General features: G+C 45.0%; 53 protein-coding genes and 1 tRNA gene (1 of these 54 running past the window's edge). 14 read left to right on the top strand and 40 right to left on the bottom strand.

Translation table 11 applies throughout. From position 1 onward, the window contains the following. On the top strand, nt 1-936 hold a 936-nt coding region (locus tag AC59GT_RS20255), incomplete at its 5' end, for a PIG-L family deacetylase (protein ID WP_497239348.1). A 332-nt stretch (nt 937-1,268) separates the two neighbouring features. Here the strand turns inward: AC59GT_RS20255 and AC59GT_RS20260 are convergent. Together AC59GT_RS20260 and ftcD are read right to left on the bottom strand one after the other, a co-directional pair. After that, a complete protein-coding gene (locus AC59GT_RS20260; RefSeq protein WP_497239349.1) occupies nt 1,269-1,847 on the bottom strand; it encodes a DUF4142 domain-containing protein in 579 nt (192 codons plus the stop codon). Between the two features lie 68 nt (nt 1,848-1,915). Beyond that, on the bottom strand, nt 1,916-2,929 hold the full coding sequence (ftcD, locus tag AC59GT_RS20265; RefSeq protein ID WP_497239350.1) for a glutamate formimidoyltransferase: 1,014 nt from the start codon (nt 2,927-2,929) through the stop codon (nt 1,916-1,918). A gap of 72 nt (nt 2,930-3,001) precedes the next feature. Between ftcD and AC59GT_RS20270 the strand changes: the two genes are divergently transcribed. Beyond that, nucleotides 3,002-3,670: a basic secretory protein-like protein gene (locus AC59GT_RS20270; protein ID WP_497239351.1), complete on the top strand. Its 669-nt coding sequence runs from the start codon at nt 3,002-3,004 to the stop codon at nt 3,668-3,670. Between the two features lie 76 nt (nt 3,671-3,746). Here the strand turns inward: AC59GT_RS20270 and AC59GT_RS20275 are convergent, their stop codons facing one another. From AC59GT_RS20275 to AC59GT_RS20285, 3 genes are all read right to left on the bottom strand, one after another. Further along, a complete protein-coding gene (locus tag AC59GT_RS20275) occupies nt 3,747-4,664 on the bottom strand; it encodes a helix-turn-helix domain-containing protein (protein WP_497239352.1) in 918 nt (305 codons plus the stop codon). Nucleotides 4,665-4,668: 4 nt separating this feature from the next. Beyond that, nucleotides 4,669-5,643, bottom strand: coding sequence for an NADP-dependent oxidoreductase (locus AC59GT_RS20280; protein ID WP_497239353.1), 975 nt, complete (start codon nt 5,641-5,643; stop codon nt 4,669-4,671). 243 nt (nt 5,644-5,886) lie between these two features. Then, nucleotides 5,887-7,050 (bottom strand): hypothetical protein, encoded by a 1,164-nt coding sequence (locus tag AC59GT_RS20285; protein WP_497239354.1) that lies wholly within the window; start codon nt 7,048-7,050, stop codon nt 5,887-5,889. 229 nt (nt 7,051-7,279) lie between these two features. On the opposite strand from AC59GT_RS20285, the gene AC59GT_RS20290 reads away from it, so the two are divergent. After that, on the top strand, nt 7,280-9,079 hold the full coding sequence (locus tag AC59GT_RS20290; RefSeq protein WP_497239355.1) for a sensor histidine kinase: 1,800 nt from the start codon (nt 7,280-7,282) through the stop codon (nt 9,077-9,079). 120 nt (nt 9,080-9,199) lie between these two features. On the opposite strand, the gene AC59GT_RS20295 is transcribed toward AC59GT_RS20290, so the two are convergent. The 16 genes from AC59GT_RS20295 to AC59GT_RS20370 all read right to left on the bottom strand — a co-directional run bounded on the left by AC59GT_RS20295 (nt 9,200) and on the right by AC59GT_RS20370 (nt 22,896). Next, a complete protein-coding gene (locus AC59GT_RS20295; RefSeq protein WP_497239356.1) occupies nt 9,200-10,177 on the bottom strand; it encodes an acetyl-CoA carboxylase carboxyltransferase subunit alpha in 978 nt (325 codons plus the stop codon). Nucleotides 10,178-10,223: 46 nt separating this feature from the next. After that, on the bottom strand, nt 10,224-10,724 hold the full coding sequence (locus tag AC59GT_RS20300; RefSeq protein WP_497239357.1) for a hypothetical protein: 501 nt from the start codon (nt 10,722-10,724) through the stop codon (nt 10,224-10,226). Nucleotides 10,725-10,799: 75 nt separating this feature from the next. After that, nucleotides 10,800-12,551 (bottom strand): family 43 glycosylhydrolase, encoded by a 1,752-nt coding sequence (locus tag AC59GT_RS20305; RefSeq protein WP_497239358.1) that lies wholly within the window; start codon nt 12,549-12,551, stop codon nt 10,800-10,802. 105 nt (nt 12,552-12,656) lie between these two features. Then, the gene (locus tag AC59GT_RS20310) at nt 12,657-14,114 is read right to left on the bottom strand and encodes a glycoside hydrolase family 30 protein (RefSeq protein WP_497239359.1); all 1,458 of its coding nucleotides are present in this window, start codon (nt 14,112-14,114) and stop codon (nt 12,657-12,659) included. A 231-nt stretch (nt 14,115-14,345) separates the two neighbouring features. Continuing rightward, complete coding sequence (locus AC59GT_RS20315; RefSeq protein ID WP_497239360.1) at nt 14,346-15,188, bottom strand: ThuA domain-containing protein; 843 nt, start codon at nt 15,186-15,188, stop codon at nt 14,346-14,348. An 8-nt stretch (nt 15,189-15,196) separates the two neighbouring features. Beyond that, entirely contained in the window at nt 15,197-15,679 is a 483-nt protein-coding gene (locus AC59GT_RS20320) for a lipocalin-like domain-containing protein (RefSeq protein ID WP_497239361.1), read from the bottom strand. Between the two features lie 44 nt (nt 15,680-15,723). Then, a complete protein-coding gene (locus tag AC59GT_RS20325; RefSeq protein ID WP_497239362.1) occupies nt 15,724-16,107 on the bottom strand; it encodes a DUF3037 domain-containing protein in 384 nt (127 codons plus the stop codon). Further along, nucleotides 16,085-16,879 carry a HipA family kinase gene (locus AC59GT_RS20330; protein WP_497239363.1) on the bottom strand — a complete coding sequence of 265 codons (795 nt, stop codon included), beginning with the start codon at nt 16,877-16,879 and terminating at the stop codon, nt 16,085-16,087. Before AC59GT_RS20330 ends, AC59GT_RS20325 begins: the two co-directional genes overlap by 23 nt. Nucleotides 16,880-17,009: 130 nt before the next feature. Further along, on the bottom strand, nt 17,010-17,726 hold the full coding sequence (locus tag AC59GT_RS20335; RefSeq protein ID WP_497239364.1) for a DUF4890 domain-containing protein: 717 nt from the start codon (nt 17,724-17,726) through the stop codon (nt 17,010-17,012). Between the two features lie 109 nt (nt 17,727-17,835). Continuing rightward, complete coding sequence (locus AC59GT_RS20340) at nt 17,836-18,285, bottom strand: hypothetical protein (protein ID WP_497239365.1); 450 nt, start codon at nt 18,283-18,285, stop codon at nt 17,836-17,838. Nucleotides 18,286-18,323: 38 nt separating this feature from the next. Then, nucleotides 18,324-19,082 carry a DUF72 domain-containing protein gene (locus tag AC59GT_RS20345; protein WP_497239366.1) on the bottom strand — a complete coding sequence of 253 codons (759 nt, stop codon included), beginning with the start codon at nt 19,080-19,082 and terminating at the stop codon, nt 18,324-18,326. Between the two features lie 57 nt (nt 19,083-19,139). Then, nucleotides 19,140-20,366 (bottom strand): RNA polymerase sigma factor, encoded by a 1,227-nt coding sequence (locus AC59GT_RS20350; protein WP_497239367.1) that lies wholly within the window; start codon nt 20,364-20,366, stop codon nt 19,140-19,142. A gap of 49 nt (nt 20,367-20,415) precedes the next feature. After that, entirely contained in the window at nt 20,416-20,769 is a 354-nt protein-coding gene (locus AC59GT_RS20355; protein ID WP_497239368.1) for a YciI family protein, read from the bottom strand. 103 nt (nt 20,770-20,872) lie between these two features. After that, complete coding sequence (locus AC59GT_RS20360) at nt 20,873-21,859, bottom strand: aldo/keto reductase (RefSeq protein ID WP_497239369.1); 987 nt, start codon at nt 21,857-21,859, stop codon at nt 20,873-20,875. Between the two features lie 8 nt (nt 21,860-21,867). After that, entirely contained in the window at nt 21,868-22,254 is a 387-nt protein-coding gene (locus AC59GT_RS20365) for a transmembrane 220 family protein (RefSeq protein ID WP_497239370.1), read from the bottom strand. A gap of 66 nt (nt 22,255-22,320) precedes the next feature. Beyond that, the gene (locus AC59GT_RS20370) at nt 22,321-22,896 is read right to left on the bottom strand and encodes a TlpA family protein disulfide reductase (RefSeq protein ID WP_497239371.1); all 576 of its coding nucleotides are present in this window, start codon (nt 22,894-22,896) and stop codon (nt 22,321-22,323) included. Nucleotides 22,897-22,955: 59 nt separating this feature from the next. On the opposite strand from AC59GT_RS20370, the gene AC59GT_RS20375 reads away from it, so the two are divergent. Beyond that, complete coding sequence (locus tag AC59GT_RS20375) at nt 22,956-23,942, top strand: hypothetical protein (protein ID WP_497239372.1); 987 nt, start codon at nt 22,956-22,958, stop codon at nt 23,940-23,942. A 202-nt stretch (nt 23,943-24,144) separates the two neighbouring features. Here AC59GT_RS20375 and AC59GT_RS20380 read toward each other — a convergent pair whose 3' ends face one another. From AC59GT_RS20380 to AC59GT_RS20395, 4 genes are all read right to left on the bottom strand, one after another. Then, nucleotides 24,145-24,279, bottom strand: coding sequence for a hypothetical protein (locus AC59GT_RS20380; protein ID WP_497239373.1), 135 nt, complete (start codon nt 24,277-24,279; stop codon nt 24,145-24,147). After that, nucleotides 24,267-24,572: a peroxiredoxin family protein gene (locus AC59GT_RS20385; protein WP_497239374.1), complete on the bottom strand. Its 306-nt coding sequence runs from the start codon at nt 24,570-24,572 to the stop codon at nt 24,267-24,269. Before AC59GT_RS20385 ends, AC59GT_RS20380 begins: the two co-directional genes overlap by 13 nt. Further along, nucleotides 24,566-25,249, bottom strand: coding sequence for a hypothetical protein (locus tag AC59GT_RS20390; RefSeq protein WP_497239375.1), 684 nt, complete (start codon nt 25,247-25,249; stop codon nt 24,566-24,568). Before AC59GT_RS20390 ends, AC59GT_RS20385 begins: the two co-directional genes overlap by 7 nt. A 190-nt stretch (nt 25,250-25,439) precedes the next feature. Next, nucleotides 25,440-26,063: a hypothetical protein gene (locus AC59GT_RS20395; RefSeq protein WP_497239376.1), complete on the bottom strand. Its 624-nt coding sequence runs from the start codon at nt 26,061-26,063 to the stop codon at nt 25,440-25,442. Nucleotides 26,064-26,290: 227 nt separating this feature from the next. Here AC59GT_RS20395 and AC59GT_RS20400 point away from each other — a divergent pair, with 227 nt between their 5' ends. The 3 genes from AC59GT_RS20400 (at nt 26,291) to AC59GT_RS20410 (ending at nt 30,055) form a co-directional block, all read left to right on the top strand. Next, nucleotides 26,291-27,493: an aminotransferase class V-fold PLP-dependent enzyme gene (locus tag AC59GT_RS20400; RefSeq protein ID WP_497239377.1), complete on the top strand. Its 1,203-nt coding sequence runs from the start codon at nt 26,291-26,293 to the stop codon at nt 27,491-27,493. 67 nt (nt 27,494-27,560) lie between these two features. Beyond that, nucleotides 27,561-29,426 (top strand): LTA synthase family protein, encoded by a 1,866-nt coding sequence (locus AC59GT_RS20405; RefSeq protein ID WP_497239378.1) that lies wholly within the window; start codon nt 27,561-27,563, stop codon nt 29,424-29,426. Between the two features lie 23 nt (nt 29,427-29,449). Beyond that, nucleotides 29,450-30,055, top strand: a complete 606-nt coding sequence (locus AC59GT_RS20410) for a DUF1684 domain-containing protein (protein ID WP_497239379.1) — start codon at nt 29,450-29,452, stop codon at nt 30,053-30,055. 57 nt (nt 30,056-30,112) lie between these two features. Here the strand turns inward: AC59GT_RS20410 and AC59GT_RS20415 are convergent, their stop codons facing one another. The 4 genes from AC59GT_RS20415 to AC59GT_RS20430 form a co-directional block, all read right to left on the bottom strand. Next, nucleotides 30,113-31,375 carry a right-handed parallel beta-helix repeat-containing protein gene (locus AC59GT_RS20415; RefSeq protein ID WP_497239380.1) on the bottom strand — a complete coding sequence of 421 codons (1,263 nt, stop codon included), beginning with the start codon at nt 31,373-31,375 and terminating at the stop codon, nt 30,113-30,115. Between the two features lie 28 nt (nt 31,376-31,403). Continuing rightward, nucleotides 31,404-34,190 carry a TonB-dependent receptor gene (locus AC59GT_RS20420; RefSeq protein WP_497239381.1) on the bottom strand — a complete coding sequence of 929 codons (2,787 nt, stop codon included), beginning with the start codon at nt 34,188-34,190 and terminating at the stop codon, nt 31,404-31,406. A gap of 364 nt (nt 34,191-34,554) precedes the next feature. Continuing rightward, a complete protein-coding gene (locus AC59GT_RS20425) occupies nt 34,555-37,650 on the bottom strand; it encodes a TonB-dependent receptor (RefSeq protein WP_497239382.1) in 3,096 nt (1,031 codons plus the stop codon). A 257-nt stretch (nt 37,651-37,907) separates the two neighbouring features. Further along, nucleotides 37,908-38,129, bottom strand: coding sequence for a hypothetical protein (locus AC59GT_RS20430; RefSeq protein ID WP_497239383.1), 222 nt, complete (start codon nt 38,127-38,129; stop codon nt 37,908-37,910). 232 nt (nt 38,130-38,361) lie between these two features. Here AC59GT_RS20430 and AC59GT_RS20435 point away from each other — a divergent pair, with 232 nt between their 5' ends. Next, nucleotides 38,362-39,090, top strand: coding sequence for a hypothetical protein (locus tag AC59GT_RS20435; protein WP_497239384.1), 729 nt, complete (start codon nt 38,362-38,364; stop codon nt 39,088-39,090). 120 nt (nt 39,091-39,210) lie between these two features. After that, on the top strand, nt 39,211-40,338 hold the full coding sequence (locus AC59GT_RS20440) for an acyltransferase family protein (protein ID WP_497239385.1): 1,128 nt from the start codon (nt 39,211-39,213) through the stop codon (nt 40,336-40,338). 4 nt (nt 40,339-40,342) lie between these two features. Here AC59GT_RS20440 and AC59GT_RS20445 read toward each other — a convergent pair whose 3' ends face one another. The 3 genes from AC59GT_RS20445 to AC59GT_RS20455 all read right to left on the bottom strand — a co-directional run bounded on the left by AC59GT_RS20445 (nt 40,343) and on the right by AC59GT_RS20455 (nt 43,070). Then, nucleotides 40,343-41,746, bottom strand: a complete 1,404-nt coding sequence (locus AC59GT_RS20445; RefSeq protein ID WP_497239386.1) for a TlpA family protein disulfide reductase — start codon at nt 41,744-41,746, stop codon at nt 40,343-40,345. Nucleotides 41,747-41,886: 140 nt separating this feature from the next. Beyond that, on the bottom strand, nt 41,887-42,585 hold the full coding sequence (locus AC59GT_RS20450; protein WP_497239387.1) for a Crp/Fnr family transcriptional regulator: 699 nt from the start codon (nt 42,583-42,585) through the stop codon (nt 41,887-41,889). A gap of 41 nt (nt 42,586-42,626) precedes the next feature. Continuing rightward, a complete protein-coding gene (locus AC59GT_RS20455; RefSeq protein WP_497239388.1) occupies nt 42,627-43,070 on the bottom strand; it encodes a DoxX family protein in 444 nt (147 codons plus the stop codon). Nucleotides 43,071-43,215: 145 nt separating this feature from the next. On the opposite strand from AC59GT_RS20455, the gene AC59GT_RS20460 reads away from it, so the two are divergent. Then, nucleotides 43,216-45,087 (top strand): chloride channel protein, encoded by a 1,872-nt coding sequence (locus AC59GT_RS20460; RefSeq protein WP_497239389.1) that lies wholly within the window; start codon nt 43,216-43,218, stop codon nt 45,085-45,087. 218 nt (nt 45,088-45,305) lie between these two features. Next, entirely contained in the window at nt 45,306-47,678 is a 2,373-nt protein-coding gene (locus AC59GT_RS20465; RefSeq protein WP_497239390.1) for an ABC transporter permease, read from the top strand. A 42-nt stretch (nt 47,679-47,720) separates the two neighbouring features. Here AC59GT_RS20465 and AC59GT_RS20470 read toward each other — a convergent pair whose 3' ends face one another. From AC59GT_RS20470 to AC59GT_RS20485, 4 genes are all read right to left on the bottom strand, one after another. Further along, entirely contained in the window at nt 47,721-48,956 is a 1,236-nt protein-coding gene (locus AC59GT_RS20470; protein WP_497239391.1) for a TPR end-of-group domain-containing protein, read from the bottom strand. Between the two features lie 254 nt (nt 48,957-49,210). After that, on the bottom strand, nt 49,211-49,765 hold the full coding sequence (locus AC59GT_RS20475) for a PAS domain S-box protein (RefSeq protein ID WP_497239392.1): 555 nt from the start codon (nt 49,763-49,765) through the stop codon (nt 49,211-49,213). A gap of 115 nt (nt 49,766-49,880) precedes the next feature. Continuing rightward, nucleotides 49,881-50,999, bottom strand: a complete 1,119-nt coding sequence (locus AC59GT_RS20480; RefSeq protein ID WP_497239393.1) for a sensor histidine kinase — start codon at nt 50,997-50,999, stop codon at nt 49,881-49,883. A gap of 405 nt (nt 51,000-51,404) precedes the next feature. Then, a tRNA-Asn gene (locus tag AC59GT_RS20485) sits at nt 51,405-51,478 on the bottom strand. A gap of 86 nt (nt 51,479-51,564) precedes the next feature. On the opposite strand from AC59GT_RS20485, the gene AC59GT_RS20490 reads away from it, so the two are divergent. After that, nucleotides 51,565-52,479, top strand: coding sequence for a PfkB family carbohydrate kinase (locus AC59GT_RS20490; protein WP_497239394.1), 915 nt, complete (start codon nt 51,565-51,567; stop codon nt 52,477-52,479). 33 nt (nt 52,480-52,512) lie between these two features. Here the strand turns inward: AC59GT_RS20490 and AC59GT_RS20495 are convergent, their stop codons facing one another. The 4 genes from AC59GT_RS20495 to AC59GT_RS20510 are packed head-to-tail and all read right to left on the bottom strand — an operon-like array spanning nt 52,513 to nt 55,703. Continuing rightward, nucleotides 52,513-53,511, bottom strand: coding sequence for an ABC transporter ATP-binding protein (locus AC59GT_RS20495; RefSeq protein WP_497239395.1), 999 nt, complete (start codon nt 53,509-53,511; stop codon nt 52,513-52,515). Between the two features lie 32 nt (nt 53,512-53,543). Then, a complete protein-coding gene (locus tag AC59GT_RS20500; RefSeq protein WP_497239396.1) occupies nt 53,544-54,386 on the bottom strand; it encodes an outer membrane beta-barrel protein in 843 nt (280 codons plus the stop codon). Nucleotides 54,387-54,388: 2 nt separating this feature from the next. Further along, complete coding sequence (locus tag AC59GT_RS20505) at nt 54,389-55,168, bottom strand: hypothetical protein (RefSeq protein WP_497239397.1); 780 nt, start codon at nt 55,166-55,168, stop codon at nt 54,389-54,391. Beyond that, complete coding sequence (locus tag AC59GT_RS20510) at nt 55,158-55,703, bottom strand: RNA polymerase sigma factor (RefSeq protein WP_497239398.1); 546 nt, start codon at nt 55,701-55,703, stop codon at nt 55,158-55,160. The genes AC59GT_RS20505 and AC59GT_RS20510 overlap by 11 nt, the downstream gene beginning before the upstream one ends. Nucleotides 55,704-55,832: 129 nt before the next feature. Between AC59GT_RS20510 and AC59GT_RS20515 the strand changes: the two genes are divergently transcribed. Together AC59GT_RS20515 and AC59GT_RS20520 are read left to right on the top strand one after the other, a co-directional pair. After that, nucleotides 55,833-57,104 carry a metal-dependent hydrolase family protein gene (locus AC59GT_RS20515; protein ID WP_497239399.1) on the top strand — a complete coding sequence of 424 codons (1,272 nt, stop codon included), beginning with the start codon at nt 55,833-55,835 and terminating at the stop codon, nt 57,102-57,104. 113 nt (nt 57,105-57,217) lie between these two features. Next, nucleotides 57,218-57,671 carry the 5' portion of a hypothetical protein gene (locus AC59GT_RS20520; protein WP_497239400.1) on the top strand. Its footprint extends 47 nt past the window's final position, so the window shows 454 of its 501 coding nt (coding positions 1-454); the start codon lies at nt 57,218-57,220; the stop codon falls past the right edge of the window.

Here is a 57,671-nt window from a genome sequence, read left to right on the forward strand (position 1 = left end):
GTGCAGCATACCATCACCGGCTGGCCGGGCGGAAAGCCCGGTGCGGACGACAGCCAAAGGCCGGAACGCGCAGAACCTGCAAGAAAACGTTCCATCGTGTTCTCTCCCCACCCGGATGATGATGTCATCTCCATGGGTGGTACCTTTATCCGTCTGGTAGACCAGGGGCATGATGTACACGTCGCCTACCAGACCTCCGGCAACACCGCCGTATGGGATGATGACGTATTGCGCTTTGTAGAGTTCGCCATAGACTTTAAGCAAAGCGTAGGGGAAGATACCACTGCCATGAAAGCCACCTATGAGGAAATGCGCCAGTTCATGGGCAGCAAGCTGCCTAACCAGATCGACACGCAGGAGATCCGCAACGTAAAAGGCTTTATCCGTAAGACGGAAGCCATCTCCGGTGCGAGGTTCGCCGGCCTGCCCGACAGCAACATTCACTTCCAGGCACTGCCATTCTACGAGACCGGCAAGACCAAGAAGAACGCTGTAGGTGAAGAGGACGTACGCCTCACCATAGAGCTTTTACAAAAGATAAAACCCCACCAGGTATTTGCAGCGGGCGACTTTGCCGACCCTAACGGTACCCACCTGGTATGCTTCAATATCATTCTTGCCGCGCTGAACAAGCTGAAAGAAACGGAGGACTGGGTAAAAGACTGCTGGCTGTGGCTGTACCGCGGTGCATGGCACGAGTTTGCCACACACGAGATAGAAATGGCCGTACCGTTATCCCCTGCAGAGGTGATCCGCAAGCGGAACGCCATCTTCAAGCACCAGTCACAGAAGGACAGGCCGGTGTTCCCGGGAGACGACGAGCGCGAGTTCTGGGTACGTGCCGAGGACCGCAACCGCGAGACCGCGCAGAACTACGACAGGCTGGGCATGGCCGAGTACGCCGCCATGGAAGCCTTCGTCAGGTATAAGTTCTAACACTACAGGTGTAACACGCGCGCGTGTTACACCTGTTACACTTTTTCGGGGCTTAAAACAGTTAAGAAGCTGTAATACATAGCTTTAACAAAAACCTGTGTTACAGTTTTGGAACCATGATACAGTTTGGCTAAAAAGGCCATTTTAGCAACTCGCTATATCACAGCTATTTGGCAGCATTGGCCTGTTTCATCGCTGTAACGCGGTGTTACAGTTTCACCAGGCAAAATACCGCACTTACTGTATCATCACAGCAACGATTTCTGCATAGCCAAAACCTGCAAAAACCACACGGTTTGTTTAAATAAAAAAAGGCGCCTAAGCGCCTTTTTTTATTTCTTTAAAGCATCAGCTGCTTTCTGCGCCATTTGTAAATGGTGCTCCAGTATCGGTGTTGTTTTGGCGGCAAATGCTTTCAGTTCGGCATCTTTACCATCCTGTGCTTCCTTCTTAAATTCATCCACATCTTCTTTATGGTCTTTTACCATGTAGTCGATGTAGGCTTTGTCAAAATCCTTTTTGTCGGTCTTAGCCAGGTCGTCATAATCCTTTTGCGCGGAAGCATCCAATACAGCCGGCAAGGTTATGGTTTTTGTACCCGCCAGTGCCATCAACTCCTGGTTGGCTTTGGTGTGGTCGGTCACCATCATCTCTGCAAACTGCTTAGCTTCGGCAGTTGTAGCTTTAGTTGCCGCCAGTTTCCCTAATTGAACTTCCAGTAGACCGCCGTTGGCAGCTTTCACCGCAAATTCAGCGTCCGACTTCAGTTCTGTAGAGTCTTTAGCTTCCAGTTCTTTTTTATTGCTGTCGGCAGCTATCTCGGTACTGCTCGCGTCTTCGGCACGGTGGCCGCATGAAAAAGCTGTCGTCATTACGGCAGCAGCTATTAGTAATTTGAATGCGTTTTTCATTGGTAAATGAGTTTTAATGTAACTTTTTTAACCAATAATTATGCCATGACCGGCATAGTTCGCAGTCATCACGCTTTCAGTAAATATTCAATAATCTTTTTCTGTGCATCAAACGGAGCAAGCTCGTCCAACCCCATCGCTTGTGTCGCAATGCTAATAAGTTCCGTTTCGGTTTGTTCTCCGGCATTATGTTGCTTATCTGCAAAATACCTTCCCGCATCCAGCATAACCTGCAGCGGTATCAGGCCGATCAATTCGCTGCCGGTTACCTGTACGCCATGCCTTATAGCGGCTTTGCGTACCTCTTCAAACACCAGGTGTATAGGCGCAACAGTGATATCTGTAAGGTTCATAGAAACCTGAGCTTTTTCAAATTCGGCAATATACCAACCTATTGCCTTCACCTTTTTCAGGGCTCCCGGTTGGTATTGATCGCTCCCATCGGGCATCTTTATCTTTTTGCCGGATTCCCGCACTTCAGCAGCAATGGCCGAAGCTATAGGGACCGATGTGGTATTCAGGTTTACATTGTAGGCAATAAGCAGGTTGCGCGCGCCTATTACCGTTGCACCGCGTTTGGCGTCCATTTCTGCGGAGCCAAAATCGGGCGCCCAGCCGGGTTGTTTTATCTTGGTGAAAAACCCTTCATACTCTCCCGAACGGATCACGGATAAATTGCTTCGCTTCTTATCAGCCTGCGAATGCTCGTACAAGTATACCGGTATGCCCAGCTCCTCTCCCACGCGTTTAGCTAACTGCTCAGCATAAACAGCAACTTCTTCTGTGGTAATACCACTTAATGGTACCAGCGGACAAACATCTGTTGCACCCATGCGCGGGTGCTCGCCTTTTTGGCGGCTCATGTCAATCAGTTCACCGGCAGTTTTTATAGCCAGGAACGCGGCTTCTGTTACCGGTTCAGGTTCGCCTGCAAAAGTTATAACCGTACGATTTGCTGCTTCGCCACTATCTATATGCAGCAGCTTTACGCCCGGCACTGAGCGGATGGCGGCTGCTATCTGTTCTATGACCGCGACACTTACACCTTCGCTAAAATTGGGCACACATTCTATTAAGGGCATCTTTTCAGTATCATTTATGTCACAAAGGAACGTTTGCGAAGCATATTTTGCAATAAAACTTATTTTAGCCCCATGAAAAAGACCCTACTCTCCCTACTAGTTACGGTACTTGCAGCAACGGCATCATTCGCGGCCGCGCCAGATACTTTAAAGCAAGGCAAATACACCCTGATTGTTGACGGCAATGATGCAAATTTCGACAAAGCTATTCGCCAGGAACTGATCAATACCTTCTTTAAGGTATATCCTGATATTGTTAAAGAATACAACAAGAAGAGCCTTACTACTGTACATTTTTTTATTGATACCGCTTACCACGGCGTTGCCGCAACAGATAATGGCAGGGTGGTTTTCAGCCCTGAATACATGACCAGACACCCGCATGATATTGATGTGGTTACGCACGAAGTAATGCACATTGTACAGGATTACGGCGACAGCAACGGCCCGGGCTGGCTAACAGAGGGTATTGCCGACTACGTACGTAATGAACATGGCGTAGCTAACGAAGCTGCTAAATGGCGGCTGCCCGATTTTAAACCTACCCAAAATTATGATAATGCCTACCGTGTAACCGCACGTTTTTTGGTGTGGATAGAAACTAAAGTAAAGAAAGGCACCGTTAAAAAGCTTGATGATGTAATGCGTAAGCACACTTATACCGATGGTATTTGGGCGCAGCTTACCGGAAAAAGCGTTGACGAGCTTTGGAAAGCATACGCCGCAAACCCTGCTTTGTAATTTGCCCCCTAATGCCATAAGCGGCCTTTCTCAACTAAGGCCGCTTATGAAAACATAAAAGCTAACGAGTGCTGTGCTACTTAAAAGCCCTTCTAAATTCTATTGGTGACAAGTCCGTTTTAGTTTTGAACAGTTTACTAAATGACTGCAGATGCTCAAATCCCAGTGCATAGGCAATTTCACTTACGGTTAAATCTGTGGTTGATAACTGCTCCTTGGCCCTTTCAATGAGCTTTTGGTGGATGTGCTGCTGTGTGTTTTGCCCCGTAAGTACCTTAAGCAAACCGCTTAAGTATTTGGGTGATAAATTAAGGCCTTCTGCAACTTGTTTAACGGTAGGCAGCCCGTTTAAGATTAAGTTTTGCCCATACAAATAATTGTTCAACAGTTCCTCTAAACGCGCGAGCACCTGATGATTAGCTTTCTCCCGGGTAATAAATTGCCGGTGATAAAACCGGTCGGCATAATTAAGCAACGTTTGCACATATGAAAGAATAATCCCTTTAGTGAAGCTGTCAATATTGGCTTGGCATTCGTGCCGGATATTCTGCATGATATCCAGCATCAAACTTTCTTCTTTCTCAGACACAAATAAAGCCTCGCTTACAGAATAGTCCCAGAAATCAAATTGCTTTATGGTTTTTGCTAAAGGCGTATTCCACAAAAAATCAGGATGGATAAGCAGTATCCACCCTAACTGTTTTAATTCTACAGCGTTTTTATCAACAAAAAGGCTCAGTACCTGATTTGGCGCTATAAAAGACATGATACCATCATCATGATCGTATATCTGCTGCCCGTATCGGAGTTTGACCTCTTGCGCATTGGCAACCCTTTTTAGTGCTATGCAATAAAAATTATAGCACCATGATGCAGGACCAGGTAAATTCAAACTATCAACAGAATCCACCTTAAGAGCGCAAATTAATGGATGCGCTGGTCCGGGCAATTGCCTGGACTGCAAAAATTCGGTGATAGTTTGAAAACGTCTCATTTTATTACTCTTCTTTTCTTACCTGCAATACAATTTTACCCCTTACGTGTTTTGTCTCGCTTTCACGATGCGCTTCGGCTACCCGCTCAAGCGGATAAACTTTACTTACTATTGCTTTCACTTTACCTTGGTTAACAAGCGTGGTAGCGCTTTGTAGCGAAGACGTATAGGTAATTACATTGCCTCCGCCAACCAAAGTTGCGGTAGCGTGTTTTTTTGCAAGTGCCGTAATAAATTCTTCCGGAAATGGCACATCCAGATGAGTACACACGAATATGCCGCCTTCTTTTATTACGTCAACCGATCTCATTCTGATGTTATGATCACGCACCGGCGAAGCGTTAAAGACCAAATCTACATCGCTTAGTAACTCCTCAAAATGCTGGTTATTGTAGTCAATTACCTCATCGACACCTAGCTCCTTTAAAAAGTCGATGTTATACGCAGATGCTGTACCTAAAACATATCCACCCAGTGCTTTTGCAAACTGTACCGCCAGGGTACCCACACCACCTGCGGCACCATGGATAAGCACACGCTGACCTGGCTTTATCTTACCCAAATCATTAATACCGTTCCACGCGATAAGTGCACAGGATGGAAGAGCACCGGCCTCGTTAAAAGTGATATTATCGGGCATCAACGAAAACTGGCTTGCCTTTGCAGTTATATACTCGGCATAGCTGCCATCACCGGGAAAGTTAGGGACACCATATACTCTATCGCCTATATTAAAATCGGTCACTTCTCTTCCCTTTTCTTCCACCATTCCTGCGACATCCAAACCCAGTCCAAGCGGCAATTTCAGATATGATCTTAAGACCTCGTTACCACCCTGGCGTATTACATAGTCGGCCGGATTGACGCTTGTGGCATACACCTTTATTAGTATTTCGTCTTCGGCGGGAGTAGGGCGCTCTACTTCTGCCATTTGCAATACTTCAGGTCCGCCAAATTCGTAAACTCTTATTGCTTTCATAATTATATTTATTTTGATAACAAAGGTTGCCCAAAGTTTATGGTGTCAATTAGCTAATTATCGCTTTTGTTAAGCCAAAATGACGGATACGAAAAAGCGCACGTCATCGGCGTAAATTGCTTATTGAGGTTCTCCAATACCAATAGATTTTATCACCAGCTCTCTACACCGTAAGCGCTCTCATGCCGTTGTGACGCCACAAGAGGTTTGTTGGCAACAACTCCACAAAGCCGAAAGACTTACTTATGCACCGCTTTTCTTCTGATCTGCGTAGGGTGTATTGTATAGATGATTCGGTTTTAAGTAGATGATGTTGTGCTGAAAATCCAGCACGGTATTAAACCTCTTCAGCACGTCGGTACCCAGTATATGGATGTTTACGCCCCTTAAAGGTTTGTTCTGCTCTATTATTTGGGCGGGAACGTTTGTGAGTTCAAATTTGCCGATCATCAGTGTCTGCAGATTTGCTGTAATAACAGGCACCTCGTTATTCCTGGTGCCGTGCATAATCACTTTCTTAATAACTTCCATCTTCCCGGTGGGAGAGCTTGCTTCGTGAAGCAAATCGTTATCCAGCATAACGGTCCTTTGGTAACCCAGGTCAAACAGGAACCAGTTTTTACTTTTGGCCCCGCTCTGGCCGATCTCGCTTTCTATAAAAGGCTTGTTCTTAAGATAGCGTATTTTAAACCGGGCGTATTTTGGATCGTGCTTAACTGGCGCTGGCATGCGGGAGTGCAGCATCATCTTGTTATTATCATAGTCAAGCTCTACAATCATTCCGTCGAACAGGTCCCATCCCAGCAGGCCGTCCGCTTCGTTGCCTGCCAGCTGTGTGTCATAGACTTTGGTATTCAGCGTTTGCGAGCCTATCTTAACAGGATAGCTCGTGCTGTAGAGCTTGGGTTTAGACTTGATCTTTTCTTTAAGCGCTTCATTGGTGAACGATATTTCGGTAGCGCCGGTATCAAAGTTCAGCATCAATGTATCGGCATTGTTAAACACCAGTGGCACCAGGTTAGTGTTGAACTTATTGAGCAGAAAAGGTATGGTGTCGTGTATCTCTACCGCCAGCTTGCTGAAGTTTTTCACTTCCGGGCTCTCTATCCTGGTGAGGCAGGAATCCTTGCCATTCAGCAGCACAATAAAATCCCGGTGCTCGCCTTCCCGCAGTTTAAAACTGATAGAATCAACGTCCGTTTTAAACTTAACCGTTGTGGTTTTGATAAACTTTGCGGCGACGAAAACGTCGGGCTTAATTCGCGGATTTAGGTTCCAATTTGATGCCAGCTCATCCTGCTGATAAATTTTGGCTTTGCTTGTATTTGCTTTAATAACCGGCAACTTTTTTTGGCAGAAGGCGCAATACGGAACGAACGCGAGCAGAATGAATAACGTATGCTTCATTAAATGAAGATTAATGTTTAAGCACCCAAGTTACAGATAAAACAGGGCAGTTGAGTAGCAGTTACATCGGTAGTAGCTCAGCACAATTATGAATACCGCACTCCTGAACCTTTTACAACCGTATCCGCTTAGCAACTACTGCGTTGAACAGCAAATTGATGTTTATTAACGCTACATTTGTTCAAACATCTATGTACCTAAATCCGTACTAGTGTGTAGGACCGATTACATGGATACTATTGTTGCCCCCCAGGATAAAGAAGCGTTGTTTGATGTTGTATTTTACAATAACCCGGTCCCCATGTGGTACTATGACCGGGCAACACTCCGGTTTTTAGAAGTTAACCAGATTGCTATTGACCGTTATGGATACTCACGCGAAGAATTCCTGAGTATGACTATTCAGGATATACGACCGGAAGAGGATATTCCTGCCCTTATGAAAACCGTTAACGGGTTGATTGCTCCGCTGGAGAACGAAGAGGTTTTTCGCCATGTTTATAAAGATGGCACAGTAAGGTCTGTAAAAATCATTGCTTATCCTGCCAGGTTTAACAACCATGATGCCCGGATAGTGATTGTAAACGATGTTACAGAGATTACCCTCCTAATGGAGCGTTTTGAGCTGATTGCGAAAGCAACGCAAGACGCGGTATGGGACTGGAACCTGCAAACCAATGAACTTTGGTGGAACCAAACTTTTTTAGACCTTTTTGGGCACAAGAAAGACGAAGTTGAGCTCAATATAGATTCATGGGTGAGCCGTATACATCCGGAAGACCGCGAAAGGGTTATGAACGGCATACACCAGGCAATAGACAATGGTGAGGAAAAGTGGTGCGACGAATACCGTTTTTTACGCGGCGACGGCATCTACGCCTCGACACTTGACCGTGGTTATGTAATTTATAAGAACGACAAGGCCGTGCGCATGTTAGGCTCTATGATGGATGTAACCGAACAGAAGCTACTGCAAAAAGCACAGGAAGATTCGGAAACACTGCTGCAAACCATTACATCGGCATCGCCCGCAGCGCTTTGGATGGCAGACGAGTCGGGCAATGTTGTTTACGTAAATCAAAAATGGATAGAGTGGAGCAATGCCGGCGTTGGTGAAAACCTTGGAGAGGGCTGGCTGCAGGTAGTTCATCCGGATGACCGTACCCGCGTTTGGAACACCTACCAAAATGCACACGTTAGCAGAAGCTCTTATGAGGTGGATTACCGTATTCTTTTTAACGATGGGTCGGTACGTTGGGTAACAGCTACCGGGTTGCCGCGGCTTACTGCAGATAACCGGTTTATAGGTTTTGTAGGATCTGTTACCGACATCACCCGTCAAAAGCAGCTGGAAATGCAAAAAGATGGTTTTATAAGCACCGTAAGCCATGAATTAAAAACACCTATTGCAGCCATAAAGGGATACGAGCAACTGTTAAGCCGAATAAAAGCGGTGAATGATCCGCAAGGGCTTAACTTTTTAAATCGCATGAGGGTGCAAATTAACCGGCTGGACACGCTTGTGCAGGATCTGCTGGACATCTCCAGGATTGAATCGGGCAAGCTGATCTTTAAAGAAAGTATTTTCGAAGTAAACGTACTGATGGCAGAGCTGGTTCCTGACCTGCAGTTGGTATACCCCACGCATACCCTGATGCTGGTAGAAAACCAAAACTGTACGATATCTGCAGACCGCAACAGGATTGTTCAGCTGATAACCAACCTGATAGACAATGCTGTAAAGTATTCCCCGGGTGAAAGTAAAGTACTGATAAGGCTCGCCTGTGATGAAGAATACCTCTCCGTGTGTATCCAGGACTTTGGCAAGGGCATATCAAAAGAGCAGGAGTCGTTTATTTTCGAAAGATTTTACCAGGTGAATAACGTTTACAAAGCCCCCGGCCTGGGGATCGGCCTATATGTTTGCAAAGAAATAATAGACCGCCTGAACGGCAACATATGGTTTGAAAGCGTAGTGGAGCAAGGCACAACGTTCCATTTTAAGCTCCCCCGCAAGCTGGAAGCTTAAAAGCAAAGCATATCCGCCGGAATTTGCACCCGCAACAAAAAACGGACTATATACTTTTAGGTATATCGTCCGTTTTGCTTACCGCCTCCGGCATAGCCAAAGCATAGTATTAGTATGTTATTAAAGCGTTAAAGCTTGAGCTTGTTCGTCGAGCACTACGCCCATGTTGCAGAACTTGTCTATACGTTCGGCAACCAGCTCTTCTATATTGCGGTCTTTAAGCGACTTCAGATCTTTAAGCAACTGCTTTTTGAGTATCGCAGCCATAGCTACAGGGTCCTGATGTGCGCCACCAAGCGGTTCTTTTATTACACCGTCGATCAGCTTATTCTTCAGCATTTCTGTACTGGTCAGCTTCAGCATTTCTGCAGCGCGCTCTTTTTGCTCCCAGGTCTTGAACAGGATGGTAGAGCAGTTCTCCGGGGAGATAACAGAATACCAGGAATTATCCAGCATCAATACTTTATCGCCAATGCCAATACCCAATGCACCACCTGATGCACCTTCGCCAATAACCACGCAAATTACCGGCACTTTAAGCACTGCCATCTCCAGTAAGTTACGGGCAATTGCTTCGCCTTGTCCGCGTTCTTCTGCTTCCAGGCCGGGGAAAGCTCCGGGGGTATCTATAAGGGTAATAACGGGTTTGTTAAATTTCTCGGCCATTTTCATCAGGCGCAGCGCCTTGCGGTAACCTTCGGGGTTAGCCATGCCAAAATTGCGGTATTGGCGCTCCTTGGTATTGCGCCCTTTTTGGTGCCCGATGAACATTGCAGTTTGTCCGTTCATGGTTCCAAAGCCGCCTATAATGGCTTTATCATCGCCAACGGTACGGTCGCCGTGCAGTTCTATAAAGTCATCACACATCAGTTCCAGGTACTGCAATGTGTAAGGCCGCTCCGGATGGCGGGAGATCTGCACTTTTTGCCAACCGGTAAGGTTGCCGTATATCTCTTTCTTAGCTGTTTCCAGTTTTGCCTGAAGCTCAGCGATGGTAGCGCTCATATCCAGCTTGTTCTTCTCTTCTACCTGCTGTACCTTCTCTATCTGCTGCTGTAGCTCTGCCAGGGGTTTTTCAAAATCAAATGTTATCTTCATACTGATTTAATGAGGCGCTAAATTAAAAAAACTAAACGGCTTATTATCAATTATCATTTTTATAAGCTTTTAGCTTATTAACCTGCAAAGTTGTTAATAGTTTATTGGTATTGTAACTGGCCTGCAAAATGGCGTTGCGCAGTTCGCCCATGTATAAGCCGTAACGGTTTGTGTAGAAAATAAGGTCGCCATCGCTTACTTTTCGGGAGCGGAATAAAGCGTCGAGTTTCTTTTCATTGGTCACCATAAAGTTGCCCATTTCTATTTTCTTGCGGGTGAGCTCGGTATTGATCTTGTTTAACGCGGCAATCTGCACGGCAGTAAGATCAATATCTTTTTGATACTTCAATGCTTTTTGCGCCGACGGGTAGCCGTTAAGCTCCGCTGATGAAGACATATTGTAGATATCTTCGCCATTCATCAGGCTTGCGTACTGCCTATCCGTAAACATTTTTACTGGCGAAGGTTTTAGGAGGCTGTCGGGCGTTTGGGCGAAGGCCTTTGAAACAATGAACAGAAAACAGAAAACCGATATAAATTTCTTCATATACTATTTAATTTTACTTACCGGGCACTTATAATCTCATGAGATTGCTTCGTTCCTCGCAATGACGATAATATACTACTCCACCTTTATTACCTTCGTCCGTTTACTTACGCCATTCTCGTTAAATGCTTCTATCTGGAAGTAATATAGCTGGCTTTTTTCCATCCCGTTAAAGTAGTACTCGTTGGTGTTGTATACCATAATGTTGTTGTACAGTTTATCCGGTGCGGTGCCCATATAGATTGTATAACCAACAGCACCATCGGTTTGCCTCCAGCGTATCCAGCTGTTACGGCGCTCGGCATCGCCACGCAGCACGATAAGGTTACGAACGGTGTCGGGCGCTACACCAGCACCTTTGCCAAACACTCTAAAGCCTGATATAGCAAACTTGCCGGTAGGCATATGCAGGTTGGTTAGCCGCAGGTAACGAGCTTTTGCAGGTGTTTTAACTTCGATATAATCATGTGGGACGTCGGTCTTGTTCCTGCTTTTATCAACAAGCGTTTTCCAGGTTTTTCCATCTGTTGACGAGGTGATGATGTACTGATGGTAAACACCCAGTGATTTCCCCATAAAGGTGGCATCCTGGTCGGCGTAGTTTAGCTGTATTGCACGTATAGTGCTTATATCGCCAAGGTCGGTTTGTATCCACTCACCTTTATTTGCCGTTCTGGCACTCCAATAGGTTTTAATATCTTCATCAACAGCCAAGTTGGGTACGTATGCGCCAAGTGTTGACGATACCTGCACCGGTTTATTGTAGTTCAGCAGCATCCAGCCGGTAAAATTACTTTTGAGGTGATCCTCTTTACCTGCCGACAGGTAGTGCGGGTAATCGCCGTAAGCAGTGTTGGTGTACAGGATTCCATCTTTATCGAATCCCGCCGGCCAAAAACCTATCCTGCGCTCGAAGTTGTTTTTTACATCTACCACCATGGTGCTGATGTGCCAGTAATTGCCATACTTATCTGCCCAGGTTCCACCGTGGCCTGCACCCTTTGCGAAGCCGCCGGGTTTGTAGCTGAACGGGTTATGGCTTTGATACTTAAACGGGCCAAGTGGTTTATCGCCTACGTAAACGCCATCTCCATAACCTTTACCTTCTGTGCCGGGTGCACCGTACTGCAGGTAATACTTGCCGTTATGTTTGTTCATCCAGCTGCCTTCCATAAAGCCGGTCAGGAATACATTGTCGTTGTTCTCGCCAAAGCGCTCCCAGCCGTGCTCTTTCCAGTCCAGCTTTATCATCTCCTTTTTAGGGCCAAGAGGTTCAAAGGTTTTGCGGTCAATCTCCTGCCCGTACAGCGGCAAAGTGTTACTGCTGCCGTGATAAATGTACACGCGGCCGTCATCATCGGCAAACATGCCGGGGTCCCAGGCACCTACCTGGAAATAATCTTTAGCAGCTTTCCAGGTGTCGTGCGTAGGGTCGGTGCTCATCCATAATGTGAAGTCTTTATTATAGGTGGAGCCTATCACCAGCAGGGTATCACCAATTACCAGCGTTGCCGGGGCGCAAAGCTCATCGCCTTTGACCTCATTGTACGGACGTACAAACTTACGCGGCACAAACGTCCAGTGCAGCATATCAGGGCCCCACCAGTAGCCAAATTGGTTGGTGCTAAAAAGGTAATAATTGCCTTTAAACAATGTCATGGTGGGGTCGGCGGTGGCGCGGTGCTTGCCCCATGCTGCAAAGTTCTCAAACGGGGTATAGCCATAATCGAGATTAAGCGGATTGCAGTAAGTAAGTCGTTTTGTTTGTGCAGTAGCAGTAAAGCACAACGCCGCAAGCAGTATAGTAAAAGCAACACGAAGTTTCATAGTGGTGTAATTGGTGAGGCAAATATAAGTAATAAGCTTCGGCAGATTATAAACGCAAAACGCCCCGGCGTTTACCGGGGCGTTACTTATGGGCTTAGCATAAAGTTACTGTACCACCAGCGTTGCTATTGAATGTGGTTCGGCAACAGTTTTGGCGGCTTTGCCTTTTATCCACAGGCTATATTCAATTTTCTCATCGGTGCGGTTCATTACTACAACAGCCAGTTTGCCATCGGTATTCATGTAAGCGGTGGTTAGCAGTTTATCACGGCTTGCAGATGCTGCAACGCGTTTTGCACCCGGACGAATAAACTTGCTAAAATGCCCCATGTAGTAGTAAGAGTTTGTGTAAATCAGTTCGCCATTGCGGGTGTCAGCATGTACCGGTGCGAAGCAAAAGTTGCCCACGTGGTTTGGTCCGCCTTTTTCGTCCAGCAGCACGTTCCAGTCTGTCCACGCTACGGTACCACCGTTAAAGTCGTTGATCATTGACAAACCATAACGCTCGCCTAGCGACCAATCCTTTAACTTGTCAAAGTCAAATTTCTCTACGCAACCTTCAGTAAACACCAGGTTCTTATCCGGGAAGGCAGCGTGTGTTAAACGTACGTTCTCAAAGTTCTGGCCCGCGCCGGTCCAGGTTTCATACCAGTGAAAGCCTATCCCCCAGATGTATTTAGAGGCAGCAGGATCTTCCAGTATAGTGCTGGCGCGCTGGTACATCAGGTCGCGGTTGTGGTCCCAAACTATTAACTTTTTCGATGACAAACCACCTTTAGCCAGTGTTGGACCTAAGAAGTTCTTAACAAAGTCGCGTTCTTCTTCGGCAGTGTAGTTGCACGATTCCCACGTTTGGGTAGCCATAGGCTCGTTCTGCACCGAGAGGCCCCAGATAGGGATACCGGCCGCTTCGTAAGTTTTAATAAACTTTACGTAGAAGTTAGCCCAGCTTTGGTCAAACTCTTTTTTAAGCTTACCGCCGTGCAGCACGCTATTATTGGTTTTCATAAAAGCCGGCGGGCTCCATGGTGATACAAACATGGTTAGTTTACCACCTGCCGCAGCCGTGATCTCCTTTATAAAAGGAATGCGGTATTTCTTATCGTGGCTGATGTCGAACGTTTTCAGCGCGGCATCGCCTTCTTTTATGTAGCTGTAGCTGTCGGTGCTAAAGTCGGTACTCATGATGCTGGTACGGCCGAAAGAATAACCTATGCCTATGTTCTTGTCATAGTAGGCAGCCAGGAATTCCTTTTGCTTATCCTTTGGCAGTTTGTAAAAGGTTTCTGCCGATGCATCTGTAAGCGCTCCGCCAATCCCTATCATGGTTTGGAAAGTTTTTGCAGGATCTACAAAAATTACTGTTTCTGTTTCCGGCGGTTGCGGACTGTTGCTGAATGTAAGTGCAGAAGCCGGTGCAAGACGCTTGTCTGACCCTTTTTCAGTAACGAATACCTTTACGGTTTTATTTGCTGCTGAGTAGAGCATTTTAAGCTTGGTAGCCTGCCCAAATACGGATACCGAAATGCATATCATTCCGGCTATTAAAATTCCTTTTTTCATTATTGGTCTGTGGGATTACCCATTTTGTTTATAAAGCAGCCAAATCTATTAAAGTTTGCGCATAACAAACAAGTAAAATCAACACCAACTAACTGTCTTTTAAGGTTTTGAAAGCTTAGTGATACGGTTTAATACCAAACTATACATGCATGATTGTGCTGCCTGTCAGCTAGTTTGGAATACTTTCCAACTAGCTGACTGCAATTAACAATGCGCTTTAACCTCGTGTAATTATTTGTTGCTGACACGCTTACCAGTGCCCAACCATTGCAGGGCATCCAATATCAGTTTGTCCTCATCGGTGTTATTGAGCGTGTGCGAAAGATCTTTGTTGGTTTTTCCTTCGTAATCAATGTCATTATGCCCCATGTTAAAATAGATCATCTTGTAGTTGACATTGGTCCAAACAACCGGGTAGTAACCGCTGTGCCAGATTTCGTGCTGTTTAGGGCCGGTACCCAACGGGAAGCTGCTGGAATCTATAGAAGCAAGTATCCTGATGTCGGGGTTCTTACGCAGGTCCTTTTCCCACCGGTACCACTCGTTTGGCGACGCCTTAAAAAGTTCGGGCATGTTCTTAGTCGCGGGGTGTTTGCGATCTTCTACCCTAAGGAAAGCCGATGTTGGCCGCCAGGTGTTGCTGCCGTACTGCCCGCTGCCCAGGAACTCGTTATGGTACCAATCCCAGTCCTGGTTAAAGTCTGAAGGGGTGAGGGCAAATGCCGAAAAGTGAAAACCCATCCAGCCGCCGCCATTATCCATATACTTTTTAAAGGCGGCCCTTTGCGCTGGATCTTCCGGGCGGGTATCCAGAAATACGATCACCTGGTATTTTTTTAAAAACTTTTCGTTCAGGTTACTCCAGTTGTTGGTAGAGTCGTAACCGAAGTTCAGCTTTTTAGCCATTTGAGGGAACCACTTATTAGCCTCATGCACAAAGCTGATGTGTGCCTGATCGCTTTTAGCTGTATAAAAGGCTATCACATTGAACCTCGTCTTGGTTTGTGAAAACACGATATTAACGCACAGACATAACAAAGCTACCGTTAAGAGCTTCAATTTAAACTTATTCATGGTAATTATTACTTCTTGATCTTGACGTAGGTCTCTACTATCTCCTGATTTATTTTAAGGCTGTCTATCTTTTCTATACCTTTTTGCACCAGGGTGTCACCTTTAAAGCTTACCTTGAAATCAAACGAATGACCTTCCCACTCGCGGTAGTTGCAGTATTGCAGGTTCTCGGTGTATTTATCACCGCTTAAGCTGTACGTACCGGCACCAGAATCAAAAGTAGGTTTGCTGCCATCCTTAAGATCATGTTTAAAAAAGGCAAAATGATCACCATTCACAACTTTAATCATTTCATCATTGTGGCCTTTTTCAGGATAGGTTACCAGGGTATCACCCTTTGTTACCTTTGTAGCGGAAATGAGTTTCCATGTACCCTGGATAGGCGCAACAGCAGATGAATCGCTACCGGCATTGGTTGAGGTTGTTTCTTTAGCGGGTTCTTTACAGGCGGCTAATAACACCAGCGGAATAAGCAGAAATTTGGATTTCATGTTTGAGAGATTTGAGATTTAGTTATATTGATTATAGTGAGACCTTAATTAACCAGCTGATCGAACAGCTTCTGCAATTCATTATCGCTATCTTTACAAAAGCCGGGGTGAACTTTAGAGGTTTGCACTACGGTACTGCGTGTTGCGGTTAACCACCTGAAACGGGACGGCGCATCCAGTTCGGCAATAGGCCCGCCATCCTTATCTCCATCGCAGATGCGTTTAAACGACGAAAGGTTTTGTTCAATCACTTCAACATCAGCATCTTTAGAAAAGGCCAGCAAACGATCTGCATCCAGCTTGTACAGCATCTTTAAATACTTGTGCTTGCTGCAATACAGTATCACACCCACGTTCATAAACTCCTCGCGCTCTACCCTGGGCACTACGCGTATAACGGCGTACTCAAATAAGCTGCGATCTTGCATGTTGTGCTTCGGTTACAAAAATATTAGAGTTGGCAATCCGGGTGTTCAGGAACTTGGCGTAAACCTGTCGCTGTTCATCGGCTGTTTCAAACGACCGGTCGTCCAGCCATTCATCAGGAATAATAGCTACAATAGCGTTTATTTGTTCGGGCGTAAGGATGGCTTTAAATTCATTGTCTACCTCTTCCAGATCTGCAGCGCGGCGGATCAGCACATGGTCTTTGATCTGAACAAAAGGACGAAGCGCCTGCTCTTCCCACTTCTCCATACTGTGATGGAAATACAACGCGGCACCATGGTCAATCAGCCAAAGTTCCTTGTGCCACATCAGCATATTGGTATTGCGCGGCGTGCGGTCTACATTGGTGAGTAATGCATCCAGCCACACAATTTGCGATGCCAGCTTGGTCTCCACGTAAGTTACCGTAGGATCGAATGTAATTGCCCCGGAAAGATAATGCAGCGCCAGGTTTAAGCCCACGCTAAATTTTAACAGATCCTGGATTTCCTCGTCGGGTTCGGTTCGGCCAAAAGCCTCATCTAAGTTTACAAATACCAGTTCAGGAATACGGAACCCTAAAACCCGGGCGATCTCGCCGCCAATCAGTTCTGCAATAAGCGCCTTTAGCCCCTGCCCTGCTCCTCTGAATTTAAGAACATACAGAAAATCGTCGTCAGCTTCGGCAATGGCAGGCAGCGAGCCTCCCTCGCGCAGCGGTGTTACATAACGGGTAACGTTAACGGTACGTAGTTGCGGAAGTATAATGCCCATAGGTTTGAGTGCACTAATATAATGTTATACTTTGTAACGATATATTTTTTATCTGGTACTTAGTAAAAAATGGGCACCCTTTTACAGGGTGCCCATTCATTTAAATTGTTATAGTAGCGGCTAAAATACCTTATTTGCCTTCGGCAGGAGCCATCACATCTTTGCGATTTTTATGATGTTCTTTCCTTTGTGCTTTAAGCTGCTCGTAAGCTTTTTGCTGATCGGCAGTTAATACTGCGCTTATCTCTTTATCAGTTTTCTGCTTCATTTCTTTAAAGGCGCCACGATCAAACTTCTTATCCGCAGGCTGAGCAGACCTTAAACTGTCTACATGAGCTGCACGTGATAAAAAGATAGCCTTTACTTTGGCAGATTGATCGGCGTTTAGGTTCAGTTTCTTTTGCAGCATACCGGTCATACGTTCTGCACGCTGCTCAGGGTTCTTATGGAAACGTTTGCCGTTACGGGCTACATCGCCTTTACCAAAGTGTCCTCGTTTACCAAACTTGCTTTTAATATCAGCTTTAAGTTTGGTGTACTCTTCTTTCTGGCTGGTATTGAATACCGCCGATAATTCTTTGTCGGTATTGGCCAACACATTTTTAACCCGTGCACGATGTGCCTTTTTATCGACCGTATCCGCTTTTATAGTTTGCAACTGTGTAGCACGTGCCAAAAAAATCGCCTTTACTTTGGTTGACTGATCGGCACTCAGGTTAAGTTTGGCAGAGAGCATTTTTGTTAAACGCTCTGCTCTTTGTTCAGGGGTGCGGTGTGCTTTGGTTTGTGCATGGGCTAAAACATTCAGGCCAAGCACAAGGGTTATCATCAATAGTATCTTTTTCATTTTCTTTTGTTTATTTGTTAGGATAGACGATACTACCTCGCCTGGGTTTAACCAAGATAAACGCAAAGAAGCTATGTAACGGTGATATTACGAATAAGGATACAGCGCGCTATAGTAGCTTACTGCATTTGGTAACAATTTCGGCGCCGTTGTAAATCAACAGGTCGCCCGCTTTGTCTACCTCGTAAGCCTGACTCGGGTCGTCAATAGCAGTGTATCTGGCACCATCTTTTTTTAATTCAGATGCTGACGGAGATATAGGCGGAGCATCGTTAACCGTAAGGTTGGTAGCTGTAAACGTAATTACCTGCATGTAGTACTTATCATCCTTGGTCACCAACTCATAGGCAATTTGTTCGCCTTTTTCGGTATGGATAGTTGCATCGTGCCACACGCCAAGCAGCTTACCCGCGTTAGGGTCTACGTGCCCAACGGCTACTGTGCTGTCGCCTTTTACAGCCGCAACATTATCGGTTAAGCCTTTGTTCTTATCGCCGCAGCCGGCTAGTGACCCGGCAAGCATTATAATGAGCAGGTATTTAGTAACGCTAAAGTTCATTATTGTATGTTTAAGCTGCTAAGGTACAAACACGGGGGCTATTCTTCGCCGTTAACATAGCTATTTAAGGTCATCAGATTTTGCACGGCATCGCCCATGGTGTTATTGAAATAAACGTATACGCGCTTGTCATCCTCCAGCCACTCGTTAATATATTGCGCATACTCGTACAAAAACTGATCGGTGTAGCTGCCGCGGTAACCACCTTCGGGACCATGAAAACGCAGGTAAACAAAGTCAGCTTCCTGCTCCTGCAGCGGCGTTGCAGAGGCGGACATGTCATGCAATACCGCGGCCATGCCAAGCTGCTGCAGCAGATCAAACACAGGTTCGGTGTACCATGTTTTACTGCGAAACTCTACGGCCACGTCCCAGCCTATATCTAAATTTGCGTGGTGTACATCCTGCAGCAGTCGCTCCATTTGCAGTTTGTAAGCGCTGGTAATACTTGCGGGGAACTGCACCAGCAAGCAACCCTTCTTTTCATTAGCGCCACCAATAACACTCAAGAATCGATGCACATCATCAGTATTATACTCCAGTCCTTTATTGTGGGTAATGCCTTTCCAAAGCTTATATGTGAACCGGAAGCCTTCGGGTACCTCGCCTGCCCATTTGATTACCGTACGATGCATGGGCAGCCTGTAAAAGCAGCTGTTCACCTCCAGGCTGGTAAACAATGATCCATAAAACGTGAGGCGGCTTTTATCGCGGTATTCCGGAGGATAAGCTTCCTTATTGCGTACAGGCAGCACAAGGTTACTGGTGCCCGAGAAATAGTTGCCTTTATTATCCATGTTTAAGAAATGCCTGCACAAGCGTTTTGTTTGCATCACTAGCTTGCCTATTAAGCATTACAGCAGCAGGGAGAGCTTCCTGTTTAATTGCAGCCTGTCAGCATCCGTTTTAGCCAGGCCCAGTGCCAACGTGAAGTTTTGGCGCGATAGTACAGTATCTACATCTCTGTATAACTCTCCCAGTAAAGCAAAATAAAATGGATTATCGTTAAGCTGCAGCCGCTCGGCGGCAGCTATTGCCGCTTCATTACCCCGAACTTTAGCCAGGGCATAAGTGCGGTTAAGCGCAGCCACCGGCGAATACTCTAAAGCTAGCAACTGGTTAAAAAGATGCAGGATATTCTCCCATTTGGCAACCGTGTCTTCTTTAATGGTATGCCAGTAAGCTATACCGGCTTCTAAATGATACCTGGACAGCTGTGCTCCTGTTGATGCCATGTGCAGATGCCGCGCGCCTTCACTTATCAGCTGCTTGTCCCATAGTGTTTCATCCTGATCTTCGTACAAAACTAGCTCGCCTGTTGTACCGAGCCGCGCCTCAAAGCGCGACGCGTGAAAGTACATTAATGCTAACAAAGCGTGTACCTGTGGTAAGTTAGCAGGCGGGTAAGCCAGCAGCATCTCTGCCAGCCGCATGGCTTCATAGCAAAGGTCTTTTCGCAACACCAGGTTATTGCTCTCAGAATAATAACCCTCATTAAACAGCAGGTAAATGGTTGTAAGTACCGCAGGAAGTCGCTTAGAAATCTCTGCTTGCAGTGGAAACTCTATTGCTACCTGGTTTACTCTAAGTTTCTCCTTTGCGCGATACAGCCGTTTATTGATGGTGTCTTTGTTGCTTATAAATGCGGTGGCTATTTCATCAATACCAAAGCCGCAAAGTATACGCAATGCGAGGGCAATCTGCGCTTCTACACTTAAGGTAGGGTGGCAGATAGCAAACAACATTTGAAGCTGGCTGTCCGCAATGTTTTGGAGACTAAGGTCTATCTCAAATATTTCTGAAGCGCTATCTGAGCTTAATTCGTGCGAAATCTTGTCAGCAAATACTTTATTTCTCGCAAGCATATTCCTGGCCTTGTTACGGGCAACTGTATAAAGCCAGGCAGCAGGATTAGGGGGCACTCCTTTGTAAGGCCATACCTCCATTGCCGAAAGGAAGGTGTCACTTGCTATATCCTCTGCGACGGTAATATTCTCCATCCCGAACGACTTGCAAAGCACCGCAGTTATTTTACGGAACTCGGTCCGGAAAAGGTGCGGTATTAGCTGGGTTTGCTCCATGGCGTATTAATGTTAGCGGCCAATGTTTCCATTGGCCGCTAAAGGATGGTTAGTGTGCACCATCATTCTTAGCTATCCGGCGCACCTCCATGGTGTTGCCGGGCCCTTGTAATACCGGGCAGCCCTTTGCAAACTCCACCGCTTCTTCAACCGAGTCGGCACGTACGGTAATAAAGCCACCAATGGTTTCCTTAATGTCTCCAAAAGCGCCGTTGGTTACCACTCCGTTACTGCTTACCACTCTGGCATCGTCAAAGGGTAAACCGGTACCGCCAACAAACTTGTTCTGGGCTGCTATACCGCCTATCCAGTCCATAGTTTGTTTCATCCAAATTTCCATTTGCTCGGGCGAGGCAATCTTTGATCCGTCCTCATGCCTCATAATTAAAACATACTCGTTCATTTTGCTTTAAATTAATTGTTACTGTTTGATATTTATACTCCAATAACAAGTGAGGTTGCCCGGATTGGACACCAGGACTAAAATTTTGCATCAAGCTGCATTGTTAGTTCCTGTCGACAAACTTCCAGTTACCTTCGTTGTACCGGTCGCCAATATTCGGATATTTCTTCAGCAGCGATTCAATTTCCACCAGGTTTTCCGGCGTTAGCTGTACATCGGCACTGCCGGCGTTTTCTTTAAGGTACTTACGCTTCTTGGTGCCAGGTATCGGGATAATGTTTTCGCCCTGGCTAAGTACCCATGCAATAGCCAGCTGCGCGGGAGTACACCCTACTTCTTGCGCTATTTCCGCAAAGCCCTGCGCCAGGCGCGTGTTATTGTCGGCATGCTCCTGCTGATAACGCGGCAATGTCTTACGGAAGTCTCCTTCTTTTAAATCATCAAGATTCAGGGTGTTGGTAATCAGGCCTCGTGCCAGAGGGCTGAACGGCACAAAAGAGATATTCAGTTCTTTACACAGCGGCAGTATCTCACTCTGTACATCACGGGTTAGTAAGGAGTACTCGCTCTGCAGGGCAGCAATGGGATGTACTGCCTGCGCCCGCCTGATACTATTAGCCGATGCTTCCGACAAGCCTATGTAGCGCACCTTCCCTTCTTTTACCAGATCGGCCATGGCGCCTACCATTTCTTCAACAGGTACGTTAGGGTCAATTCGGTGGGCGTAGTACAGGTCTATTACATCCGTTTGCAAGCGCTTTAAGCTCGCTTCAATGGCAGTTTTAATATAAGCAGGCGAACCATCGAAAGTCGAAAGCTTGCCACTGGCATCCGCTCTGAAACCGAATTTTGTTGCCAGAAAAATCTTGTTGCGATTAGGCTTTAATACCTGGGAGATTAGTTTTTCGTTCTCGCCGCTGCCGTAAACATCGGCGGTATCCCAAAAGTTTACGCCTAGTTCCAGCGCCAGATTAAGTGTCGCTATTGATTCCTCGTCATTCGGCTCGCCGTAGGCGTGGCTCATACCCATGCAGCCAAGGCCAACAGCCGAAAGTTGTTCTGATGTATTCCCTAAGGTCCTGTATTTCATAATTGGTTTTATTTATCTGCCGGCCTTGCCACACGTTTTGAATAAACCCAGTTTATAGCTATCACAACAATCAATATCACCAATCCAAAAAACTCCCGTGATTCTTCTATCCATGGTTTTTCTGCCTTCATGGTTTGCACCATGCTTTCGTGATGATGCTCGTCTATCCAGTCCATTACACCGGTCTTATCAAAAAACAGGTAAGCCGCATATAAAGCATAAACAATTATGCCAAAAAGGTAAGCTTTGGGATAAAACTGTTTTTTTGATGCGAGGTAGCATAATCCAGCGCTATACAGGTAGATGGGTACCCATACATACGGGTCCGGGTCGTTGTATTGCAGCGCGGCAAATAAGATAAAAAGAACGCAAAAGATAATATTAAAGACTTTCATTTCAGGGCTGATTATAACGCCCTAATTTGAGAAATTGAAATGATAACAGCCTAGATCAATTGATTATTATTGAGACAATTTCTTAATTAAACCAACCATGTCGTCGCTGTTGTAGTTAGCTGTGCCTTCATGCCGGAACACTATCTTGCCTTGCTTGTTGATGATAACCGTTGTAGGTAACGAGCCGGCAAATACAGTACCCGGCATATCATCCATCCTGTAAACGGATAGTTGATAGCCTTTATCACACATAAACTTAGCTGATTTGGGGAGTTCACCATCTGCATCGACCATTATAAAGCTCACGTTGTTGTTTCCCTTAAACTGTTCCTGCAAGCCATTTAACGACGGCATCTCGGCGAGGCATGGCGGGCACCAGGTTGCCCAAAAGTTCAGTACCACCACTTTACCTCTTAACTGGGAGAGACTGATGGCTTTATCGTTACGGTCGATGAAGATCATTTCCGGAGCAGCAGGAGCCTTTGTATTTTCAGCTGTATTGACATCCGGGTTAAAGAGCCCCACTCCCATTAAGCCGCGTATCAGTAATGCTTTTGCAGCCGGCACGAATACCAGCACCAGCAGTGCTATTATTAACAATGCGTTCCAGATATTGCCCTTTGATAACCACCGCTTGTTCATCTTTCAAAATTAGTTAAATAAGGTTGTTGTATAATGCTTGGGCAGTTATATTCGTACCCATGAAAACCCTTTCCCCTTATCTTTTCCTATCCGCAATCCTCCTTCTATTTTTACAGGGCTGCAGTCCGGATGTTGGCGCCTGGAAAAACGACCAGATAAAATCAGGCAAGCGCGAGGACCTTCAAGAGCTTAACGATAAGGTTTTCGCGATGATGAAAAAAGGGGACCACAAAAGCCTGGAAGACGTTATTTCAAAAGAACTGCTGGAGACCGGAAACTTTTACGCGCTTGCAGGCAATATAGGCCACCGCATGGTAATAGATAGCTTTACCCGCTTTGAGGAGTACTATACCATAAACAAATACATAGGGTACGATACCATAACCGCTGCCGACAAGACTAATCCGCATAAACTCATCTTCCTGGCGGATGCGGAGGAAATGTACATTGCTATGTTTACTCCAGTCAACAAAAAACAACCCGATCAGGAGATGATAACCGCCACGTTTGCCAACTACAGTTACGGCTGGAAGCTGGCCTCAATTAGCATAGGCAAGTTCACGTTTAACGGCAAGACCGCGCAGGAACTTTACACACAGGCTAAAAAAAGCTATCAAAATCACTATACCGTGGATGCTTTACACCAGGCTACCCTGGCGGTTACCGCATTAAGCCCCAGCGAGATCTGGCAATACAAAAACGATGCAGAAATAAAGGAGTTTTACCGGCAGGTTGCTGATGACGCCAACAAGCAATACAAGTTCCCGTTGATAGTTGAAGAGGTGAGTACCAAGCCCAGGATCATTGGGTTTTATAACAAATCTACCAGCGAGGGCAGCTTTCCCATTATCAGCTACCTTTCGCATATACCGTTTAAAGATACTGCCGGCATCAGCTACGAGAACATGCAGGTACGCAAGGCTATTGATAAGCTAATGCCCGGCCTTAACAAGAACAACCGTTACGTATACTACCTGGCTTATAACAAGTCGCCTAATACTACCGAGAACGTAGACAGGAGAGAAATGGCCGACAAGCACTGGTAACGCCACGCAACTGTAACACGACAGTGTGTTACACCTGTTACACTTTTCTAGGATGAAAAACAGTTAATTAACTATACACCAGCTTTTTAACGAAAATTCGTGTTACAGTTTTTAGAACCATGATACAGTTTTTTCGACAGTGTTACACTTTTTAAGCTACAAACGGGGCACGTATACACGCCATGATAAAACCCCTAAAAGTTTACTTCTTCAGCAGGGAATCGATTACCAGCGTTGCTTCTTTTTCGAAATTATCGTCGTACCCAAGTTTTACTTCCGCAATTTTTCCTGCTTTGTCAATAAAGTAAAAGGTCGGGAAGGCCTCTACATGGTACAACTTAACAACGTCGGCCGCATTAACAAACTTGGGTATTTAATATTGTTCTTTTTATCAAATTCCAGAACAGCTTTCTTACCATCTCTCCCGGTTATGCTTGCTATCACAAAGTTTTGGTCTTTGTATTTTTTATAAAGGCTATTAAGTGGCTTTAGTGCATCCATACAGTTATGGCATCCAATAAAATAGAAGTCCATTAATACCACCTTACCCTTTAACTGCGAGAGGGATACTTTTTTATCATTGGTCGCATACAAAGTACACTCGGGGGCAACAGTCCCTGCCGTTAACAAAGCAGGGCGTTCTTTGGGTAGATGATACCTTTAGGAACATCAATGGCAGCAAGGTTAATGTTGCCCTGGTTAATCTTATAGTCGACGTAGCGCGTTTCTGAATAATAGTTTGTAGGACCGCCGGTATTGCTTTCATATCTCGATTTAGCCAATATACAAGCCGGTAAGCCTGTTAGCTTATCAATCAATAGGTGCATCCTGGTATAGTAATGCTCTTTGTTAATAATGGTGTCGCGGAGGTTAAGTACAAAGTGGTAATTAACAAGCCCCCTAACGGTTGTATCAGCAACTTTGGCTATATGATCTGGCTTCTTTTCTGAAAAACTTTTGATCCAATAAAGACGGCCAATTAACGACTGGTTGATAAATGACGACTGAACTTTTTCGTAGTAATACGTGCTGTCACCCGGGTAAACACTAATGATATTTTTCCCGTTGTATGATTCTGTGCGGGGAAATTTATTTGGCGCCATCAGCGTTTCGAGGCTAAACAGATAGCCAAAGGCTGTGTCTTGTGGTGCTTTCTGAAAAATATCTTTATGATAAATCACCAGGGTATCACTGGTGTATTCCTTTTGTTTGTAAATGTGCCGGTAGGTAAAATTATTAAACTGCTCGAGTTTGTCAATCGACTTTTGTACGTAAGCCAGCTGTGCATTTGCAGGCAGATTGAACAAGACGAGCAAACAGCTACACAACCATTTAAAGTAACTTTTAACGGTGTAAATCATTAAGGACCGCATTTAGTTGCAAGTTAATCAAATCCACATCCCTTCAAAAGCCATTAACTAAATTTAACGTTTTGTGGCCCTACGTAATATAACTTCGTTAAAGTGAGACTAACAACGGCTTATTAAACATTTACCATTAATACGTAAGCGGCCTGCCCTTATACATTCTCAGCAGCTTATCCGTAAACGACAAGCTGTAATCCGGCGGGAGTAAGTTGAACTTTTTGAGGGAGATATAGGCGAGGTAGCGTATCTGCCATTTAGGATTCCTGAGCTTGTTTTGCAGCTCCTGTATAATATCCTCTTTGTCTACTACTACAGGGTTGTCCAGGTAGTTGGGCAGCATGGATATGGCTGCGCTTTTGGTGTATAGGTTATCGTCGGTCAGTTCCTGGTGCAGCCGTTTTGCCACGTGCTTTACAAATAGCTTTGGATGGGTTTCTATATGCGCAAACTCTATCAGGTTATCTACCATCTCCTGCGGATTGGCAGACGATTTTGCTTTAACCAGGATGGTATTCAGCAGGTTAACAAAAAATTCGCCCCACCTATCCGAATCTCTCGAAAGCGCTTCAAGTACTATAGGGAGGGGCTGCAAAACCGGGTCAAATTGTACTTGTTCCAGTTCCTGCAAAAAGGCCTGCGGATTGGCATTGGCATAGGTAAGTATATCGGCAAAGAGCTCCTGCATCTCCGCTTCGGTATATTTCTCCCAAAAATCTTTTATACGATCTTCAAAAATCAGCAAAAAACCGTTCATAATCGCAACAGTCAGGTAAATGAACAACCTTATTGTAAGGCTCTTTTATAAACTCCTCAAGATAGCAATTGTTACCTGCCTCAAATGCTAAAACGTATTCCTATTAGTTTTGCAAAGGTATCGTTCCTCAATATCTTAAACTGCGAAGTACTTGATCATAGGGTCTGCATAAATTCATTTTTAGAGAAACAGTTGCCTGCTAACTATATAGCCATTACTTTGGCCGTATGAACCAGCCCTTACCATTTACCGACGCCGAAATAGCAAAGCTGCGGGCCGAAACGAAAGGCACCGCACAGCGCATACATTTTAACAATGCGGGATCATCTTTCCCGCCAAATGTTGTTGTAGGTACCGTAAAGGCTTACCTGGACGAAGAAGCGACTTTTGGTGGTTACGAAAGCGAGGCGAAGTACGCCGCCGAGCTCGACCGCACTCATGACCTGATTGCGCAACTGATAAACGCCGGCCGGGATGAAGTAGCAATAGTGGAGAGCGCGAGTGTGGGCTGGGGATTACTGTTCAACGGTATCGACTTTAAGGAAGGGAACGAAGTGATCATCTCCGAGATGGAGTACGTTACCAATTTAATGGGTTTTATAAATGCGCGTAAGAACCACGGCATCAAGATCACACTTATCCCTAACGATGAAAACGGCGATTACTCGCTCCAGGCGCTGGAAGACGCCATAAATCCGCAAACAAAACTGATAGCGGTAACGCACATACCTTCTACATCGGGTAGCATGATGCCCATAGCGGAGATTGGGCAAATAGCACGCAGGCACAACATCCTTTACCTGGTAGATGCTTGCCAGAGCGCAGGCCAGCTCCCGGTGGATGTTGAGGCGATAGGCTGCGACATGCTGTCCGTAACCGGCCGCAAATACCTGCGCGCCCCGCGGGGCACCGGGTTTTTATACGTGCGCAAAGCCGTGCAGGACAAATTGAAGCTGATACTGTTGGACAGCCTTGCCGCAGAGTGGGTAAGCGAAGATGACTTTAAAGCAAGGCCCGATGCACGGCGGTTTGAATTGTATGAGAAAAGCCGTGCACTTACACTTGGGCTGGGTAAAGCGATTGATTACGCGCTTGCCATAGGCCTGGATAAGATATGGATGCGTATACAACACCTGGCAAGTTTGATGCGTACAGAGCTGCGTAATATAGACGGCATAACCGTACATGACATTGGCAGCATGCAATGTGGAATAGTTACTTTCTCTGTAGCCGGGCTGGACGCCACCGAAGTAAAAACAAGGTTATCAGTAAAGCAAATTAATGTTTCTGTTGCTAAAGCAATCTCCACCCTAATTTACATGAACAAGCACCACCTTGCCGCAACGGTAAGGGCATCTGTGCATTACTACAATACGGAGGAGGAGATCCGGACCCTATGCAGCGCGGTGAGAGAAATAGCAAAACCATAGCGTTTACCGCGGCGCGAAGGTTAACCGCATTTTAACATCAACATTAAATGCCTAATTTTGAGCCCCGATGTTAAAAATCCTGCTCAGCTTTTGCCGCTTCCTTTTATTCTGGACTGTGTTCGGCGTTCTTACCCGAACTGCATTTGTGCTTTACTTTAAGGATAACCTGCGTGGTGTAAGCGCCGGCGAAGTGCTGCAAGCTTACTTGTATGGCATGCGGATGGATGCATCGGCCGCAGGATACATCGCTGTTATCCCCCTCCTGGTATTTGGTATAGGCTGGTTTTTTAAGAAGCACATTAAACCGGTATGGCTAAGGGTGTATGTATATACCGTGCTGTTTTTGATAGCCTTAATAGCCATTGTAAACCTCAACATCTTTCGGGAATGGGGCACCAAGGTTACCTACCGGGTATTTGCCAACTTTTTTGATGCGCCTAAAGAAGGATTGGCTTCCAGCAGCTCATCTCCTATCGCACTAAGTTTAAGTATTGGTATAGGCCTGCTGGTAACAGGTGCTTTACTGTCAGAATACATCATCGATTACAAATTCAGAAAGCCATCTGTTCCGTTTATAGCCAAGCCGCTAATATTTGTGGTGCTGTTCGGGCTTAACCTGGTGGTTATTCGCGGTGGGCTGCAGCTGGCCCCTATGAGCCAGAGCAACGCCTATTTTAGCGATAAGCCTATACTAAACCAATGTGCCTTAAACACAGAATGGAACCTGCTGCAAAACACCACTGAAAGCGTGCAGAACCCGGAGAACCCTTACCTGTTTATGCCTCCTGATAAAGCTGCTGCATTGGTAGACAGCATGTACTCGGTTAAAAAAGACACTACCGAAATGCTGCTGACCACCACAAGGCCCAACGTGATAGTTTTTCAGCTGGAAAGTTTTACTGCAGACCTGATCGCGTCCCTTGGCGGTGAAAAGGGGGACGCGCCAAACTTCGAGGAATTTATAAAACAAGGTGTTCTGTTCGACAGTATTTACGCCACCAGCGACCGTACCGATAAAGGCATGATCGGCATTATGAGCGCCTTTCCGTCGCAGGCCCTTCGTACCATTGTAATTGATAATGCACGACAGGAACACCTGCCCGCACTAAGCAGTGTATTTGCGGATGAGCATTACCATACCTCCTATTTCTACGGTGGTGAAAGCGAATTCATGAATTTTAGGGCTTACCTGCTGAGCCACCGAATTAAAGAGATTGTAGACAAGAAAAACTTTGCCGCTAACGAGATGAACTCGAAGTGGGGCGCGCATGATGACGTGCTGTTGAAGCGAAATGTGCAATATCTTACGGGGCAGCAACAGCCTTTCTTCAGTTACGTGCAAACGCTTAGCAATCACGAGCCCTTTGAAGTCCCGGTGAAACCACATTTCCCCGGCGAAGATCTGCCTAATAAGTTCCGCAGTACGGCTTATTACACCGATGCCAGCCTGAAGGAATATTTTGACCTGGCCAAGAAACAACCCTGGTACAAAAACACCCTGTTTGTATTGATTGCCGACCATGGGCATAGGCTGCCTTTAGATCATTCTGAACCATACAATCCGCGTAAGTACCACATCCCGATGTTGTTTTTTGGTGATGTGATAAAACCCGAATACCGTGGCAAACACATAAACAAACTAGGCGGGCAAACCGATATGGCAGCCACCCTGCTTGCGCAACTGGGTATTCCGCATAGACAGTTCAAGTGGTCTAAAAACCTGCTGAACCCGTACAGCAAGCCATTTGCCTTTTTTGATTGGGACAACGGAATGGGCTTTAAAACACCACAGCAGGCTGTCACCTATGATAATGCCGGCAAGCGGATAAGTTACGTAGAGAACCGTAAACTACCCCAGGGCACTATAGATAGCACGCTGTTGTATGGTAAAGCATTTTTGCAGCAGGTATTTACCGAGTATATGAAGTATTAACAGATCATCATCAAGCTAAAACTATGAAGAACCTCTTCCTTGCTATTCTTATTATGCTTAGCCTTAACGGCTTTGGACAGGACCATAAAACACAGATAGAAGAGTTCCGGAACAAGTATAAGGCAGACTTTTTAAGCGATGCACGTTCACCGTTGAAAAAGGAAGACCTGGCGCTTTTACGCTTTTACGACGCCGACAGCACTTACAGCGTTACCGCGCAGGTGGAGGTACTAAATAACGAAGCGTTGTTTATGATGCCGGTATTCAGCGGTACCGAACGGGAGTATGTGCGGTATGCCACCCTAAAGTTTACGCTTAAAGGCAAACCTCTGCAACTTACCCTATACAAGAGCACGGCACTTGCCAAAACAGCGCAATATGCCAATTACTTGTTCCTGCCTTTTACAGATGAAACCAACGGTGCTGAAACTTATGCAGGCGGCAGGTACATTGACCTGAGCACGCAGGACATTAAGAACAACATGCTGGTGCTCGACTTTAACAAAGCATATAATCCGTACTGCGCGTTCGCCAGCGGGTACTCCTGCCCAAAACCTCCGGATGAGAACAAGCTGCCGCTGAAAATAGAAGCAGGCGAGCAAAATTTCGCAGGCGGAAAGAAACACTAAAAAAGAAAGCCGGCAATTACTTGCCGGCCTCCAGTTATTCAGTTTTGTTTGTATTCTTTAGAACTTTGTACCAAACGCGCCAACATACAGCGCAGGTTCCGGCGATGTGTAGGTTATGCCATTTGTAAGCGTAATACCTGCTTTGTGATGGCGTGTAAAATTCAGCGTGCCTTTGTTCAAGGCCGGTGAACTACCTTGCAGGTGAAAATCCCAATTGGTGTCGTAATCAGCGTTACTTACCGCCGTAGTTAAAGGGTAGTTAACAAATTTAGGATCGTTCTCGCCTGCCTTTGTCCCTTTAACATCATTAACACCGGCAACTACGTCGTTCTTGCCCGGCTGGAACTGATCAACCGTAGCCTGATCATAACCATAGTAATAATTGTTGCTGTATTTGCTGCGGTTGTCCTCCGGTTTCTTCGGATCGCGTTTCACACCGAAACGGGTGTTTGCGAAAAGGTTATTGTAAAGATCGGCACGCACGGTAGCTTCCAGCCAAACCGAACCACCTTTAGCCGTCGGCCTTCTCCAGCCCGTGTTCACCATGGTGTTGTTGTAGGCGATAATGTAAGCCTGTGGGGTACGGTCGCCGGCGTTTGATAGCTTTAACGCGTTGGTGTTGGTGCTGTAAACAACATTGTAAGCAACGTCGGCCAAGCAGCCCGATTTAAAGTTCATGGCTTCGCCGCCGCTCACACCTGTAGTGTAGAAGGTATTGTTCGCAAAGATGATCTTGCCACCCTCAATGTAAGTACAGTCTTCCTGTAAATTGCGGAAAGTGCTGTTCACTACAATCAGCTTTCCGTTAACATTAGAGAACCAAAGAGCAGGCAAGTTTTCGCCGGCAACTGCTTTGTATAAGCCCATCTTTACCGATGTTGATGCATCTGAAGTAGTTGCACCACCATACTCAATAATTGTGTGGTCAAGCACCAGTTCGGCACAGGTTGGCGCCGCAAGTATGCCGCCCCACAGTTTGCCAAACTTATTTTCAGCAGTGCGGTAAGCATCACTTACCGTAAACTTTATTGGTTTATCAAGGGTACCTAACGAGTATAGGTTACCTTTAACCACAATCTCCGGCTTGGCAGTTACATCCATTAATACGGTTACACCTTCTTCTATTGTAAGGCTTTTTCCCTCCGGTATAATTATATCGCCTTTAATTTCATGCACGCTGTTCTTGGTCCACACGCCGGATACCTCTCCAATTGCGGAACCGTTCTCGGGTGTAGTATCTACATACTTGTTGGCCTTCTCGCAGCTGCTTAAGGCTACTGCGCTTATTGCTAACGCTGCTAATATTTGTTTCAATTTCATATCTCTCTTATTAAATGATGTCTTACCCTTAGTTGAACTTATATCTCACACCCAGCAAATAGCTTTGTCCGTAATAATCTGCGCGTATCAAAGTCTGCCCGTTAGATACCAGCTTTTCTTTAACATCATTATTGGCGGGGTTTGTACCTTTTATGTAAAGCTTAGCAGGTGTGTTCGCGATGTTACCTGCCTTAACAAATACGCTAACGTTGTTCCTGAAACGCTTTTCGGCAGATGCATCTACCTGGATAAAGCCTTTCTGCCATAAGTCATTGTTCAGGAATTGCGATACTGTATTAATGCGCGGACCGGTATAAGCGCCTGCCAACTGCACATCCCAGCCATGTTTCGTGTCCTTGTACAGCACAGATAAGTTTGCGATGTGTTCAGACTGCCCATAAAGCGGACGTGACTGATTCACCAGGAACGATTCGATGTCGCCCGTTGCAGAGTTTATCCTTCTTGACGTTTTTGGCGTAGTGATACGCGAATGCGTGTAGGTGTAGTTTGCCTTAACACCAATCTTGTTGAAGAACTTAATATAATCTATCTCCGCGCCGTAGTTGTTGGCTGTACCAAAGTTGCCTGGTGTGTAATAGATATCCTGACCGCGTACAGCATCCGGCTGGAAGGTGTACTCTATAGGATCTTTTATCCGTTTGTAGAACGCACCTACCAATAACTGCTCTGATGCACCCGGGAACAATTCGTAACGCAGATCGTAGTTATCTGCAAGGGAACGTTTAAGGTCCGGGTTACCGCGTTCCTCGTACTCCTCATTAACTACCTTGCTTGGCACTATCTCATAAAAACCAGGGCGGTTTAGTGCTTTGTAATAAGATGCATGTAGCTGTGCCTTATCTGTAAGGTGGTACTTAACTGTTGCACTTGGCAAAACGTCGGTGTACACCTGGCTGCCGGTAGGCCGCGATTCGCCTTGAGGAAATAAAAGGCTATAACCCTGATCGGTATGCTCTACCCTTGCACCTGCAATTACCTCTAGCTTATCTGATGTAAGCTTGAACATGCCATAACCGGCACCGGTTTTCTCAGAAGCATCATAGGTAAGCGAGTTGGCAACGCCACCCTGTGGGTTGCTCACCGTAAGGTTAAGATCGGTGTAGTTCTGGAAATCTACTCCGTACAATGGCGCTTTACCGTCAGCTTTAAGCGGCGTAAAGAGGTTATATTTGTTAAAGAAGCTGCTGCGTTGCTTATCGCGGTATAAACCGCCGGCCATAAAGTCTATCTTGTTTTCGCCGCTTTTAACAGTGTAAGTCAAGTCCAGGTAACCGGCCTTGTCTTCATCTGTATTGCGTTCCCAGCGGCGCTCAACCGGGTTGGTGTTTACCAGCGACAAACGGCTATCCACCCCATTGGTACGTAAGCCGTTCAAGCTTATCGTGGTATTATCCGGAACTTCGTTTTGAGCTGATGAATACACACCAGACCATTGTACTTTAAACTTGCCGTCAAAAAACTTATGATCGCCATGCAGCGTGGTGTTGTATATCAGTTGCTCTGTTAACCTGCTGCGGGTGCTGTAAACCAGTTCGGCATTGTCACCGCCGCTTGCTGTGTATATGTTGTTGTAGGTGGTATTTACCTGATCGCGTAGCTGCTGATTTTTAAGGTTTACGTACACATTGTAAAGGCTGATCTTGTTGTTCTTGTCAAAAACGTAATCGACCTTTCCGTGCAAACCTAAACGTTTCTGCTGCTCGGAATACTCGCGGTAGATTTGGCTCGTGATCTTGGCATAAGTATCCGTTGCATCAACAGAAGAATTGTAGAATGTGCTGTTGCTGCCGCGGTAGGTGTTCTGGTAGCTGCCCGCTACTATAACACCCAGTTTACTATCAAAGAACCGCTGACCAATAGACATGCTGCCGACAACATTGGGTGCCGGCTTTTTGGAGGTGTAATCGAGCGTACCTTTTGCAAAATCGGCTTGGGTGGCGTTGTAAGTACGGCCGTTTATTTCGTAAGGTGATTTATGGCTAATGCCTGATGCATCGTAGCTTGTAAAGTTGCGATCAAAGAACAGTTGATTGTAACCGCCAGCTATATTAGCGTTGATCTGGAAGTGATCCGGCGCGTTCTTCATCACCATGTTAACTACGCCGCCAACCGCATCACCTTCCAGGTTTGGCGTAAGGGTTTTGTAAACCTCTAAACGGTCCAGCAGGTCCGATGGGAAAAGGTCAAGCGGTACGTAGCGGTACTTGTTATCAGGACTGGGAATTTTCACGCCATTCACCAGCGTATAGTTATAGCGTTTATCCATACCGCGCAGTATAGCGTACTGGCCATCGCCATTACTGTTACGCTCGATTGATACCCCTGAAACACGCTGCATAACGTTGGCTACAGTAAGGTCAGGCGATACCTCAATGGCTTTGCCGGAAACAATGTTCATCACCTGGTTGGCGTTTTGCTCTATCCGGCGTGCGTCCCTGTCGCTGGCTCCGTTAACATTGCTGGCGCGCACGGTCACCTCCTGCAGGTCCTTACCACCAGGTTCCAGGTATATCTTTATAGTTGTTGTAGCCGGTGTTACGTTTACCTCGCGCGAAACTGTTTTGTATGTTATATACGAAACGCGCAGGGTTGCAGCACCTTCGGGTACGTTCTTCAATTCGAATGAGCCGTCCAGACCGGTGCTTGTGGCTTTACTTGCTTTATCTAAAGTGACGGTTGCACCAACAAGCGGTTCGCCGGTGTTTTTGTCATATACATGGCCTTTAATATTGCCGGCACTTGCTGCTATTGTACAAAATAATAGGGGGAAAAGGAGCTGTAAAAGTTTATTCATTTCTCTGTTAATAGTGTCGTACTTACCTGGGGCTGAAATTCAGGCGCAAAGGTGAGGACATTAAAACAGATAGGAAATAAGGGAGTGCTTTACAGACGGGCAGAACGGATTTTAAAAGTAAAATTTACTATATAACTATCTGTTATACAGATAAATATACACCATTCACAAGCCCGTTATACTTTCGTTATATTTATGTTAATTACATGTTAACCAAATAAATTAATATAAAGATTAATTTACAAGAAAGATATTGAGGTAAAAGGAAATTACTGCAACAGGAATGTGACAGTGGCTGTCTCCATCAAAAAAAGGGGGCTGCCCTTTAAGAGCAGCCCCGCTTATATAATTATTAGCTTATTGTTTAGAAGCCGTATCTCACGCCAATCTGGAACTGATAAGGGTTACCGCTTAGGTTTGATACACCGGCATTGGTGTTAACGGAGTACCCGTACTGTTTAGCAGCAGCATCAAAGTTCTTGATAGTGTATACCGATGTTGTACCAACGTTGTGGTTTACACCCCACTCTTTGTTAAGCAAGTTGGCTACGTTGAACAAATCGACAGATAACTCAAGATACTGTTTCTTATAGATGTTTAGCTTTTTAAGCAACCTTAAATCAACTACGCCATAAAAAGGATTTACACCGCCATTACGCTCTGCAATTTTGCCAAAGCTGTTGCGGAGGTACGTTTTCATGCTCTCCTCTACCTTAGGGTTGTTCAGGATAGCATTGATACCATCCTTAAGGTATTGCGGTGTAGACGCAGCATTCGGGTCGTATATGTAAGCAAGGTCGTTGCTGGCAACAAAGTCGCCGTTAACGTTACCATTCACCACCATTGAATAACGGGTACCGGCAAGGCCAGAGAACCTTACACCTGCGCTAAAGCCGTGGAAGGTTGGCGAGCTGCCGTAAGCAACTATCTTGCTACGGAAGTGGTTATCAGAGTAGCTCAACGGACCAAGATTACGCGGATCATCCTTTACATACTGGTTCAGCGTGGCAGTGTTGGCTACGTTACCATTGTATGAAGTATTGTCTTTAGTTTGGTTCCAGGTGTATGATACCGAGATCTCCCCCTGTTTGTAGTACCTGTAGTAGGCATCCATTACAAAGGCCATTTGGTTTACTCTGCCTATGCTCTGCAGCTCCAGCACGCGGCCTACCTCGGTGGTTTTACGACCCTGTGTCCAATCGGCCGAGCCATTGGTGGCATTAATGGTGTTTGCAGGCACATACACACCCCTGTTATCTTCAGCAGCTATGCGGAAGTAAGGTGCGTCCACCATGTTTTTATCCAGGTAGGTGTAGTTGTTACGGCCAAGGCTTAGGTAACCGCTTAAAGTCACGCGGAAGTTCTGTGCAAAGAAGTGCGAGTAAGATGCATTGGCTTTATAAACCGTCGGCACTTTAGCATCCTTACCATTCATGTTAATGGTAGCCAGCTTAGGTATGTTAGCGTTAGCCAGCAAGTCCGCGCCGGGGGCAGAATTAGGGTCTGCGCGGTAAGCCGGAAAGTTTGGCTTAGGCACCAGGTTACCGGTAAGGTCAACACTCAGGATGTGGCTGCCATCAAACAACATATTGTTAATCATGGAGTACGGGTTCAAGGCTGAACCTAAAATACCACCACCTACGCGGATAATGTCCCTGCCGTTCTGGCCAACATCCCAGGTAGCCTGTACCCTTGGCTGCACCTGCAGCGTGGTAAGCTTGTTGGAGGTGTTAAGGCCCAGTGTACGGTCGACAACCGGGTTGTAGTTTGCCCTGTCCAGATAATCGGTGTAGTCTAAACGAACACCAGCTGTAAGGTCGAAACCCGGGAACAGTGATGTTTGCACCTGTGCATAAAGGTTAGGCGCAAGTATGTTGAATTTTATATTGCGGTCGTCTGAAGTGTAAATATCCCTTGCATAACGGTATGGGGTAAGGTTGTCAAAGTTGGTGAGGCCGGTAAAGTAAAAGCGACCGTTTATCTCGCTGCCGTAGATTGAGTTTTGATTGGTGAACGACAAACCACCACCAAAGGTAAAGTTATACTTGCCTTTGGTCCAATATAGGTTGTTAGTAAGCTGTACTACGTTATTGTTGAAGTAGTCGCCGCCATAACGCTGACCGCCTAATTGTATAGCAGTTGTATAAGTTGAGCCATCCGCCGCTGCAGAAGATATGTTCTGTACAATAGCACGCGGGATGTTGTCTGCAGGCAGCTGGCTGTTAGCAAACAGCTTGTTGTACTCCCAATAGTGCTGAATTTTTAACTCGTTGGTTAAGGTTGGGCTGAGTATGCTACGCAAAGATGCCATGATGCTGTTGTTCATGCTCTTGCGGGTGCTGTATACTTCGTAAATATTGATAGAGGTGTTGTCTCCGTCAGACTGGTTATCCAAGTCGTAAATGAAGTTATCACGAATGGTGAACAGGTTTTTTGAGTTGATCTGCCAGTCTATACGGGCAAAGCCTGCGTGAGTGTTCTTGAACTTATCAAACTGGCCAAACTGCGGTGTGTTGGCCACGCCATATTTCGAACGGGCAATTGACAGGTAATTATCCAATGTAGCCTGGGTAACATTGTAGCGTTTCTCATCATCTGCCGACTGTATGTTGGCAATATACAGCGGGCGTGAATCGGCCTGGTGATCCCACGCTATGAAGAACTGCGCTTTATCTTTCACGATTGGGCCGCCTAACGAGAACCCGTACTGGTAAGTAGAGAACGACTGGTTACGTTTCAATCCGTTAAGACCATAAGGGCTGGAAAGCCAGTTTGCACGGCCGTAAGTGAACGCGCTTCCGGATAATACGTTGGTACCTGATTTAGTTACTGTACTGATAGTACCGCCACCTGCATTACCGTAAGTGACGTCATACTGGTTGGTAACCACCTGGAACTCCCTCACCGCTTCCAGCGATATAGAGTAAGCACCGGTTGGCAAACCGCCAGATATCGTACCGCGCGCTTGCATACCATCAATAGTATAGTTGGTTGCAGATGCCAATTGGCCGTTAAGGCTGCTGCCTGCGCTTAGTGGAGAAAGATCTGCCAGCGAGCTAAAGTTACGTCCGTTTACGGGTAGTTTAGCAATGTCCTTTGCAGTTACCGCTGTAGAAGAACCAATGTTCTCTACCTTGTTGCGCAGGGCCGGAGATTTAATTTCTACCACATTAAGTTCGTTTACCTTGTTCTGCATGGCAAAGGTTACCTGCAACAGGTCGCCCTGATTTAGCGAGTATCCTGTTTGCTTTTGAGCGGTCATGCCCATAGCCTCTACAGTAATACTGTAAGGTGAGCCCAGCGGAAGTTCCTTTAACAGGAACGCGCCGGCAGAGTTAGAGGTTGATTTAATAGAGAAGCCTGTCGACTCGTTTTTAACGGTGATAGTGGCGTTTGGTAAAACCTCGCCGCCCGGGCCTGTTACTTTACCGGATATACCGGCTAAGTTCGTTTGTGCCATTGTTTGAAGTACAAATAGCACGCTGAAAATACCTGAGAGGTATAATTTTTTTAGAAAACCTTTGTTTGCGCTTAACATGTGATCGTTTTTGTTTGGGGCGAAGGTGCCGCAAACGTGTTAAGCGAAAGTTTTTGAAAGATTACCTTTTGATAGTTAAATCATCAACTAAGTGTTAAATCTACACTAGTTCTGGTTACTATTTAACAAAATGATAATTTTTGAAGGTATTTAGATAATTTATTGAAGTAGCCGGACTCCTACTGATGATTAATATTGCTCAGCACCCTGGCAAAAAGCCGGCGGCTCTCCTCCTCCGGAATTTGCTTTTCTACAGCCCGGCTGTTAAACAAAAAATGAGAAAGCTCGATAGCAACGGTGTTGTCTTTAAGCAGATTGGCCAATTCACCCAGCTCAGTACCCGTAGCCTCCTGAGCCAGTTTCCTGGCTGATAACTCTAGTATACGATCTTCATTCTCCATCTGGGTGCAGGTACAAGGCTCACAAAAGGTTTACTAACCATTTGTAGAATAACCACGAATATTTTCTTAATAGATAATTGGTAAACTAAAGGTATAATAATAACTACAAAATTAATAGACTAATCTTCGAAAACGTTGTAGTTGGTATTTCAACAAAAAAGTTGTTGATGATAGTTGCAGGATGAAAAAATTTGCATTTACTTTGAATTACAAAGTTCTTTAAATAATAATCATGCAAATCTCAACTGTTCTGGACAAGTTACATGCACAAGCAACGCACAACAGGTGGATGCGTTACTTTGCCACCTTTAACCGTGTGGCGCTGGCGTGGGGCTTCCTGCTTTCAGGCTTTATAAAGATAATGGGCGAACGGTTCACCTCATTGTCCAACAATCATCCTATGGGTGCTTATCTGGAAGCACTTTATCATACTGGTTTTTACTACACCTTTATTGGCGTTGCACAGGTAACGGCCGCGGTTTTGATTCTTATTCCGCGCACCGCAGTTTTGGGAGTACTGTTATATCTACCTATCATCCTGAATATATGCGTGCTTTCGTTATCAGTACGTTTTGAAGGTTCGCTGATCACATCTCCCCTAATGGTGATATCCTGTCTGTTTCTTATATGCTGGTATTATGACAGGATAAAGTACATACTGCCTTTTAATACCCCGCCGTTCACCAGGAGCACAAGTCCATCTGAATATAGTAACAGCTTTCCTAAAGCTTTCTTTGCCGGGGTAGTTGCAACCGTTGCCATAGTGGTATTTGCACTAACACATATGTTTAGCATTATGCCCCGCAATACCCTATCTGATTGTAATCTCCAGTGTAAGGACAGTGCTAACCCGGGTGCATGTAAGATATTTTGCGAGTGCATTCATCAAAAGGGTCAGACGCTAAATAAAAGCCTGGATGCTTATAACAAAGCGGTAAAAGGCAATGACGGCACCAAATAAGAAGCATTTGAACTCTAAAAAAATGAATAGAAATTTTGTGTGTCGATGTTAACGACCTGATTTAAATTTTACATATTTTCGGTGAACGGGCGATAAAGCGCTTTGCAATCAGATTCACCAATGGCCGATGCTGTAAAACCTCAAAAAAAATCAAGAGTTTACTTTCCAAATCTTAATGGTGTAAGGGCCATAGCAGCGTTGTTGGTGGTGATAGCCCATATAGAACTTGGCAAGCAGGATTTTCATCTTACTGCAATTGACTTCTTCCCGCTTACCAGCCTTGGCCGGGTGGGTGTATCAATATTCTTTTCGCTCAGCGGCTTTCTAATAACTTACCTCCTGCTGGAAGAAAAGCTAAACTTTCAAAAGGTAAGTATGCCCGCATTTTACATGCGCCGTATACTGCGTATATGGCCACTTTACTACGTGGTGGTATTTATCGGTTTGCTGGTTTACTGGCCACATGCGAAACCATTTGTAATGGCCATCTTCTTTTTGCCTAACCTTGCGTTTGCCCTGAAAATAATACCGGCCCTGTTTGATCCCATATGGTCAATTGGTACCGAAGAACAATTTTACATCTTCCACCCCCACTTTTTTAAATTTAAAACTACGCGCCAGATCTTTCACGCGCTTATTATTTTCATGATCCTGTTTTTGGCGCTGGTACAGGTGATAAGGCACTTTCAGCACCGGAGCGATGAGATGCACGCCCTGAGCCAGCTCACCTACTACATGCGTTTTGATAACATGATGATGGGTGCTATTGTAGCGGTAATTTACTTTAACACCAAGCATCAGCACTTCAAATTTAAGCTGCAGGGCTTATTCAACATTATGTTTAACAAGTATGTACAGGTGCTGCTTTCAATAGCTTTGCTGGGCGTTATCTATCTGTACATCGTGCGCAATATGCCCGAAGGTGACCTCGTTATAGCAGCTATTGCGGCTTTGCTAATTGTAAACCTATGCGAAACGGAGACCAGCATTTATAACCTTACCAACAAGAAGCTGATGTTTATCGGTGAAATATCTTACGGCATATACCTGCTGCATAAATTCCCGGTTTACCTCATGCTTTGGCTCACTAAAAACTATATGCCGAACATGAACTATTACTTGCAGAACGTAATAATTTACGTGGCCAGCTACATCCTGGCTATTATGTTGGCAGCTCTCTCTTATTACACACTGGAGAAATACTTCCTCAACTTAAAAAAGCGTTTCGCAAAGATCACGCAACATTAAACATTTAATTTTCAAGGTCGCTTAACTGCACCTCGCTGGCCCGTTTAAAATTGTTGCTGATGATCTTCATATCGGCATCAATCAGCACACTTTTCGGAAGGCCGGAAATGTTGTACCTCCGTTTCAGACTGGCAACCTGCTTTTCATCAGCAAAAAGATTTACCATGGCTAGCTGATGCTTTGCCGTTAGGCTCTTCCACACTTCGGCCGTTGTTTCTATGCAAACATTTATAACAATCAGTTTTTTGCTGGTGCTATAAGCTGCCGACAACTTGTTCTCCGCCGGAAATTCTTTTATGCAAGGCGCGCACCATCCGGCCCAAAAGTTTATCATCACCAGCTGACCTTTAAAGTACGACAGCGATACTGTATCTCCATTTAAGTTCACAAGCTTAAAACCCGGCGCCGCCCTACCTACTGTCGGCAGGGAGAACCTGGCGTTGCTAACAGAGTCAAGAATTTGCTTGCTTGCAGGATCTGAAAACGCAACGCGGCTAAGCAGCTTATCGTAATTCTGCTTTGATCGGGCATAAACATCATATAAAAGGCGCATTTTAACTACATCGCCGGTCTTGCTGGTTCCATAAACTTCCTGCGCAGCAGCAAGCATATTAGTAGAAAGCAACGAATCGATTTTGCTTTTTGCCAGTGCCAGGTGCCTCATCCGGAATACGGCATACCATAGATATTCAGAACTGATGGTGACATCTTCGTTCACCATCGGAATCTCCTTGTCAAATCGATAGTAGCTACTGTCCACTTCTATTTCCCGGCCCGTTTTAAACGCTTTGTCAAACAAAACGTGATGCTTAAGAAAGGCATTGTTATACATCAATCGCCAGTACTCACATTTCTTAAAGTCTGTTGAAAGCGGAGAGCTGTAGCCGTTTAAAAAGTTAAGGTTGATCTGATTTATTGAGTCTGCGATTGATGGGAACTGGTTGAAGTTATCCACTTGGGCACCGGCTGCATAGTAGGTTTGGTTGCTTTTTGCTACGGTGAAGTAGGCGTGGTAATAGTTATTCTCCTGCTGAAGGTCGCCTGTAAAGGACAGGTTTAATGGCGATGTACTTTCGACGGTACACTTTACTGTTTTTCCCGGCGCATTAAACACCCTGAACGGTAACGAACTAAACCGGATGAAATCCGGGTAATTCATTTGGGTGCGAAACGTTGCAGACTTACCCGGCGCAATAACCGCTTCAACGCCCTTCTCTGATACCGGTAGATAATAGTAAATAGTCCCTTTTAGCCTTAGCGTGTCGGTAGTGTGGTTTTCTATTGTGGTAAAAGCATCTATACCTTTAAGGCTCACCAGCCCTTTATTATTAGTTGCCGTACCCGTTTGCTGCGCCCAAGCAACCGGCAGGTATAAACACAGGATTGATGTAAGTAGCAATAATCGCATATGTAAAACTAAGAATTTAGTTCTACTTGCACGATTAACTTGTAAATATCTTGAACATTTATATTTCGGAGTTTAGCTATTTAGTGAATAACATAATTCACGGTTAATAGTATGTTAAGTTCACCTAGACGACGCCATTATCAAACTGTAATTTTGTCGACCGTTAAAGCTTCCAACTGTTTCGCATCGACTATTTTAATGCTTTTACCATCTGTTTCAACCCAATTATTTACTTGAAAATCATTCATCACTTTAAACAAGGTTTCATAAGCCACCGCGGCGAAAGATGATAGATCTTGTCGCGATAACTCGATATTTATAAAACCCAAGTCGTTTGTTCCAAACTGCTTTTTAAGGTTTAATAAAGCTAACGCTATTCTTTCCCTAACCGGCATATGAACAAGGTTCCGCATTCGTCTTTCAGACTCTTGCAATTCGTCAGCGAAAAGCTTCATCAACGAATAGGTTAGCTTAGGATTAACGTTTAAAGTAGACTCAAAAAAGTTAAGGTCGACAGAACATATTATAGAATTTTCCAGCGCAGTGGTAGTTACGGGATATACAGGATCGTTCCCCAAACCCATGTGGCCCAGTATATCGCCGGGCTTAGCAAAACGAATGATCAACTCTTTTTCTGAATCCCAGCGTTTATGTGTTTTTATCTTACCTGAATAAACAAAAAAGAGCCTTGTAACCGGCTCGCCTTCTTTAAAAATATGCTGGCCTTTCTTTACCTCGTAATTTTGTTTGTGAGATGCAATAGCCATTGCCCAGTCTTTACTGCAATTACTGCATAGGTAACACCTGTTAACATCACAAACACCCTTTATATTTTTCATTGGTTTACATCAATAGCTCGCAAAAGTAGAAATGTCGTGGTTTATTTCGACTCTATTTCTTTAGCAACATAATCAACCGAGAGCGGACCCGAGCCTATAAGTATAAAAAGAAGCAGAAACGCAAGGCATAAAACAGACAACCATAAGTTGCTATTCAGATCAGACTTTAAGTTCCCGGCAACCATTATAGCTCCTGCAATAACCGGTAATTGAAACAGAGCTGCCACACGCGTATAAATTCCCAAAAAAATGAATAAGCCACCTGCCATATGTACAAAAATTACGTAGAACATGATAGCAGAAAACATCCACGCCGGTAAACTTAACCTATTAATCGCTCTTACCGCATCCGCCAAAAATTGCTGATTTTGAAGAAAAGCGTAGCCTTTAAGTACTAAAAACAGCCCCAATAGTAACCGGAAAACATCAAGTATAACAGGGTGGTGAGTATCTCCCCACTCCGCTGCTTTTTTAAACATCTTCATATTACAGTTATTAATATACGGTAAGTTAAAGTAAGCGACATGCGCAGGCAGCGAAAAATCGATACATATTTAAAACAACATAAATAGTATATAATTGTTATTTTTGTGCCGTTATTTTATTGCCTATACAATATATAATGTTCTCATGATAAAAAATATTCTTTCTAATTCTATCCCCATTTCACCTTTATTAAAAGAGATTGAAAACAATCAGGATCAATCGAATGAAAAAATTTATAAAAAGGGTCGGTTAATTCGCATTTCCTTGTATGCTATTATAGTTGCAACGTGTATCAGCTTTATAGCCAAAGCTTTGGTTTCGTTGATTAACCTGGTGACCAACATTTCCTTTTATGGCATCTTTGATCTAAAGTTTCACAGCCCGGCAGGCAATCACCTTGGGTTATGGGTGATTGTTGTACCGGCAATTGGCGGTATAGTTGTCGGCTTTATGGCACTATACGGATCTAAAGCTATAAGAGGCCACGGGATACCGGAAGCAATGGAACAGATCCTGACCAACGAAAGTAACATCAATCCCGCTATTACATTCCTTAAGCCAGTATCGTCCGCTATCGCAATAGGTACTGGTGGCCCCTTTGGCGCAGAAGGCCCCATTATAGCAACCGGGGGTGCTTTGGGGTCTACATTAGGCCAATTATTTAAAGTTACCGCAAATGAACGCAAGGTTATTCTTGCGGCGGGAGCTACTGCCGGGATGTCTGCTATCTTCGGAACACCTATCGCAGCAGTATTCTTAGCGATTGAATTGTTGTTGTTTGAGTTTTCACCCCGTTCTCTGTTACCTGTGGCCTTAGCTTGCATAACCGGCGCGGCCGGTCACCATTTCCTATTCGAATCCGGTCCTATCTTTGAAATGCCGGATCTGTCCATACCGTCTAACACCGCTCTTGCTATTTATAGCTTTTTGGGATTACTAATCGGCCTTATTGCTATAGCAATAACTAAAATAGTTTATTTTATAGAGGATACTTTTGAAAAGCTGCCTATTCACTGGATGTGGTGGCCTGCGCTGGGCGGTTTGGCAGTAGGCCTTATCGGATATTTTGCTCCGCATTCATTAGGAGTAGGTTATGATAATATCACCGGTATTCTTTCCGGTACATGGTCTATACAACTCCTGTGCATGCTTTGCTTTTTCAAGTTTCTTTCATGGGCCATTGCATTAGGAAGCGGCACATCCGGCGGAACGCTGGCACCTTTGTTAACTATAGGTGGTGCCGTTGGTGCCATTTTAGCCTACATTGTACTAAAGATATATCCCGACGCCGGGATTACGCTACCACTAGGCGCTTTAATCGGTATGTCGGCTATGTTTGCAGGCGCGTCACGTGCTTATCTCACCAGTATTGTTTTTGCGCTTGAAGCAACTATGCAGTCTCATGCTTTACTGCCGCTGCTCGGCGCTTGTACCGCAGCCTACCTGGTTTCATTCTTTTTAATGGAAAACACCATTATGACGGAAAAGATTGCCCGCAGGGGCGTTAACACACCAGACTCGTTTGAACCCGACATTTTACAACAAATGACGGTTGCGCAAGTAGTTGGAAACGAAACACTAGTAATGAACGCTGAAAGCACTATTGAGGAAACAAGAACATGGCTAAGTGAGAACATTACCGAAGAAAATTACCTGATTGTAGTTGACAATTCCGGCGATTATGTGGGGATGCTCAAACTCATAAATCTGTATGCTAATAACCTGCCCGGTGATCTTAAATTAAAACAGCTGATTAAGAACGATGCTCATTTCCCGATAAATACGAAAGATTCATTAAAGAAAGCTTTGCAGACAATGTCTAAAGCCGGTACCGACATATTACCGATCCTGGCTGCGGATGGCGGACGCCGGCTAGTAGGCGCAATTTCATACAAAGAAATCATAAAAGCCTTTCAGGTTCAAATGAACTCGGATGAACACGTTTACGCAAGAATATCTTTGAAACGACAACGCATGAAAATGCTGGTTAAAACTAAGAGACAAACTACTGGTTAATTTAGCATCTGCACGAGAGTTACCCGGGAATCCTGCATATTACGGCATGTACTTACAATGGTGCCGAACGAGAGGTATACTTATCTTGGAGCTATGCTAAACAGCATGGTTTGCAAGCCAGAAAGCTTGTTTGAGAACTTAACAAAATTTAACACATACCTTCTCAATAAGTGTGTATTTTCATTATCGGATATTTACCTCGATAATTGATTATAAACATGTTGAACATATACCTTAAAACTGCCTGGCGAAGTATCACTAAAAGGACATTTTACAGTGTATTGAACATAGCCGGCCTGTCGCTGGCTATTGTTTGTTGTACGCTGATCTACCTGTATAATAATTACCAGCTAAACTTTGATAACTATCACAAAAACGCAAAGAACATTTTCAGGGTGGTGTATGAACTGCACTTGGAGAAAACCGAGTATGATAAAGGCAGTTCGGTTGCAGTTTATAACGCGCTCAGGTCAAATAATCCAAAGATCAGACGAGCCGCATTTTCCATTAATAATCAAAGCTTTGTTGTAAACGTTGATGGCAGCTTGGACAAGCGCTTTAAAGAGGAGAAAAATATTGCATTCACTAACTCCGAATGGTTTAACGTATTCTCTTACCATTGGTTAAGCGGCAATTCATCGCAGCTAAATGAACCGAATACTGTTGCCATTACGCAAAAGCAGGCAAATAAATATTGGGGAAATGCAGACGCAGTGGGCCGTACAATTACCATTAACGGGCAACCACTTAAAGTTATAGGTGTAATAGCCGACAGCCCTTACAATACCGATCTGAGATCTGACCTGTACCTGTCTTTTCTTTCTCTAAACTATTTGTTACCCAAAGTTGAGCCCGAGTTTTTTACCTATTGGGGATACTTGAACAGTACCAATAGTACTTTCGTGTCGCTTACTGATCCTGCACAAAAGCAATCGGTAGAACTGGAGCTGGCCCGTTTAACAAAGCAGCACCTGGGCGACGGTGCTAAGTACTATGTATTTAAATTACTTCCATTGCAAGATCTGCATTTTGATGCGCGTTATGGTGGAAAGATCCAAAAATCCTTGTTGATTACGCTGGGTATGATCGCCTTGCTGATATTGGTAATTGCCAGCATTAATTATATCAACATCATGATTGCTGGGCAGGCGCGCCGCAGTGTAGAGATTGGCACAAAGAAAGTGTTGGGTGCGTCCACCAGCCATCTTTTCATGCAGTTTATAACAGAATCCCTCTTGATTGGGGTAATAGCGGTGTTGATAGCTGGCAGTGTTGTATTGTTGGGCTTGCCAACAATTAACAACCTGCTGTTTGATGGCGAGCCGGTGCACATTCTATCATTTAAAGAGCTTTTCTTATTTCTATTGCTGATGCTGGTAGCCATTACTGCAGGTACAGGCGTTTACCCTGCATTGATCCTGAGCAGGGTAAACGTCTTCCGTGCGTTAAAAAACAATTTTTGGAATATTAAGGCTGGTGTTAGCCGGAAAGTGTTGGTAGTTCTGCAAAACGTAGTTGCGCAGACACTTATTGCTTGTACCGTCATCATTATTATGCAGGTTAATTTTCTTAAAAATACAGATAAAGGCTTTGACCGAAAGGCCGTTATAATGGTGCCGGTAGGTAACATTACAGACTCCCAAAAAGAACAGTTGCGCAACTCCCTTAAATCAGTCCCCGGCGTGCAGTCGTTTACCTTTTGTAATAATCCGCCATCAAGTGACAGTCAGCGGGGCTCAACCATTAAGTTCAGCGATCGTGAATGGGAAAAATGGCCGGTGCGTTTTGCCATTGGCGATTCGGCTTATGCAAGTACATTCGGTTTGAAGCTGGTTGCCGGCAGAAACGTGCGTGCCAATAAAAGCATGCCGGAGTACCTGATTAATGAAAGTATGGCAAAGATGCTTCATGTAAAAAGCACTAATGACATTTTGGGTAAAAGCCTGCTCCCTGGCGATGTGAAAGGCGTGATTGTGGGAATTGTTAAAGACTTTAATGTGCGTTCATTGGTTGAACCTATTGAACCGTCCGTTATACTGGAACACAAGGACCTTTTGACTAATGTAGCGATTAAGCTTTCGGGCACAAACACCGAAAGCACCTTAAAGAATATACGGTCATCATACGGCAGCATTTTCCCCGAGCAGGTTTTCAGCTATAAGTTTATTGACGAGGAAATAGCCAGATTATATAAAACTCAATATCTGCAAAAAAAGCTAATCTCAAGCGCCGCTGTCATCGCTATTGTTATTAGTTCGCTGGGGTTACTCGGTCTGATCTCACTTATTACCATACAACGAACTAAAGAGATTGGTGTTCGCAAGGTACTGGGTGCCAGCATTACCGATATCACTACAATGCTTTCCAGGGAATTCATGGTGCTTGTGACCATCTCATTTGTTATTGCATCTCCTATTGCGTGGATAGCGATGCATTTATGGCTAAACGGCTTTGCTTACCGAATTACCATCCAATGGTGGATCTTTGCGCTTGCCGGCGTTGCCGCAGTGCTGATCGCCCTTGTAACCATTGGGTTTCAATCTGTAAAAGCCGCAATGAATAATCCTGTGAAAAGCCTGAGAACAGAGTAAGTAAACCGCTAAACAAAAAGCCGGAGAAAACCACACAACCATTTACTCTCCCGCAGGTTTTTGCCAAAAGTATTTAGGGTTATTTACCGCGTACTGGTCGCTCCTGCCCATCTGTTTTTTAGGCTGGTGCAGGGTGTTGTAGTCGCCAGGGTAAAGGTTGAGATAATCGCTTGCCTGTTTACCGGGCTTGTTGGTTTCTATGTCCCATTCGCTTTTTGCAGCGCACTGCAGCCAGTACAGGTTTTTAGACATGTAATAGCCCAGGTAGTGCTCTTTGGTTTGCTTTTGCTTATTGTTCCAATTGGCATCAGAATTAAGCACCAGGTCGTCACTGCCCTTTACAAGGCGCTCCCGTACTTCTTCAATGCTTAGCAGGTTACCTTTGGCATTGGCTACATACGCGTTAAAGGTTGGGTCCATCCACACCCATTTATTAAGTGACTTTGACCATACTACGGTGATTACATGGCAGTCGTTATCGGCGGTATCTTTGGGCATACAGGTAACCACACGTGTTTTAAAACCTTCGGCCTGGTAAGCATCGCGCAGAATGGTTGCCATCATGCGGCAATTAACACCACGGTTCTCTTTCTGGCAAACGGCTATCAGGTCAATGGCGTTCCTGGATGTTGGGTTGCTGGAGTTGCCATCGTGCCGTACCGAGTTATGCGCCCAGTAGAGCAGGTTTTTAAATTTACTTATCTCATCGCCGTTTCCGCTTACCGAATCCAGGTTGAACTTGTTGCGCAAAGCCACCAGTTCGGGTGCCTCTGCCTGCTGATAGGTAAATACCGGCCAGGTTTTGTTAACCGCTTTATTGTACGGGCCGGCATGTTGAATAACATAACTGTAATCGCTTTTTTCGCGCATGCCCTGCATTACGGCTTTAAAGCGTTTCTCCTCGTGCAGTGTGTTGAGGTCGCTGTCGTCTATGGTGCTTTTATAGTTATTATAACCAAGTGCGTAGCTTTTCTCGAAAGCGGTTAGCGCGGGCTCTTTCCTGCCAAGCAAAGCTTCATAGCAGGCGATGTTGTAATAATTGCTGGCCGCCCATGATTTATATTTATCCTTGCGGTTGGCGTCGGCTTCGTCGTACTTTACTATCCATGTCTTTAATAATCCATCTGCTTTCGCATACTCCTTAGCCTGCGTTGCGGCATACCGCTGGGCTTCTATGTCTTTTGTGAACTTTTCAAAGTCGTCGGCAGCAGGTTGCATTTGCGCAATGGCAGTGCTAATGGTTAAACAAGAAAACGCGAGCAGTAGTATTTTTTTCATGGTCAGGCTTTTTAGTAGAAGACGAGATCAATTTAAGAAAAGTTGCAAGCATCTTTTCTTAAAAGCTATCTTTTAGAAGCTTTTTTGCGCACGGAAGCATATCTCTGCAAAATTTGACAATCAATTTCTATTCGAGGCAAATACCAGGACAGGTTATCTAAAAAGTGTGGTTTTTGCAGGTTTTGGTATGAGTAATATAGCCATTCAACCGGTGGGCAGTTTGCTGTTCCTAAAGCCCTGGTTGTAAAACTGCATTAGGGTACAATCGCACCCATAGCCATTACCAGCGACTCTCTGGCGCTGTCAATCAAATTGCACGTAATGTGAACCTTAATGATGGTGCCATCTTTTCTACGGTGTTTAACAACTCCTATATCATTTATTCCTTTTTTAAGATCATGAAAGATCATAATAGCGGTATTGATTTCTTCGGGGGGACGAAGATCAAGCGCGCTCATTTTCAGGAACTCATCTTTAGTATAGCCGTAGCGCGCAGATGCAGCATCGTTCACGCCGGTGATCAGCATGGTACGCCTGTTAATAATCCACATTGGATTAATATTCTGGTCAAAGTAGGTTCGGTACTTGCGTTCGCTCTCAGAAAGTCTGTGCGTATGCCTTACAATAAGGAAAAATAAGAGAATGCCGGTTATCAATACGTAAGCAATGCCTTTAATACTCCCCAGAAAAAACACCTCATCGGCTCCCAGGATGGCCTGCAGAGTTAGTAGCAGGCGGTCACTCAACGTGATCCATAAGATGCCCATAACGATATAAACGAGCGCGATCTTAAAAGCTCCGGTTCTCATGAAAAGGTTCTTAAATTAATTAGGTAGTTGAAAGTAGTAATTTTCTATATAACTGAAAAACAGAAAACTAAATCAGAGCCTAAAAACCGCATATAGGGGGTAACACTAATGCACACTACTTTTTAAAGGAGATTATAAAGGTTGTGCCTTGATTAGGCTTGCTATGTACCTGAATGTCGGCCCCGCCGCTTGTCAAGTGCATTTTTACCAGATAAAGGCCCAGCCCCTTACCCTCCACGCCAGGATGAAAGCGCTGCTGTTCTTCAAATATCCGGCCCTTCACTTTTTCAGTGCTAAAACCCAGCCCGTTATCTTTAACCTTAACCCGTATGCGGGCATCATCAGGCTTGCTGGTCAGCTCGATCACCGGTGGTACACCAGGTCGGGCATACTTTATACTATTAGAAATGAGATTTAAAAAAATGCTGTCTAAATGGTCTTCATCAAAACAAACGGCTGCAGCTTGCGAGAAATCAGTGGCAATTACCGCTTTACTTTCACTGATTAAGGCAGCCAGCGATGTTTTGATCCGGTTGACCGCATTGCCGAGTTTAACTTCTCCCTGGATACGCTCTTGCTTCCCTTTGTTTACCAACCGATCCAGATAGTTATCCATTTTAACCTTCAACTCACTGATAGTAGCCTTTAATAAGCTAAGAGACTCCTCGTAAGGGGAAATCGGTGTTTTAAGCTCATTATAAATATCAAAAATAGACATCATGTTACCAACCGGGGCGCGAAGATCATGCAGGGCGGTATACACTACATCTTTTAGCTCCTGCTGATAAGCACTTAAGTTTTCAAATGCCTGATCACGTTTTGATTCTTCAATCTTCTGAGGGGTAATATTCTTTGCTACGGCAAATACCAGCTGCAGTTCAGTATTTGGTACCGACGTCCATGATAACCAAACCAGTTCCCCGTTTTTCGTAACGTAACGGTTCTCGAAATTTTTCAGTACCTGCTCTTCCCGCAACGCCTGACGGCGATGCTCTGTCGCCAGTTGATCATCCGGAAATACAAATGAATTGATTGGTCTGCTCAGAAGCTCCGCTTCTGTGTAGCCAAGGGTTTCGGTTACCGCAGGATTTACTTTTTTAAAGAAGCCGTTGAACCCGGCTATGCAAAAAAGATCTTTCGCAGAATTAAAAAACAAGTTAAGATCAATGTCGCCATTCGGCAAAAAAGCACTTCCTAAATCATGAGGGGAATTAGCAGTTAAGGAATTACTCATCGGATCGTCAAATTAGGGTATAAGCAAGTATCGCCTAAATATACGGCAAAAAAAGCGTCACGAAGGAAGGGCTATGGATGTTTAAAGGTTACGTGAGACAAAAAAGAGTCGGTTACATCAAGAAGTAAACCTTGACTAACAAAAGGCCTTAAATAAGAACATAGTGACCGCTCCTTGAAATAATTGCACTATCAAACGGGAACGGGAAAGGTACTTACCAATCTGCTTTACGTTGCCGTTTAATGAATATTGTTGTCCGCCCTCAGCCCAATCGACAATGGTGTTGTCTTTCCAACAGATGGTCTTTATGAAGTTTGCGGTATTATTTGTTTCTTCAAGTATCAGGCTGATGGTGAAGCAATGTACATAAAATAAAAAAGCCCCACATCTCTGTGAGGCTTTTTGCTCCTGAGGCTGGGCTCGAACCAGCGACCCTCTGATTAACAGTCAGATGCTCTAACCGGCTGAGCTACTCAGGAGTGTTTTCCGGTTTGGAGAGTGCAAAAGTAGGATTATTGAGGTTATTTCACAATATTTGCAGCAAAAAAAATTAAAAATATTTTTCATGAGTTTGTTAGTGATTGGTACTGTGGCGTTTGACGCAATTGAAACACCCTTTGGTAAGACCGATAAAATTGTTGGAGGGGCCGCAACTTACGCCGGATTGGCTGCTTCTTACTTTTACGACAAGGTGAAAATTGTTGCTGTAGTTGGCGACGACTTCCCGGCCGAGGAGATTGCCGACTTTAAAGCACACAATATAGATACTGAAGGTTTACAGGTAAAAAAAGGCGAAAAATCATTCTTTTGGAGTGGCAAGTACCACAACGACATGAACACTCGCGATACACTGGTAACCGACCTGAATGTACTGGCCGATTTTGACCCTATCATTCCGGAGAGCTATCAGGACTGCGAATTCCTAATGTTGGGCAACCTAACCCCACAGGTACAGCAAACAGTGATTAAACGCCTTAAAAACCGCCCCAAGCTGATCGTAATGGATACGATGAACTTCTGGATGGACATTGCCCTTGATGATTTGCTGGAAACCATTAAAATGGTGGATGTGCTCACCATAAACGATGCTGAAGCACGTCAGCTATCCGGCGAGTACTCTTTAGTTAAAGCAGCTAAGATTATTTTAGCAATGGGCCCTAAATACCTGATTATTAAAAAAGGTGAGCATGGCGCTTTGTTGTTTCATGAAGACCATATCTTTTCGGCACCTGCATTGCCTTTGGCTGAGGTATTTGATCCAACAGGCGCGGGTGATACTTTCGCAGGTGGCTTTATTGGCTATATGGCTAAGGTAGGTACCATTAACTTCAACAATATGAAGAATGCTATCATCTTTGGTTCGGCTTTGGCGTCTTTTTGTGTAGAGAAATTTGGTACCGAGAAAATTAAAAACCTTACAGATGAAGAAGTGGCGCAGCGCGTACAGCAATTTGTAAGCCTTTCATCATTCGAGATATAACCCCAACATAAGCTTAAAAGAAAGTGGCCGGAGTTAGTACTCCAGCCACTTTTTTACTGTTATACCTATTTGGTCGCCAGGTTTAAAACGGTTGTGCTCGCCGTTTACCACCCTGATCAAGACTCCGCTATTCTCCAGGATAAGGTCTTCGTAAAAACCTTTAAACAGTATTTGATCTACTGTCCACTTAGTTGCTTTTAATAAGCTGTCCAGCCTTATCCACTCGGGGTATATAACCACATTTTCGTGGTCCGTGCTTACGCCGCATAACGCAGCTTCGCTGGCAGTTAGTACGTTACAATTACTAAGCAACTCAGCGGTGTACAGATGCTTAGGGCTTTGGTACATCTCTTTAGGCGCGCCAGCCTCCACTATTTCTCCATTGCGGATAACTATCAGCTCATCAGCCATGGACAGCACTTCCGCAGGATCATGAGACACCATTACTACCGTTATCCCATTTTCCTTAACTATCTGCCTGATATCATGCTGCAGCCCTTCCCTAAAAGATGTATCAACCTGATTAAAAGGCTCATCCATAAAGAGCACCTGTGGCTTGGTTATAATTGCCCGAGCTATTGCTACACGTTGTTTCTCTCCGCCACTCAGGTCGGCAACGCGCTTGTAGGCCAGCTCCATCATATTGAGCTGCCCGAGCACTGCCGCAGTTTGTTCCTCTTTAAATTTAACGTTTGTACTGGGCAGCATTGCTGCAACGTTATCCCAAACACGCGCAAAAAGGTTCAGATCATCGGTATGCTGGGTTACCATCTTCATCTCGTCGTGGCCGGGTATCAGCTTTTCTTCAGGGCCCCAAATGCGCTCGTTCCTAAAAAGCACCTGCCCTTTGTCCGGCGACATCAAACCATACAACAATCGCAAAAGGGTGCTTTTACCACTGCCGCTTTCGCCGATAATGGCCGTGATCTTACCCGGAACAATATCCAGATTAATGTTCCGAACGCCGGAAGATACCGGTCCCGGATACGTTTTACTTACACCTACTGCCTGCAAAAAAGGTACATCTGCCATTGCGGCTAAGATAGTAATTTTGACTGCTTGGCTTACCAGCCAACACTCATGCCGAAAGAGAAGTTCCTAAGGCCATCCTGCGCCGGGCTGTCCCTAAAAATGTTGTTCACATAATATTTTCCAAATATGCCTATGGCACCGTAACCGACACGCAGGAACGGACCTCCACGGAATTTGGCAAAATGATAGTTACCGCTTAGCTTTTGGCTACCATTTTCTTTGCTTTCCTGCTTAAGACTGCTGCTTAATAGTACACCCAGATCGGCACCTGCAACAAAGTGAAACCTGCGGCCATCTGCATCATCGTGGGTGCGGAAATCAAATGCTATTGGCACACGGAGATAGGTTGCCGAAAGCCTGTTCTTGGTGTACACAACATCATCTTGCTGGTACGTTAATACAGGCTGATCACGCAGAATGGTTACACTCTCGCGCAGGCGCAAGTTAAACCAATCAAATCCGGCGGCAGTGTAGATCCTGAAACTGCTGCTAAACCTGTAGCCTAGCTGCACTACATCAAACCCAATGGCGCTGCTCCTCCAGGAACGGTAGCGTAAAAAGTTGTTTGTTGGCGATAGTTTAAAGCTGCCGTTTTCTACCAACGTAGCAAGACCAATGTCAAACCTTGTAAAGGTTAAGCCAAATGAAAAGCCCGGAGCTTTAGAAGCAGTATAGGTAGTATCGTCGTTCTTGTTTACAGATACACCGCCAACATCATTACCAAAGCCAAACTTTACCCGGAAGCCTTTAGGCTTTTTTGTGGTGTCGCTGCTTATTTTGGATGTATCAGCTTTGGATGTATCGCCCTGAGTTGTCTGAGCAAATACCGAATTTGCAGTAAAAAATATGATAAGGAGAAGTATAAATCGTTTCATGGTTATTTATTTGTAGCTATTGTTTCTTCTTTTTTAATTTTAAGGATGCCGAGGTTTACGCCCGTGATCATGGAGTCATCTTCGTCTTTCCCGCCAAACTCTATCAGTTTGTCTTTACGCTTGTCTACTTTGTTTACTACCACATTTATCAGGTCGCCAAAACTGCGGATACCTCTTTTGCGCGGTTTACCGGTATTTACAGGCTTAATATTAGCAACGGCTATCTGTTCAGCGGGCTCTTTGGCAACTATCGCCTGATCTGCAATAGCCGGCTTGATTATAGGATTTATATCTGCCTCTGGGGTAACCGCAGCTAACACCGTTGCCGGTTCTTTTACCGCCAACAACAGTTGCTTTTCTTCACCAATTTGCTCTTCTTTTGCCGGCTGACTAGATACTGTTTGTTGTTCAGTTACAACTGCTCTGCTCCTTAAGCTGTGTACCGGCTTAACAGTCTTTTTAACCGATGCAACATCCTCAGCTAAACTTTTAGTAGCAAGCGGCGTAATCGCTTTTGGCTGAGCTAAAGGTTTAACTTGCTTTTTCACTTTGACTATAGTGTGCTGACCAGCACTTTGCTTGTGCTGCTTAGGGATAAAAAGCAATCCGGCACCTATCAATACCAATATTGTGGCAGCTATACTGATGTAAGGCAATACAGAACGATTAGGCCGGTTGATGATAACCTCCGCAGCTATGTTATCCCAAAGCCCCTTGGAGGGCTCTACCTCCAGGTCCTTAAGGCCGGATTGGAACAGTTCGTCAAATTCTTTATCCTGCATTTTCATAGCTTTTTTTATCCATCTGTAAAACCTGCTCCTTCAATATTGCCCTTGCCCGTGAAAGCTGCGATTTTGAGGCACCCTCGGTTATGCCTATTATTTCCGCGATTTCTTTATGCGAGTACCCGTCAATAGCATAAAGGTTAAACACCATTCTGTAACCCGGTGCAAGGCCTTTAATCAGCAACAACAAATCCCTTGCTTCCAGGTTTGCCGCGGCAGCTGCATTTACTGTTGGTTCGTTTCCGGCTTCGTCAATATCAACAACCTGTATCATGCGGTGGTTCTTGCGGTAATGCTCTATAGATGTGTGCACCATTATCCGCCTCACCCAACCCTCAAAAGATCCTTGGCCACGATAGTCCTGTATTTTTTGAAATACCCTTATGAAGCCATTCTGCAGCATGTCTTCAGCCTCCATACGGTCGGTAGCGTAACGCAGGCAAACACCCATCATTTTTGATGCAAGCATTTTGTAAAGCATTTCATGCGCCTTACGGTGCCCCGCTTTACACCGCGTTACCAATTCGTCCATCGTGATTTTAGGTTCCAAAAACATCGTTTAAAGGTAAGATGGGCAAATGGCTAAATTGGTTGCATCACCATAAAATAATTTAATTAATTTTCGTTGCGTCTTTACTCGCTCCCAGCAACATCTTAGTTTATGAGAAAAGCTTACTACATAATTGCCTGCCTGCTGTGTGCATTCACAGCAGCTTTCGCCCAGGACAACTTTACAGTATTAAAGCCGGACCGTATTTTCGACGGGCAGCAAATTCACACAGGCTGGTGGGTACTGGTAAAAGGCAACCGGATAGAGGCAGCAGGCGCTGCTGCAACAATTAAAGTTCCCCCAACCGCTAAAGTGATAGAGCTAAAAGGCAGCACCCTAATGCCAGGTATGATAGAGGGACACTCGCACCTTTTCCTGCATCCTTATAATGAAACAAGCTGGGACGAGCAGGTGATGACAGAAAGCCGGGCAGAGCGTACCGCTCGTGCTGTACAACACGCCAATGCCACGCTGATGGCAGGGTTTACTACTGTCCGTGATTTGGGTACGGAGGGTGCTGGCTATGACGATGCTGGGCTTAAAACAGCCATAAACAAAGGGATTATACCCGGGCCGCGCATGTTAGTAGCAACCCGGGCTATTGTTGCCACCGGCAGTTACGGCCCTAAAAGTGACGTAGCTGAACTAAATCTGATAAAGGGGGCCGAAGAGGCCGATGGCAGCGAAGGACTCACAAGGGTTATACGCGCGCAAATAGGACACGGCGCTGATGTTATAAAACTTTATGCAGATTACCGGTGGGGAGTAAACAACACCGCAGCACCCACATTTACTGTAGATGAATTAAAGACAGCCGTGCAGGTTGCGCGCAGTACGGGTAGGCAGGTTGTTGTTCACTCAAGTACAGAAGAAGGTATGCGGCGGGCGATAGCAGCCGGGATAAGCACCATAGAGCATGGAGATGCGGGCACACCTGAGATATTTAAACTCATGAAAGAAAAAGGCATAGCGCTTTGCCCAACCCTTGCCGCCACAGAATCTATACAAACGTACAAAGGCTGGAAAAAAGGAACAGATGTTGAGCCAGGTGGAGTTAAGAACAAGCACCGCATGTTCACTGATGCGCTGAAGGCCGGTGTAACTATTTGCATGGGTGGCGATGTTGGCGTTTTCACGCATGGCAACAACGCTTTAGAGATGATACTTATGCAGGAATATGGTATGAAACCAATAGACGTGCTTCGTTCGGCAACCTCGGTAAATGCAGAGGTGTTCGGGTTGAAAGAAGCAGGCAACCTTAAGATTGGTTACTTAGCTGATATAGTTGCCGTTGCAGGTGACCCTACAATTGATGTTAAAGCCGTAAAACAGGTAACCTTTGTAATGAAGAATGGAATAATCTACAACAAAAAAGAATATTAAAAACAACCAGGTACCTTTTTACGTATATGGTTATATAAGTGAACCAAAGGAGACGCTAACAAGCTTGCTCCTAACCAATTATAATCATATTTCTTAATTTTAACTCAACAACCATGAGCAGGGTGTATTCGGTGCCATCAAATCATATGGCTAAAGTTGCAGGTATATCTTCGGCATTTATAATTATATCTGTAGCATTTCTTCAGCTGGAGTTTTACATACCTGCTGCAGTTATGGTTTGTATTTTGATAGGATATTTATACTCATCGTCGGAAGTAGCCTTTTTTGTTGGTATCGAAATAGATGAAAATGCTGAAACGGTTACTTTTATTAACAAAACTGCTTTGGGTAAACAAGTGGTAGAAGTTGTCCCTTTTGATAGCCTCAATTTTACTTACCGTAGAGTAACTGATTATACTGCTATTTGTATGCAGCACATTAGCGAAGAGGATGTGCTTATAATTAATTCTGAAGATAAAACGCTGGCATGTTTAACGCCCGGTGAAGACGGTTGGACCAACGAACTTGTTGCATCAATTGCCAGCGAGATGATGAACTGCCACGTAA

Source organism: Mucilaginibacter sp. 320_HR (assembly GCF_059691875.1).

What these genes read in the sequence shown, in the direction of transcription:
- AC59GT_RS20315 (WP_497239360.1), bottom strand. Translation starts at nt 15,188, where the DNA reads ATGAATAAGTTTAAATTGAAGCTCTTAACGGTAGCTTTGTTATGTCTG.
- AC59GT_RS20295 (WP_497239356.1), bottom strand. Translation starts at nt 10,177, where the DNA reads ATGAAGATAACATTTGATTTTGAAAAACCCCTGGCAGAGCTACAGCAG.
- AC59GT_RS20350 (WP_497239367.1), bottom strand. Translation starts at nt 20,366, where the DNA reads ATGGAGCAAACCCAGCTAATACCGCACCTTTTCCGGACCGAGTTCCGT.
- AC59GT_RS20365 (WP_497239370.1), bottom strand. Translation starts at nt 22,254, where the DNA reads ATGAAAGTCTTTAATATTATCTTTTGCGTTCTTTTTATCTTATTTGCC.
- AC59GT_RS20395 (WP_497239376.1), bottom strand. Translation starts at nt 26,063, where the DNA reads ATGAACGGTTTTTTGCTGATTTTTGAAGATCGTATAAAAGATTTTTGG.
- AC59GT_RS20415 (WP_497239380.1), bottom strand. Translation starts at nt 31,375, where the DNA reads ATGAAATTGAAACAAATATTAGCAGCGTTAGCAATAAGCGCAGTAGCC.
- AC59GT_RS20405 (WP_497239378.1), top strand. Translation starts at nt 27,561, where the DNA reads ATGTTAAAAATCCTGCTCAGCTTTTGCCGCTTCCTTTTATTCTGGACT.
- AC59GT_RS20450 (WP_497239387.1), bottom strand. Translation starts at nt 42,585, where the DNA reads ATGAAAAATATAAAGGGTGTTTGTGATGTTAACAGGTGTTACCTATGC.
- AC59GT_RS20305 (WP_497239358.1), bottom strand. Translation starts at nt 12,551, where the DNA reads ATGAAACTTCGTGTTGCTTTTACTATACTGCTTGCGGCGTTGTGCTTT.
- AC59GT_RS20430 (WP_497239383.1), bottom strand. Translation starts at nt 38,129, where the DNA reads ATGGAGAATGAAGATCGTATACTAGAGTTATCAGCCAGGAAACTGGCT.
- AC59GT_RS20480 (WP_497239393.1), bottom strand. Translation starts at nt 50,999, where the DNA reads ATGAGTAATTCCTTAACTGCTAATTCCCCTCATGATTTAGGAAGTGCT.
- AC59GT_RS20515 (WP_497239399.1), top strand. Translation starts at nt 55,833, where the DNA reads ATGAGAAAAGCTTACTACATAATTGCCTGCCTGCTGTGTGCATTCACA.
- AC59GT_RS20270 (WP_497239351.1), top strand. Translation starts at nt 3,002, where the DNA reads ATGAAAAAGACCCTACTCTCCCTACTAGTTACGGTACTTGCAGCAACG.
- AC59GT_RS20355 (WP_497239368.1), bottom strand. Translation starts at nt 20,769, where the DNA reads ATGAACGAGTATGTTTTAATTATGAGGCATGAGGACGGATCAAAGATT.
- AC59GT_RS20440 (WP_497239385.1), top strand. Translation starts at nt 39,211, where the DNA reads ATGGCCGATGCTGTAAAACCTCAAAAAAAATCAAGAGTTTACTTTCCA.
- AC59GT_RS20510 (WP_497239398.1), bottom strand. Translation starts at nt 55,703, where the DNA reads ATGGACGAATTGGTAACGCGGTGTAAAGCGGGGCACCGTAAGGCGCAT.
- AC59GT_RS20435 (WP_497239384.1), top strand. Translation starts at nt 38,362, where the DNA reads ATGCAAATCTCAACTGTTCTGGACAAGTTACATGCACAAGCAACGCAC.
- AC59GT_RS20495 (WP_497239395.1), bottom strand. Translation starts at nt 53,511, where the DNA reads ATGGCAGATGTACCTTTTTTGCAGGCAGTAGGTGTAAGTAAAACGTAT.
- AC59GT_RS20280 (WP_497239353.1), bottom strand. Translation starts at nt 5,643, where the DNA reads ATGAAAGCAATAAGAGTTTACGAATTTGGCGGACCTGAAGTATTGCAA.
- AC59GT_RS20360 (WP_497239369.1), bottom strand. Translation starts at nt 21,859, where the DNA reads ATGAAATACAGGACCTTAGGGAATACATCAGAACAACTTTCGGCTGTT.
- AC59GT_RS20310 (WP_497239359.1), bottom strand. Translation starts at nt 14,114, where the DNA reads ATGAAAAAAGGAATTTTAATAGCCGGAATGATATGCATTTCGGTATCC.
- AC59GT_RS20465 (WP_497239390.1), top strand. Translation starts at nt 45,306, where the DNA reads ATGTTGAACATATACCTTAAAACTGCCTGGCGAAGTATCACTAAAAGG.
- AC59GT_RS20290 (WP_497239355.1), top strand. Translation starts at nt 7,280, where the DNA reads ATGGATACTATTGTTGCCCCCCAGGATAAAGAAGCGTTGTTTGATGTT.
- AC59GT_RS20375 (WP_497239372.1), top strand. Translation starts at nt 22,956, where the DNA reads ATGAAAACCCTTTCCCCTTATCTTTTCCTATCCGCAATCCTCCTTCTA.
- AC59GT_RS20335 (WP_497239364.1), bottom strand. Translation starts at nt 17,726, where the DNA reads ATGAAAAAGATACTATTGATGATAACCCTTGTGCTTGGCCTGAATGTT.
- AC59GT_RS20300 (WP_497239357.1), bottom strand. Translation starts at nt 10,724, where the DNA reads ATGAAGAAATTTATATCGGTTTTCTGTTTTCTGTTCATTGTTTCAAAG.
- AC59GT_RS20475 (WP_497239392.1), bottom strand. Translation starts at nt 49,765, where the DNA reads ATGAGAACCGGAGCTTTTAAGATCGCGCTCGTTTATATCGTTATGGGC.
- AC59GT_RS20410 (WP_497239379.1), top strand. Translation starts at nt 29,450, where the DNA reads ATGAAGAACCTCTTCCTTGCTATTCTTATTATGCTTAGCCTTAACGGC.
- AC59GT_RS20345 (WP_497239366.1), bottom strand. Translation starts at nt 19,082, where the DNA reads ATGGATAATAAAGGCAACTATTTCTCGGGCACCAGTAACCTTGTGCTG.
- AC59GT_RS20285 (WP_497239354.1), bottom strand. Translation starts at nt 7,050, where the DNA reads ATGAAGCATACGTTATTCATTCTGCTCGCGTTCGTTCCGTATTGCGCC.
- AC59GT_RS20330 (WP_497239363.1), bottom strand. Translation starts at nt 16,879, where the DNA reads ATGGGCATTATACTTCCGCAACTACGTACCGTTAACGTTACCCGTTAT.
- AC59GT_RS20505 (WP_497239397.1), bottom strand. Translation starts at nt 55,168, where the DNA reads ATGCAGGATAAAGAATTTGACGAACTGTTCCAATCCGGCCTTAAGGAC.
- ftcD (WP_497239350.1), bottom strand. Translation starts at nt 2,929, where the DNA reads ATGCCCTTAATAGAATGTGTGCCCAATTTTAGCGAAGGTGTAAGTGTC.
- AC59GT_RS20425 (WP_497239382.1), bottom strand. Translation starts at nt 37,650, where the DNA reads ATGGCACAAACGAACTTAGCCGGTATATCCGGTAAAGTAACAGGCCCG.
- AC59GT_RS20470 (WP_497239391.1), bottom strand. Translation starts at nt 48,956, where the DNA reads ATGAAAAAAATACTACTGCTCGCGTTTTCTTGTTTAACCATTAGCACT.
- AC59GT_RS20445 (WP_497239386.1), bottom strand. Translation starts at nt 41,746, where the DNA reads ATGCGATTATTGCTACTTACATCAATCCTGTGTTTATACCTGCCGGTT.
- AC59GT_RS20500 (WP_497239396.1), bottom strand. Translation starts at nt 54,386, where the DNA reads ATGAAACGATTTATACTTCTCCTTATCATATTTTTTACTGCAAATTCG.
- AC59GT_RS20455 (WP_497239388.1), bottom strand. Translation starts at nt 43,070, where the DNA reads ATGAAGATGTTTAAAAAAGCAGCGGAGTGGGGAGATACTCACCACCCT.
- AC59GT_RS20420 (WP_497239381.1), bottom strand. Translation starts at nt 34,190, where the DNA reads ATGAATAAACTTTTACAGCTCCTTTTCCCCCTATTATTTTGTACAATA.
- AC59GT_RS20260 (WP_497239349.1), bottom strand. Translation starts at nt 1,847, where the DNA reads ATGAAAAACGCATTCAAATTACTAATAGCTGCTGCCGTAATGACGACA.
- AC59GT_RS20340 (WP_497239365.1), bottom strand. Translation starts at nt 18,285, where the DNA reads ATGAACTTTAGCGTTACTAAATACCTGCTCATTATAATGCTTGCCGGG.
- AC59GT_RS20490 (WP_497239394.1), top strand. Translation starts at nt 51,565, where the DNA reads ATGAGTTTGTTAGTGATTGGTACTGTGGCGTTTGACGCAATTGAAACA.
- AC59GT_RS20400 (WP_497239377.1), top strand. Translation starts at nt 26,291, where the DNA reads ATGAACCAGCCCTTACCATTTACCGACGCCGAAATAGCAAAGCTGCGG.
- AC59GT_RS20460 (WP_497239389.1), top strand. Translation starts at nt 43,216, where the DNA reads ATGATAAAAAATATTCTTTCTAATTCTATCCCCATTTCACCTTTATTA.
- AC59GT_RS20320 (WP_497239361.1), bottom strand. Translation starts at nt 15,679, where the DNA reads ATGAAATCCAAATTTCTGCTTATTCCGCTGGTGTTATTAGCCGCCTGT.
- AC59GT_RS20325 (WP_497239362.1), bottom strand. Translation starts at nt 16,107, where the DNA reads ATGCAAGATCGCAGCTTATTTGAGTACGCCGTTATACGCGTAGTGCCC.
- AC59GT_RS20370 (WP_497239371.1), bottom strand. Translation starts at nt 22,896, where the DNA reads ATGAACAAGCGGTGGTTATCAAAGGGCAATATCTGGAACGCATTGTTA.
- AC59GT_RS20275 (WP_497239352.1), bottom strand. Translation starts at nt 4,664, where the DNA reads ATGAGACGTTTTCAAACTATCACCGAATTTTTGCAGTCCAGGCAATTG.